The organism is Lysobacter enzymogenes, from assembly GCF_900106525.1.
Taxonomy (GTDB): Bacteria; Pseudomonadota; Gammaproteobacteria; order Xanthomonadales; family Xanthomonadaceae; genus Lysobacter; species Lysobacter enzymogenes.
On the sequence record NZ_FNOG01000006.1, the window covers coordinates 129,390 to 185,151 of the forward strand.

Below are 55,762 nucleotides of genomic sequence, written 5' to 3' on the forward strand. Positions count from 1 at the left end.
CGCCGGAAGTCGAGTCTTCCCTTGGGCTTTCGGGTGTGACCGGCTGAAGTCTCTGGATCCCCGCCTTCGCGGGGATGACAACGGGGGAGGGCGCAGTTGGCTGGAGGGCCGCACCGCAGTTCAGCCGCTTCGGCAGCTGAAGCCGGATTCGGGTCTGTGGCCGCGGGCTTCCCGCCCAGGCCCGCCGCAGCCCGCAACCCCCGCCCGCCAAGCCTTAACGGCCCCCGCGCAACCCACCCGCGGAACGCCCCTTTCCGCCCGCGCGGCGAGCGGAGCGGGGCGCTTTCGGGTTAGAATGGCGCGCTTCATCCTCCCGGGCCCGCCTATGCTGCGCATCCAGGCTGAAGCGCTGACTTACGACGATGTCTCTCTCGTCCCCGCGCATTCGATCGTCCTGCCTAAGGACGTAAACCTCTCCACCCGCCTGACCCGCGACCTGTCGATCCGCCTGCCGATCCTGTCGGCGGCGATGGACACCGTCAGCGAGGCCCGCCTGGCCATCGCCCTGGCTCAGCTCGGCGGCATCAGCATCATCCACAAGAACATGAGCCTGCAGGCCCAGGCCGCCCAGGTCGCCCAGGTCAAGAAGTTCGAGGCCGGCGTGATCAAGGAGCCGTTCACCGTCGGCCCCGAGACCACCATCGGCGAAGTGCTCAAGCTGACCCGCGCGCGCAACATCTCGGGCGTGCCGGTGGTCGACGGCGGCCAGCTGGTCGGCATCGTCACCAGCCGCGACATGCGCTTCGAGAAGAAGCTCGACGATCCGGTCCGCCACATCATGACCAAGCGCGAGCGCCTGATCACGGTGCGCGAAGGCGCCGACGATGAGGAAGTGCTGCAGCTGCTGCACAAGCACCGCATCGAGAAGGTGCTGGTGGTCAACGACGGCTTCGAGCTGCGCGGCCTGATCACGGTCAAGGACATCCAGAAGAAGACCGACAATCCCAACGCCGCCAAGGACAGCGCCGAGCGCCTGCTGGTCGGCGCGGCGGTCGGCGCCGGCGGCGATACCGAAGCGCGGGTCGAAGCGCTCGCCGCGGCCGGCGTGGACGTGATCGTGGTCGACACCGCGCACGGCCATTCGCAGGGCGTGCTGGACCGGGTGAAGTGGGTCAAGACGCGCTTCCCGCAGTTGCAGGTGATCGGCGGCAACATCGTCACCGGCGATGCCGCGCTGGCGCTGATGGACCACGGCGCGGACGCGGTCAAGGTCGGCGTCGGCCCCGGTTCGATCTGCACCACCCGCGTCGTCGCCGGCGTCGGCGTGCCGCAGATCACCGCCGTGGCGATGGTCGCCGAGGCGCTGCAGGACCGCATCCCGCTGATCGCCGACGGCGGCATCCGCTACTCGGGCGACATCGGCAAGGCGCTGGTCGCCGGCGCCTCGTCGGTGATGGTCGGCGGCCTGTTCGCCGGCACCGAGGAAGCCCCGGGCGAGATCGAGCTGTTCCAGGGCCGCAGCTACAAGAGCTACCGCGGCATGGGCAGCCTGGGCGCGATGGAGCAGGGCTCCAAGGACCGCTATTTCCAGGACGCGTCCGACGCCGACAAGCTGGTGCCCGAAGGCATCGAAGGCCGCGTGCCGTATCGCGGCTCGCTCGGCGGCGTGGTCCACCAGCTCGCCGGCGGCCTGCGCGCCACCATGGGCTATGTGGGCTGCGCGACCATCGAGGACATGCGCAAGAAGCCCAGTTTCGTGCGCATCACCAACGCCGGTTCGCGCGAAAGCCACGTGCACGACGTGCAGATCACCAAGGAACCGCCGAACTACCGGGCGGGGTGAAGCCTGGGAACGAGCGAAGAGGAGCGAGGAACCAAGGTCCCGCTCCTCTTCGGCTATTCCGAGGCCGTTTTTGTGTTTCGCGTTGCTCATTCCTCCCCATTCGTTGCTGGTTCCATGACCGACATCCATAGCGACAAAATCCTGATCCTCGATTTCGGCGCGCAGTACACCCAGCTGATCGCCCGCCGCATCCGCGAGCTCGGCGTCTACTGCGAAATCTGGGCCTGGGACCACGATCCGGCCGAGATCGAAGCCTACGGCGCCAAGGGCATCATCCTGTCCGGCGGCCCCGAGTCGACCACGCTGCCGGGCGCGCCGAGCGCGCCGCAGCAAGTGTTCGACGCCGGCCTGCCGATCCTGGGCATCTGCTACGGCATGCAGACCATGGCCGCGCAGCTCGGCGGCGCCACCGAGGCGGCGGACCAGCGCGAATTCGGCCACGCCGAGGTGCAACTGGTCGCGCAGGACCGCTTGTTCGACGGCCTCAAGGACCATCCGGGCTCGCCGCCGCGGCTGGACGTGTGGATGAGCCACGGCGACCACGTGTCCAAGGCGCCGGAAGGTTTCGTCGTCACCGCCAAGACCGACCGCATCCCGGTCGCCGCCTTCGCCGACGACGCGCGCCGCTGGTACGGCGTGCAGTTCCACCCGGAAGTCACCCACACCAAGCAGGGCCAGACCCTGCTGCGCCGCTTCGTGGTCGATATCTGCGGCTGCCAGACGCTGTGGACCGCCGCGCACATCATCGACGACCAGATCGCGCGCGTGCGCGAGCTGGTCGGCAGCGACGAGGTCATCCTCGGCCTGTCCGGCGGCGTGGATTCCTCGGTCGTCGCCGCGCTGCTGCACAAGGCCATCGGCGACCAGCTGACCTGCGTGTTCGTCGACACCGGCCTGCTGCGCTACAACGAAGGCGACCAGGTGATGGCGATGTTCGCCGAGCACATGGGCGTCAAGGTCGTGCGCGTCAACGCCGCCGACCGCTACTTCGACCGGCTCGCCGGCGTCAGCGATCCGGAAGCCAAGCGCAAGATCATCGGCAACCTGTTCGTCGAGATCTTCGACGAGGAATCGCACAAGCTCGGCAATGCCAAGTGGCTGGCGCAGGGCACGATCTATCCCGACGTGATCGAGTCGGCCGGCAGCAAGACCGGCAAGGCCCACGTGATCAAGAGCCATCACAACGTCGGCGGCCTGCCCGAGAACATGAAGCTCGGCCTGGTCGAGCCGCTGCGCGAGCTGTTCAAGGACGAAGTGCGGCGCCTGGGCGTCGAGCTCGGCCTGCCGCGCGAGATGGTCTACCGCCATCCGTTCCCGGGCCCGGGCCTGGGCGTGCGCATCCTCGGCGAGGTCAAGCGCGAATACGCCGACCTGCTGGCCCGCGCCGACCACATCTTCATCGACGAACTGCGCAAGGCCGGCCTGTACGACAAGACCAGCCAGGCCTTCGCGGTGTTCCTGCCGGTCAAGTCGGTCGGCGTGGTCGGCGACGCGCGCGCCTACGAATGGGTGATCGCGCTGCGCGCGGTGGAGACCATCGACTTCATGACCGCGCACTGGGCGCACCTGCCGTACGACTTCCTCGGCACGGTGTCGAACCGGATCATCAACGAGCTGTCCGGCGTGTCGCGGGTGGTGTACGACATCAGCGGCAAGCCGCCGGCGACGATCGAGTGGGAATGAGCCCGCCGGCGTGACCGCGACCGACCGGTAATGCACCAACAGGCCCGCTTTGCGGGCCTGTTCGTTTTCGCGCCCGGCGCGGACGGTGGACGCGCGCGCGGACCTGGCCTAGCCTTGGGCCGTCTTCGCTCAACGTCCGCCATCGCCCATGTCCCTGGGAGAGCAACTCCGCCAAGCCCGGCAGAAAGCGCAGCTGTCGCTGCGCGACCTCAGCGCGCGCGCCGGGATCTCGATCGCCAAGCTGTCGAAGGTGGAGAACGGCCTGGCGACGCTGCGCCACCCCGAGCTGCTGACCCTGGCCGAAGCCCTGGCCGTGCCGGCCACGGCGCTGCTGGCGCCGCCCACGCCCGTGCCCGGCGCCGGCGCGCGGCGGACGCTGACCCGGGCCGATGGCGGGCGCAAGTTCGAGCACAGCCATCGCACCTACGAAATGCTGTGCAGCGAGCTCAGCGGCCAGTCCAACCTGTTCTGGCGGGTGACCGTGCGCGACAAGCCGCCCGGCGGCGAGGACGCGTTCGTGTCGCATCCGGGCGAGGAGTTCGTGTACGTGCTCAAGGGCAAGGTCGCGCTGCACACCGACGCTTACGAGCCGCTGGTGCTGGCCGCGGGCGACAGCGTGCTGTTCGACGCGCAGACCCGTCATGCGTATTTCGCGGTCTCGCGCGAGGCGGTGCTGCTGATGTCCAACACCGTCGGCGAAGAAGGCGCGCGGGTGCAGAACGAAGCGGCGCGCGCCGGGTTGCGGCCCAAGCGCAAGCGCTGAGCCGTCGTCGCGCCGCGTCGCGGCAGCGCGGCTTTGAGTGCGGCGGATCGGCCGTGGCGCGGGGCGTTCGCCGCTTGAATCTCTCCACTCGAATCCCGCCGCTCGACTTTAGCGGCTCGAACTCGGCCGCGTGCAGTAAGCCGTACCGAGACGTCATCCGCCGAGCAGGATCAGCTCTGCCGCCTTCTCGCCGATCATGATCGCCGCGGCGTTGGTGTTGGCGCTGACCAGGGTCGGCATGATCGAGGCGTCGGCCACGCGCAAGCGCTGCACGCCGTGCACGCGCAAGTCCGGGCCGACCACCGCGAGCGCATCCACGCCCATGCGGCAGGTGCCGGCCGGATGGCTGAAGCGCATGCAGTGCTTGCGCAGGAACGCGTCCCACTCGGCGTCGCTGTCGACCTGCGCGCCCGGGCGCAGCTCGCGCTCGACATAGCCGCGCATCGCGCCGGTCGCATACAGCTGCCGCGCCAGCTTCGCGCCTTCGCGCAGCAAGCCGCGGTCGTGCGGATCGGCGAGCATTTCCAGGCGGATTTCCGGCAGCTCCGCCGGATCGGCCGAGCGCAGCCGCAGCGTGCCGCGCGCGCGCGGACGGCAGACATTGACCGCGATCACCACCGCCGGCACCGGCAGCAGCACCGGGCCGTCGCCGGAGGTGTTGTAGCCGATCGGCGTGAACACCAGTTGCAGGTCCGGCCGCTCGACTTGCGGCGCGCTGCGGGCGAAGGCCACGGCGTGGCCGATCGGCGTGGTCCCGGGGCCGCGGCCGCGCAACAGGAAATCCAGACCGTGGCGCAGCACCGACAGCGGGCCGGTCTCGACGTTGTAGGTGCGCATATTGACCTGCGCGGTGATCAGCGCGCCGGGATGTTCCTGCAGGTTCGCGCCGACGCCCGGACTGTCGCGGACCACGTCGATGCCGTGGCGCTCGAGTTGTTCGGCCGGGCCGATGCCCGACAGCATCAGCAGCTTGGGCGAGGCCAGCGCGCCGGCGCAGACGATGACCTCGCCTCGCGCGTGCGCGACCCGGCGCTGTCCGCGATGGCGATAGGCCACGCCGTGCGCGGCGTCGTCGGCGATCAGCAACCGTTCGACCAAGGCGCCGGTGACGATGTCGAGGTTGCGCCGCCCGCGCGCCGGCCGCAGGAACGCGCGCGCGGCGCTGTGGCGCCAGCCGCGCAACTGGGTCGCCTGCAGATAGCCGGCGCCGAACGGATCGCCGCCGTTCAACTCGTCGTTGCGCGGCAGCCCTAGTTCCTCGGCCGCGTGCAGGAAGGCCGCGGCGAGCGGATGCGGACTGCGCAGGTCGGCGACGCTCAGCGGCCCGTCGCCGCCGCGGCCCGGCCCGGCGCCGCGCGAGTTGCGCTCGCTGCGCAGGAAGCACGGCAGCACCTCGTCGAAGCTCCAGCCCGGATTGCCGGCGCGCGCCCAGTCGTCGTAGTCCTCGCGCGAACCGCGCAGGTAAATCATCCCGTTCACCGAACTGCTGCCGCCGAGCACCTTGCCGGCCGGCCAGTCCTCGCTGCGCCCGTCGCGACTGGGATCGGGTTCGGTGCGGTAGGGCCAGGTCACCTTGCCGCTGGACAGCGCCATTTCCTCTCCGGCCGGCACATGGAGATAGGGATAGATGTCGGCCGGCCCGGCTTCGAGCAACAGCACCCGCACCTGCGGATCGGCCGACAGGCGATGGGCGAGCACGCTGCCGGCCGAACCGGCGCCGACCACGATGTAGTCCCACGTGGGGAAGGAAGCCTGGTTCATGCATGGACCTCGCCGGTTGGGCCGCCGTCCGTCGGCTGAGCCGGGGTGCGGCGGCGAGAGGGTTTGACACGCGGATCGCGATGAGCGAAAACTACCACGCGACGTTTCCATATAGAAACATTGTTAATAAAAGGAAACGGTTCCGAATGTCCGACCCCGCCCTCAGTTCGATCGCCACCGTCGAGGACGTCGTGCGCCTGATCCAGGCGCGCCGTCCCGACCACGTCAACGTCGGCTACGGCGACATGCCGGGCCAGCTGCGGGTCAAGTACGTGTCCACCGAGCGCTTCCTCAGCGCGCTGGACAAGGGCATCGGCTTCGCCGGCGCGGCGCTGGCGCTGGATCACGGCGATGTGCAGCGTCCGGCGCAGGGCGTCAGCAGCGGCGACGGGGTGATCTTCGGCGACCGCCTGTGCCGGATCGTGCCCGACAGCGTGCGCGAGATCCCGTGGGAGAGCCCCACGCGCAATCTGCTGTTCCTGGCCGATTTCGAGGAGCCCGAGGGCCCGCTGCAGCCGCGCAACGTCTATCGCCGGGTGCTGGCGCGAGCGCGCGCGCAGGGGCTGCGTGCGTTCCACTCCAGCGAATACGAATTCACCATGTTCGAAGAAACGCCGCGTTCGGTCCGCGAGAAGGACTACCGCGGCCTGCGCCTGGCCACGCTCGACAACTCCTATCACCTGATGCTGCGCCAGGGCGTCGGCAGCGGCTTCTACAACGCGCTGATGGACTGCTGCAAGCGCATGGACATCCCGCTGGAAGGCGTGCACGAGGAAATGGGCGCCGGCTTCATGGAAGCCGCGCTGGCCTACGGCGAGGGCGTGCGCGCCGCCGACGACGCGATGCTGTTCAAGACCGTGGCCAAGATCGTCGCCCAGCGCCACGACAAGCTGATCACCTTCATGGCGCGCTGGTCCAACCAGGCCGACGGGCAGAGCGGCCACATCCACGTTTCGCTGCGCGACGAGCAGGGCGATCCGGTGTTCCACGATCCGAGCGAGCCGCGCGGCATGAGCCGGACGATGCGCCATTTCGTCGGCGGCGTGCAGCGCCTGCTGCCGGAATTCCTGATCCTGTTCGGGCCGACGGTGAATTCGTTCCGCCGCTACCAGCCGTGGATCTTCTCGCCGGTGGCGGCGACCTGGGGTTGGGAGAACCGCACCTGCGCGCTGCGCCTGATCGGCGGTTCGCCGCATTCGCAACGCGTCGAATGCCGGGTGCCGGGCGCCGACGCCAATCCCTACCTGGCCCTGGCTTGCGTGCTCGGCGCCGGGTTGTGGGGCATCGAGCAGGCGATCGAGCCGGGCGAGGAGTCGACCTGGAACGTCTACGAGAACCTCGACAAGGTCGCGCCGCACTACCGCTTCCCGCGCAGCTTCGCCGCGGCGATCGAGCGCTTCGACGCCTCGCGCGCGGCGCGCGAGCTGTTCGGCGACCGCTTCGTCGACGCCTACGTGGAGATGAAGCGCGCCCAGGACGAAGAGTTCGCCGCGCTGGTCACCGACGTGGAACTGCGTCGCTTCTTCGAATTCGCCTGAGGCCGCCGATGGACGCTTTCGAGATCGTTTCTCCGGTCGACGGCCGGTTGCTGTCGGTGGTGCGCTATGCGCGCGAGTCCGAGTCCGAACGCGCGCGGCAACGCGCGCAGGCCGCGCTGCCGCGTTGGCGTGCGCTCGGCCTGGATGCGCGCCTGGCCGCGATCGAGGCCTTGGTCGCGGCGATGGAGGCGCGGCGCGCCGAGTTCGCCGAACAGGTGCTGTGGCAGATCGGCCGGCCGCTGCAGTTCGCCGACGAATTGGGTCGGGTGCGGGCAGGCTGGGAGCGCACGCGCGCGCTGGCGCCGCAGTTGCTCGGCGAACAGATTGTGGACGGCGGCGACGGCATCCGCCGCGCGCTGCGGCGCGAGCCCAAGGGCATCGCGCTGGGCATCTGCGCCTGGAACTACCCGGTGGCGATGGCCGCGCAGATGGCGATCGCGGCGCTGGCCGCGGGCAATGCCTTCGTGCTCAAGCATGCGCCGCAGACCGCGTTGATCGCCGAGCTGATGGCGGAATGCGCGGACGCGGCGGGCCTGCCGGACGGCGTGTTCCAGGTGTTGCACCTGCCGCATGCGATGGTCGAGCGGCTGCTGTCGCAGCGACGCTTCCAGGCGGTGCAGTTCATCGGTTCCGAGCGCGGCGGACGCGCGGTGCTGGCGGCCGCCAGCGCCGGGCTGGTCGCGGCCGGGCTCGAGCTGGGCGGCAAGGACGCGGCGTATGTGCGCGCCGACGCGGATCTGGACTGGGCCGCTGCGCAACTGGTCGAAGGCGCGTACTCCAATTCGGGCCAATCGTGCTGCTCGGTCGAGCGCATCTACGTCGACCGGCGCGTGTATCCGCGCTTCGTCGAGGCCTTCGTCGAGCGCGCACGCGCGTTGCGGCTGGATCATCCGCTGCGCGCGCCGGATCTGGGGCCGGTGGTCAGCGCCGCCGCGGCGCAGCGCATCGCCGGCGAAGTCGCCGCCGCCATCGCCGCCGGCGCGCGCGCCGCGCTGGCCGGACACCGCGCCGGCGAACTCGCCGGGCAGGGCGCCTATCTGTCGCCGGAAGTCCTGCTCGAGGTGAACGCCGACATGGCCATCGAGCGCGAGGAAACCTTCGGCCCGGTGGCGACGCTGACCGCTGTGGACGGCGACGCGCAGGCGCTGGCGGCGATCAACGCCAGCCGCTTCGGCCTGACCGCGTCGGTGTGGACGCGCGAGCCGCAGGCGGCGGCCGGCCTGATCGATGCGATCCAGGCCGGCACCGTGTTCGTCAACCGCTGCGATCACGCCGACCTGCACCTGCCCTGGGGCGGCGCCAAGTGTTCCGGGCTCGGCCGCATCGGCGCCAGCGCGAGCTTCGACGAATGGGTGGAGCTCAAGTCCGTGCACGTGCGCGAAACGGAGGCGAAATGAACACCGATCCGCTTGCGCTCGAACGCGGCGCGGCCTGGCCCGCCGGCGAGGTCTTCAACCCGGATGGGCGCGCGCCGCTGGTGCTGGTGTGCGAACACGCCTCCAACCGCATCCCGCCGGGCTACGCCGACCTGGGCTGCGACGCGCACGACTTGTCGCGCCACATCGCCGTCGATCTCGGCGCGGGCGAACTCGCCCGCGGCCTGGCGCTGCATCTGGATGCGCCGGCGGTGCTGTGCTCGACCAGCCGCCTGTTCGTGGACTGCAACCGCGCGCCGTTCGAATCCGACTGGATCGCGCCGGTGTCGGACGGCAGCGCGATCGCCGGCAACGCCGACCTCAGCGCGGCGCAGCGGCATGCGCGTGCGCAGCTAGTGTTCGAGCCGTTCCATGCGTTGGTCGGCGAGACCGTCGCGGCCAAGCGCCGCGGCGACGGCGACCCGCTGATCGTCGCCGTGCACAGCTACGCGCCGTTCCTCGACGGCCTCGCGCGGCCGCCGGTGGCGGTGATCTGGGACCAACCGACGCCGGCGACGCAAGTCGTCGCGGCCTTGCGCCGCGAAGTGGAACCGGTCGGCGACAACACGCCCTACGACGGCCGCCTCGCACGCGGCTACACCTTCGACCGCCACGCGCGCCCGTTCGGCCTGCGCCGCTTCGCCATCGAAGTGCGCCAGGACTTGCTTGGCGAGGCCGGCGGGGTGGCGACGTGGACGCGGATCGTCGGCGAGGCGATCGCGGCGGCGATGCAAGCGCGGCAGTGATGCGAACCCAATCCGCCGGCCGCGACGCGGCCGGCGCAGCAGGTCCAACCCGGGGAGGGGAGACGAACGTGGACGGCAAAGCGGAAACGGTGGAACTGCGCAAAAACGCGCTGAGCTGGCTGCAGATCGTGTTCTTCGTCATCGCGACCAACGGCCCGCTGATCGGGCTGGTCGGCGCGGTGCCGGTGGCGATCGGCATGGGCAACGGCGTCGGCACCGCCGGCGCGTTCGTGCTGGCCGGCGCGGCGTACCTGCTTTTCAGCGTCGGCTTCGTCGCCATGAGCCGGCACATCGGCAATGCCGGCGCGTTCTATTCCTATGTCACCGCCGGGCTCGGCGGCGGCGCCGGCATCGTCGCCGCGTTCCTGGCGTTGGCGGCGTACTTCGGCATCCAGCTGGCTTGCTTCGCGATGATCGGGTTCTTCCTCGAACAGGCGCAGCAGCAGTGGCTCGGCGCGGGCGCGGCGTGGTGGATCAACGCGCTGGCGGTGGCGGTGCTGGTGCGCGTGTGCGGCTACCGCAACATCGAGTTCAGCGGCCGGGTGCTGGCGGTGCTGATGCTGTGCGAGATCGGCATCGTGTTGTTGTTCGTGGCGGCGGTGCTCGCGCACGGCGGCGGCCCGGAGGGGTTCTCGGCGGCGCCGCTGTTGCCGTCGCAGGTGTTCTCGGCCGGGCTCGGGGTGTCGCTGGTGTTCGTTGCCGGTTCCTATTTCGGCTTCGAGACCACCGCGATCTACGCCGAGGAAGCGCGCGACCCGCGCCGCAGCATCGCCATCGCCACCTACGTGGCGTTGGGCGCGATCACCGTGTTCCTGTCGCTGGCGACCTGGGCGATCACCGTCGCCTACGGCCCGCAGCAAGTGGTCGCGGCGGCGCAGGCCGATCCGGGCAATTTCTGGTTCGCGATGGCGGCCACGCTGACCGCGCCGCCGGTGGCGGCGGCGATGAACGCGCTGGTGATCACCAGTCTGTTCGCGTCGTTGCTGAGCCTGCACAACTCGGTTTCGCGCTATCTGTTCGCGATGGGCCGCGAAGGTGTGCTGTGGCGCTGGCTGGCGCGGGTGCATCCGCGCCAGCGCACGCCGTCGGCGGCCGGCGCGACCCAGTTCGCCGCGTCGATCGCCTGCATCCTGGCCTTCGCCGCGATCGGCGCCGATCCGATGGCGGCGGTGCTGCCGGTGGGCTCGGCGGTGGCCTCGATCTCGATGCTGACGGTGCAGGTGCTGGCCAGCATCGCGGTGCCGTTCTTCTTCCTGTCGCGGCCGCTGCCGCGGCGGCCGTGGACGACGGTGGCCGCGCCGCTGGCCGCGGCGCTGGTGCTGGCCGGGCTGATCGCGCTGATCTGCCAGAGCCTGCCGCTGCTGGCCGGCGGCAACGCGGCGTTCGTCGCGCTGATTCCCGCCTGCGTGATCGCGGTGGCCGCGGCGGCCGTCGTCTATGCGGGGTGGCTGTGGCGCTACCGCGGCGAGTTCTACCGCAACCTCGGGCAGGCGCTCGAGCGCGTCTGAGTCTGCGTCGAACCGCGCCGACGCGTGCGCGCGGAGCCGTGCGGCCCGGGTTCGGCCGTTTGCATCGCAAGGGGAACGATCATGTCCGATCAGGAACGCCGCCGCGCCGGGCGCGGGCGGGCGGGGATGTGCGCTTTGGCGCTGGCGGCGGCATGGCCAGGCGGCGCGGCGTGGGCGATGAGCGCGCCGGATCCCGGCGACATCCAGCCCGCGCCGCCGGGCATGGACGTGCTGCTGCTGTACGGCCAGCACCTGCGCGGCGACCGCGTCTACGCCGACGGCAAGCGCGCGTTCGATGGCCTGGATTTTCGCGCCGACGTGCTCGTCGCGCGCTATGTCCATTTCTTCGCGCTCGCCGGCAAGACCACCACCTTCGAAGTGATCTCGATGGGCAACCGCCAGCGCGACGCGTTCGACCGCGATGGCCTCAGCGGCATGGGCAACCTGGTCGTGGGCACCTCGTGGTGGCCCAAGGCCGACGAGAGCCGCGGCCGCTACCTGACCTTCGCGGCCTATTTGAGCCTGCCGACCTCGCCGCGCGCGGGCGAGGGCCTGATCACCGGCGAGGACCGCTATACGCTGGAGCTGCAGGGCGGCTACATGGCCAAGCTGGCTGAGCGCTGGACCGCGGAATTCATGGGTCAGGCCGAGTTCTACACCCACGACGACAGCAGCCGCGTGCATCGCGACCCGATGTACCGCGCGGTCGCGCATCTGAGCTACAACCCGACGCCGGAGACGCGCTTCGCGCTGAGCGCGCGCCAGAGCTTCGGCGCGCGCGAGAGTTTGCACGGCGAGCGTCTGCTCGGGAGCAAGAACGACACCAACCTCACCCTGACCTGGGCGCAGCAGCTCAACGACAAGGTGCAAGTGCAGTTGCAGTACACCCGCGACCTGTCGGTGCGTGAAGGCCCGCAGATCGACGGCGTGCAAGGACGGCTGGCGCTGGCGTTCTGAGCGGCGCTGGCGGCGACGCCGGTGCGTGCGCGGCGCGCGCCCGCAGCGGCGGGCGAGGGCATTGCAGCCGTGGCAGAAGAAATGCGTGCGCTGGATGCGCGTATTCAGTGCCTGCATCGGTGCGCTTGGCGAACCGCTGCGTGCACGCTGCGGCCCGCGATGGGTTGTGTGACCCGCACCGCGTTACCGCGCCAGGGCTGGGGGTAGGGTTTCGCCTTCGGCCGTGCGCCTGGTTCGCGCGGCAGCGCTCGAACATCGGAAGGTACGCAGTGGCCCGTCACCGACCTGTTGCCTCGCCCACTCGGTCCCGCTGTCGCGGCGGATCGGTTGCGGCGTCGCGCAGCGGCGGCCTGCGCGGTTCCGCGTGCGCTGCCGCGCCGGCACGCCCCGATCGCCTCGTCGGCCGCGCCTCGGTGCGGCCCGGCAAGGCGCCGTCGCGGATGGAACCGCGACCCTGCGCCGAACGGCCGTCGCCGTCGGCGCTTTCGCCGCGCGCCGCCGGATGCGCGCGTACGGCCATCGCCACCGAAGACAGGAGTGCATGATGATGAGGATGTCCCGCGCCAAGCTGTTTTTGACTTGCTGTGCGTTCGCGTTCGGCCTGACCGTCAGTCTGTCCGCGTTCGCGCGGCCGTGCTGCAGCAACTGCGATCCGGATCAGCCGGATTCGCGTTGCTGGGCGATCTGCTCGCCGGACTGCTGAGCCCCGGTTCGCGGCGAAAAGGGAGCGGGCGACCGCTCCCTTTTCGTTTGCGCCGAGCCGGTCTGCGCCTTGGCCTGGCGATCGGCCGGGGCGCGCCGATCCGCTAGATCTGGCGACAAGCCATCGCCGCGCGTCGCTCCGCCCCGCGCCTGGATTCGGGCTCCGGTCCGTACCCGTACCCTGATCCCGATTCGCGCCGATTGCGCGAATTAGGACAATTCCGGGCCGCAATGCCCCGTAGCCTGAGCGCGCTGGAGACGGCCCCGGCGCGCCACGCGCGCCGGCCGACGACGTTGTCCGAATCCGCATGTCGAATGCGCGCGTTCCGGTTCGTCGTCTTCTGGCAAGCCGGCCGAATGCCCCGCCGCCGGCGGTTCGAGCCCGATCAGGAGAAACGCATGGACAGGTACCTGCCGTTGGCCGCGGCGCTGCTGGCGCTGCCGCATTTGTTGTCGATCGCGATCCGCAACGAGCCGGCCGCGGCGGCGGTCGCGCGCACGCCGCGCGCGGTGGCGGCGCAGGTGCAGGCGCCGGCGCTGACCGCGCATTGCGCTGCCAGCGTGCCGCTCGCAGCGCGGCCGCGCCCGGTGCGCGCGCCCGCAACGGCGCAGGCGCCGATGCGGGCCTCGCTGCTGCAAAGCGTGCGTGCGCCGGCGCGCGCCGCCGGCGTCGCGGCGATCGCGCCCGGGACGTATCTGCAGCGCTGAGCCGCGCCTAGGCCGACGGCCACACCCGCAGGGCGGTGCGCAGCACCGCGCGCAACTGCTCCGCGCTGGCGCCGTCGCGGGCCTGGATCGACAGGCCTTGCAACACCGTCGACAGGAACTTGGCCAGCGCCGCCGCGTCCGCGTCGGCGGCCACGTCGCCTTCGCGTTGGCCGCGCTCGATCCGCGCGCGAAAGCCGGCCTCGATGCCGGCGCGGTGCGCGCCCAGCACCTCGCGCAACTGCGCGGCGGCGGCGCCGAGGCCGCCGGTCTCGGCCGCCACCAGCATGCAGCCCGAGCGGTCAGGACAGGCGGCGAAATCGCCGGCGAGCGCGTCGAACAGGCGCGCGAACGCCTCGCGCGCGCTCAGGCCGGGCGCGGCCAGCGCGGCGCCGCGCTCGCTGCGGAACCGCTCCAGGTAGCGCTGCAGCGCGGCGCGGAACAGGTCGTCCTTGCTGCCGAACGCGGCGTACAGACTCGGCGCGGCGACGCCGATGGCGGCGGTCAGCTCGCTCATCGAGGTGGCTTCGAAACCGCGCTGCCAGAACATGCGCATCGCCGTTTCCAGCGCCTGCTCGCGGTCGAAGCCGCGCGGCCGGCCGCGCGGGCGGCGCGGTGCGGGTGTGTCGCTCGCGGGCGCCGCGCAAGCCGCGTCGTCGCCGCCGGCAGCGGGCGCAGGCGAGCCGCCGAAGCGCTCCGAATTCGCAACACCGAATTTCATAGCGATCGATAGTAAATTCGTTGACCCGTGCCGGGCAAGCGCTCAGACTCAGCCGGCCCGCGTAGCACGCGGGCGTTCCCAGCGTCGTTTCCCCGCCACGCTTCACGCCAGGAAAACCAGGAAACCCCATGAGCCTTTCGCTCTACGACATCTCCGTGCCCGCGTTCCAGCGCGGCCTCGACGTGCTCTCGCACCTGCTCGAGCAGGGCGTCGCCCACGCCCAGGCGCAGGGCCAGGATCCCGCGCAGTTGCTGACCGGCCGGCTGGCGCCGGACATGTACACCCTGATCGGCCAGGTCCAGTCGGCCAGCGACGCGGCCAAGTTCGGCGCCGCGCGCCTGGCCGGGATCGCGCCGCCGAGTTTCGCCGACACCGAGACCACGCTGGAAGAACTGCGCGAGCGCATCGCCAAGACCCAGGCGTTCCTGAGCACGGTGACCCCGCAGAGCATGGACGGCCAGGAAGAGCGCGAGATCGTGATCCGCCCCGGCGGCCGCGAACTCACCTTCGTCGCCCGCGACTACATCCGCGGCTTCGTGCTGCCGAACTTCTATTTCCACCTCACCACCGCCTACGGGATCCTGCGCCACCTGGGCGTGCCGCTGGGCAAGATGGATTACCTGCGCGGCGCGGCCTGAGCCCGCGTACGGCGCGCCGCAGTCGCGCCGCCTGCGGCCGCCGTCGCACCCGCGCAGGATGCGGGCGCGGCGCGGCTGCACCATAATCGCGCCCGGGCGCCGCGCTTCGGCGGCGCCGGAGCGAGAACCCGCGTGAGCGAGCAGCAAGCCGAGATCGACCGTTACTGGATGCGCCGGGCGCTGGACCTGGCCGAGCGCGCCGAGCGCGAGTTCGACGAGATCCCGGTCGGCGCGGTGCTGGTGTCGGGCGCCGGCGAAATGCTCGGCGAGGGCTGGAACCGCAACATCGGCCTGCACGATCCGAGCGCGCACGCGGAAATCGTGGCCCTGCGCGAAGGCGGCCAGCGCATCGGCAACCACCGCCTGATCGGCAGCACCTTGTACGTGACCCTGGAGCCGTGCGCGATGTGCGCGATGGCGATGGTGCACGCGCGGGTAGCGCGGGTGGTGTTCGGCGCCTTCGATCCCAAGACCGGCGCCGCCGGCAGCGTGTTCGACCTGCTCGCCGACCCGCGCCACAACCACCGCGTGGCGGTGCTCGGCGGGGTGCTGGGCGAAGAGGCGGGGGCGCGGTTGAGCGCGTACTTCCGGCGCAAGCGCGGCAAGCCGGTGTGAGCGTGGCGGGGCGGTTGCGGGGATGGGCTGGCGTCGGCGCGATCGGATAGCCCGCGGTCGCGACTCGCGTCGCTCCTACAGGGCGAGCCCGTGGCCACGTCCGCTCCCTGTAGGAGCGACGCAAGTCGCGACCGCGACACAACGCCTGCGACGAACCCCGCCATCGCGCGGCGCCGCCCGCCGCCTCAGCGCAACGCCGCCAACGCCTTGCGCGCCTCCTCGCTGAAGCGCTGCGCTTCCTGCTGCGAATACAACTGCCCGGCGAGCTGGACGATGGCGCGCTGCGGGTCGCCGCCGGCGGCGTCGAAGGCTTCCTGGCACAGCATGCCGGCGATCGGGCCGAGATAATTCAGCGCGATCTGCTCCAGTGCCTGGCGCACGTGCGGATTGACCACGACCGCTTCCACCGCAGGCGCGCCCGCCGACGCGGCGCCCGGCGCCGGCGAGGGCACCGCCGCAGGCGCGTACTGGTATTGCTGTCCGCCCAGGTCGTGTTCGAACCCGCCCAGCAGCCATTCCACCGAGCTCTCGGCCAGCGGCGCGCGCCCGGACGGCAGCGCGGCGATGCCGCTGCTTTCGAAGCGCATCTTGGCCGCGGCCACCATCGACAAACGCTGCACCGCCTCTTCGTTGCGCAGCATCCGGTACACCACTTCCTGCACCTGGCCCTGGTGCAGGCGCACGATGCAGGAATGGTTGTCCTCGGTGACGACGTAGGCGAAGCCGGACGAGCGCTTGTGCGCCAGCGACTTGAGCTCGCGCAGCACCTGCACCAATGGTCGGAACTCGTTGCTCATGCCGGGCTCCCTGGATCCCTAGGTTCGGCGTGGATGGACCGGGTCAACGCGAGAGCTTGGCCAGCCGCTCCATCGCCACGCGCACGCTGTAGGACAGGCGCGAGATGGCGCGGGCGAGCTTGCCGATCTCGTCCTTGAGTTCGGTTTCCTCGATGGTGTGGCCCCACTTGCCCACGCTCAGTTCCTCGGCCACCACGGCCAGGTGCTGGATCGGCTTGAGCACGCGGCTCCAGATCAGCGCCCACTGCAGGCCCAGGATCAGCGCGCACACCAGCAGGCCGATGCCGCCGATCCACAGCGACTGGCGCGCGATCGCCTTGTCCACGTCGCTCTTGGGATAGGCCGAGACCAGGCTGAAGCCCCAGCCCGGCACTTCCTGGCGGCTGATCACCCAATTGCCCGGATTCTCATGGGCGATGCGGGTGATTTCGACCGGATCGGCGGTGGCGCCGGTCTTGGAGTGGAAGCGCAGCTTGTCCTTGCTGTCGAACACGGCGATGAAGCCCGAGTCGAGCACCTGGCTGCCGTCGACGACTTCGGCCAGCGCGTTGAGGTCGGTCTTGTAGCCCACGTACCACACGCCGATCGCGCGCTGCGCGTCGCTGTCGGCGAAGATCGGCTCGTAGCCGGTGACGTAGGGCGTGCCGAGGATGTCGACCACGCCGTAGAAGTTCTCGCCCTTGCGCATGCGCCCGATCACCTGGCCGAGCGGATCGAGCTGGGTGCCGATGGCGCGGCTGCCGTCGTCCTTGCGCACGTTGGTGGCCACGCGCACGAAGTCTTCGCCGTCGCGCGCGAACAAGGTCGCGGTGCCTTGGGCGATGGCGGTGACGCCGTCGACCAAGGCGAAGTTGTTGGCCTGCGACACGCCGCCGAGCACGAGGTCGTTGGTGGCGCGTCCGCCGACGGTGACGCGGCCGCCGAGGCTGGCCGTGCCGAGCCGGCGGCCTTCGGTGCGCAGCAGGCGCATGGCGTCGTGGGTGCGGTCGAGCATCACCGAGCGGGTGACCGAGAACAGGCCCTGCAGCGCTTGCGTGCGCCGTTCGACGAATTGGTTGGCGTCGGCGCGGACGTGGCGCGCTTGAGTCATCGCCAGCACCACGGTCAGCACGACCACGGACACCAGCACCAGCGCGAGCACCGGCAACAGCAGGCGCACCCGCAACGAGTGAAGAAACATCGGATTTATTCCCCTGGAGCGCGTTGATGAACGAATGCGTTTGCGGCCGACGCCGCGTATGTACGCGGGCGATGCGGCGAGGCGCTCCATGCCCGATGCGCGCGCTCGCAGCCGGTCGGCGGTCGCAAGCGTGCGGCATCGTTTTTTCTTTCACAATGCGACGGCGTCGCGCACCGCGGGCGTCGCGGTGCGGCCGGAAAAGGCGGCCTGCGCAGATTCGATGCGGTGGGTGGACGGTGTTTGTGGAGGTAGTGCGCTGCGCGCGTGAGGCGGAAGAGTCGTTCGGTCACGCGGAGCTGCAAGTTCGGTGTCGTTCGTGGGCGGAGCATATCGGGCGCGGTCCGCTGCGAATCGTGCGTACAGTCGCAGAAGGCTTTGCTGTCGCCGAGCTGTCGCGCGCGAACGCGGCGAACTGTGCGGAGCGCTGGATTGGCGTGTGCTGGAGGACACGCGGTTCAGCCAGCGGGTTCGGGCGTATCGTGTATACGCTCGTGCTTCGTGCGCATCGTTAGTGCCGAAACGATCTTCGTTCGAACTCGAAACGATGTCGCTTTGGCTCAGCGGTGCGCGTCGGTTGGCGGTCGGCGAAACCGACTACGCGTCCAGGGCGCACTCGCTACCACGCGGATACTGCGTATGTGTGCAGAAGTTGCGTATGCGGCTGCAGTAGCCCGCCTCGATGCGCCCGTTCGTAAGCTGTGACGCAGTTCCGTTTTGCCGCGAGCGCCGCGGCGAGCCGCCGGATCAGTCGCGTTTCCTGCGTCCGTTGTCGCGGTCGAACTCGCGCTTCACTTCGGCGTCGAGCATGCTCACGCTCATGCGCGCTTCGCGGCCCATGTTGATGCAGGCGGCCAGCACCAGCAGCACGCCGCACATCGCGGTCGCGGTCGGCACGCCGTGCAGGCGGTAGTCGGCGAACTGGTCGATGCCGATGGCCAGGCTGGTGCCGACGAAGGCGGTCATCGCGCCGTAGAGCAGCTGCAGGCAGGTCAGGATCAGGCGCACGCGCCGGCGGTGCAGGATGATGCGCGCCTCCAGATAGTTGCGGGCGTGCTCGTCGACGGTCTCTTCCAGCGTCGCCAACTGCTGGCGCATGCGGTCGACCACGCGCGCCAGGCGGTTGTTCGACGACACCAGCAGCGAGGCGGTGGCGGTCAGGAAGAACGCCGGCGTGATCATCGCCGAGACCACGGTGTAGTGCGAACTGAGCAGCAGCGGATCGGGCATGGCGTAGGCGCGCAGGCGCGGAGCGGGGCGCCGTCGGCGCCGTGGAGGCGGGGCCTCCATGATGCCGCAAGCGCGGCCGGCCGTTGCGGAGCCAGGCCGGCTGTTGTGGGAGGGGCTTCAGCCCCGATGCGTTCGGCTCAGGTTGCGACGGGCATCGGCGGCGGATCGAAGGCGGATTGGCGGCGGATCGAACAGCGTCGGGCCTGAAGGCCCTCCCACAAGGCCGCCGGTCGTCAGCCTCGGCTCTTGGCCCAGCGCTTGACCGCGCTGGCGTGGCCGTGGTCCATCTCCTCGTTGACCGCTTCCACCGCCAGCGAGGATTCGCGCGCCAGCAGCAGGCTGGCGGCGAACATCGACAGCACGCCCAGCGCGGCCAGGACGGTCGGCACCAGGCCCAGGCGGTAGCCGAGCACGGCGTCGCCGGCCACGGTCAGGCTGGTGCCGACGAAGAAGCTGATCGCGGTGTAGAGCAACTGGCTGCCGCGCAGGATGATTCGGCTGCGCTTCTTCTGGCGCAGGATGTGGCGCTCGATCAGCTCGCGCTCCTCGGCGTCCTCGGTGTCGGCCAGTTCCTTGAGCAGCACCCGGGCGCGGTCGATGACCCGGGCCAGGCGGTTGTTGGCCGACAGCAGCAGCGAAGCGGTGGCGGTGAGGAAGAACGCCGGCGCCAGCATCGCGGTCAGGATGGCGTAGTGGACGTCGGGGGCGTTGGGGCTCATCGCAGCGCAGCCAGCGGGGGCGGGTGGGCTATCATGCCGCGACACGGATACGTACGGCGAGACCATGAGCGAACACCCCGGACACGAGCGGCACGGACACGAGCACCGGCTGATCTGGATCGACCTGGAGATGACCGGCCTGGACACCGACCGCGACTCGATCCTGGAGATCGCCACCGTGGTCACCGACGCCCAGCTCAACGTGCTCGCCGAGGGGCCGGAGCTGGCCATCGCCCATCCGCAGGAGCGGCTGGAGGCGATGGACGAGTGGAACCGCAACCAGCACGGCAAGTCCGGGCTGTGGAAGCGGGTGCTGGAGCAGGGCGTGGCGATGGGCGAGGCCGAGCGGCTGACCCTGGAGTTCCTGGCCCAGTGGGTCGCGCCGAACACCTCGCCGATCTGCGGCAACTCGATCTGCCAGGACCGCCGTTTCCTGCACCGCTGCATGCCCAAGCTGGAGAAGTACTTCCACTACCGCAACCTCGACGTCAGCACGGTCAAGGAACTGGCGCGGCGCTGGTCGCCGGAGGTATTGGCGGGCATGAACAAGGACAGCAAGCACACCGCGCTGAGCGACGTGCACGATTCGATCGCCGAGCTGCGGCATTACCGCGGCTTCATGGGCAAGCTGGGCGGGCTCGGGGCTTAAGCCTTTCTTGCGGCCTCGCACGAGGCCGCAACGCAGCGATTGTAGGAGCTGCGCAAGCTGCGACCGCGAACCTCGCGAACCGGCGCTGGCGTGAAGTCGACGCGACGCGGCTATACGCGCGATCCAGGTTTCGCCGCAGCTGCATTTGCGCGGTCGCAGCTTGCGCAGCTCCTACAGGGAGATACCCGCCTGCGCGGCGAAGGGGAGGGCAGGCGCCGCTCCCCGCGCGGGAGGCCTTATTTCTTCGCGGGGGCTGCGGGTTTCGCCACGTCCCCATCGTCTGCGACTGCTTTGGTGAGCACCTCGCCGATCGGCCGTCCATCCGCATCGTGGTGGTACACGTGCAGGTCGCGCTGCGGATACGGGATGTTGAGGCCCTTGCCGATCAGCTCGTTGCGGATGCCTTCGACCAGATCGCTCTTGGTGTGGAGCAGGTCGCCGGTCTTGGCCCAGGCGCGCAGCTCCAGGTTGACGCTGCTTTCGGCCAGCGCGGTCACCAGCACTTCCGGGGCGGGATCCTTGAGCACCTTGGGATGCGCCGCGGCCAGCGCCAGCAGCGTGTCCTTGGCGACCTTGAGGTCGTCGTCGTAGCCCACGCCGACGGTGAGGTCGATGCGGCGCTTGGGATTGGCGGTGAAATTGACGATGACCGCGGTGGTGATCAGGCTGTTGGGCAGCACGATCACGCGGTTGTCGACCGTGCGCAGGCGGGTCTGGAACACCCGGATCTGCTCGACCGTGCCCTCGATGCCGGCGGCCTGCACGTAGTCGCCGGCGCGGAACGGGCGCAGCACGATCAGCATCACGCCCGAGGCGATGTTCGACAGCGAATCCTTCAGCGCCAGGCCGATGGCCAGGCCGGCGGCGCCGAGCACCGCCAGCACCGAGGTCATCGGCACGCCGAGCTGTTGCAGCGCCGCCACCGCGACCACCACCACCATCACCGCATAGGCGATGTTGCGCAGGAAGCCGCGGAGGGTGACTTCCATGTTGGCGCGGGTCATGACCCGCTCCAGCGCCTGCGACAGCCGCTTGGCGATCCACAGGCCGATCAGCAGGATCGCCAGCGAGGCCAGCAACTTCAGGCCTTGGGTCTGGGCCCAGGCCATCAGCTTGTCGAAGTCGAAGCCGGCGCCGAGCCCCAGCAGGGACTCGGACGCCTGCGCCTTGGCGGCGGCGGCTTTCGCGGCGGTGGTCTGGGCGGCGTCGGTTGCGGCCTGGATTTTCGCCATGCCGGTACTCAGGCCTGGCCCTTGGCCTTGGCCAGGCGCAGCCAGGTGTCGACCACGGTGTCGGGATTCAGCGACACCGACTCGATGCCCTGCTGCATCAGCCATTCGGCCAGGTCGGGATGATCGCTCGGGCCCTGGCCGCAGATGCCGACGTACTTGCCCTTGGCGCGCGCGGCCGAGATCGCCATCGCCAGCAGCTTCTTCACCGCCGGATCGCGCTCGTCGAACAACTGGGCGACGATGGCCGAGTCGCGGTCCAGGCCCAGGGTCAGCTGGGTCAGGTCGTTGGAGCCGATCGAGAAGCCGTCGAAGATCTCCAGGAATTCGTCGGCGAGCAGCGCGTTCGACGGCACCTCGCACATCATGATGATCTTGAGCCCGTTCTCGCCCTGCTTGAGCCCGTTCTTCTCCAACACCTCGACCACGCGGCGGCCCTCATCGAGCGTGCGCACGAACGGGATCATGACCCAGCAATTGGTCAGCCCCATCTGCTCGCGCACCTTGAGCACAGCCTGGCATTCCAGAGCGAAAGCATCGGTGAAGGACGGATCGACGTAACGGCTGGCGCCGCGGAAGCCGATCATCGGATTCTCTTCGTGCGGCTCGTAGCGCGAGCCGCCGATCAGGTTGGCGTATTCGTTGGACTTGAAGTCCGACAGGCGCACGATCACCGGGTGCGGCGCGAACGAGGCGGTGATGGTGGCGATGCCTTCGGCCAGGCGATCGACGTAGAACTGCACCGGATCGCCGCCGTAGCCGACGATCTTCTCGTCGATCTTCTTCTTGGTCGCCGCATCCTGCTGCGCGTATTCCAGCAGCGCCTTGGGATGGATGCCGATGTGGCTGGCGATGATCATCTCCAGCCGCGCCAGGCCGACGCCGGCGTTGGGCAGCATGGCGAAGTCGAACGCGCGCTCGGGGTTGGCGACGTTCATCATCACCTTGAGCGGCGCCGGCGGCATCTTGTCGAGATCGGCGACGTGGCGCTCGAACGGCAGCGCGCCTTCGTAGATGTAGCCGGTGTCGCCTTCGGCGCAGCTGATGGTGACGGTCTGGCCTTCCTTGATCGTGTCGAGCCCGTTGCCGGTGCCCACGACCGCCGGCACGCCGAGTTCGCGCGCGATGATCGCCGCGTGGCAGGTGCGGCCGCCGCGGTTGGTGACGATCGCCGCGGCGCGCTTCATCACCGGCTCCCAATCGGGGTCGGTCATGTCGGCGACCAGCACGTCGCCGGGCTGCACCCGGCTCATGTCGTCGAGGCTGCGCACCACGCGCGCCACGCCCGAGCCGATCTTCTGGCCGATGGCGCGGCCTTCGGCGATCACCGGGCCGCGCTGGCCGAGCTGGTAGCGCTCGATCTGGGTGGCCTTGGCGCGCGACTTCACCGTTTCCGGGCGCGCCTGGACGATGAACAGCTTGCCGCTGACGCCGTCCTTCGCCCACTCCACGTCCATCGGGCGGCCGTAATGCTTTTCGATCACCAAGGCTTGCTTGGCGAGCTCGTGCACGTCTTCGTCGTTGATCGAGAACTTCGCGCGCAGCTCGGCCGGCGTGTCTTCGGTGCGCACGCGCTCGCCGGGCTGGCTGGAATAGACCATGCGCAGCTGCTTGGCGCCGACGGCGCGGCGCAGGATCGCCGGCTTGCCCTGGGCGAGCGTGGGCTTGTAGACGTAGAACTCGTCGGGATTCACCGCGCCCTGCACGACCATCTCGCCCAGGCCGTAGCTGGAGGTGATGAAAACCACGTCGCGGAAGCCCGACTCGGTGTCCAGGGTGAACAGCACGCCGGAGGCGCCGACGTCGGAGCGCACCATCAGCTGCACGCCGGCGGACAGGAACACGTCCTCGTGCTTGAAGCCGTGGTGCACGCGGTAGGCGATGGCGCGGTCGTTGTAGAGGCTGGCGAAGACTTCCTTGACCTTGCGCACGACATCGTCTTCGCCGGTCACGTTGAGGAAGGTTTCCTGCTGGCCGGCGAAGGACGCGTCGGGCAGGTCTTCGGCGGTGGCCGAGGAGCGCACCGCGACGGCGATGTCGCCGCCGCCGTTCTCTTCGCTGAGCTTGCGGTAGGCCGCGCGGATGTCCTGGTCCAGGTCGGGCTGCAGCGGCGCGTCGATCACCCAGCCGCGGATTTCGCCGCCGGCCGCGGTCAGCGCCGGCACGTCTTCCACGTCGAGCGTGGCGAGCTTGTCGTAGATGCGCTGATGCAGGTCGTTATGCGCGATGAAGGCCTTGAAGGCCTCGGCGGTGGTGGCGTAGCCGCCCGGCACCGAGACGCCGAGGTTGGCCAGGTTGCCGATCATCTCGCCAAGCGAGGAGTTCTTGCCGCCGACGCGGGCCAGGTCGTGGAGGCGCAGCGCGTGCAGCCAGAGGATGTTCTCGTTCAAGACACACAATCTCCGAGGGGGGCTAGGACGCGTCCGGGCGCGGCCAAGAGGATATGATCGCCCGTGCGTCCGGGGCATACAAGCTTGATCTGTCGGGCTTTTTGGGTTGGCACCCGGGCTTTTTGGACTGGCACCGTTTTCTTAGACGAGGTTATCGATGGCAGGCACCCGCCCGGTCTTCTACATTTCCGACGGCACCGGCATCACCGCCGAGACCATCGGCCACAGCTTGCTGACCCAGTTCACCGAGACCCGTTTCGTCACCGACCGCATCGCATTCGTGGATACGGTGGAGCGGGCGCAGGAAGTGGCGGCCAAGATCCGCGAAGCGGCGATCAGCTACGGGGTGCGCCCGGTGGTCATCAATTCGTGCATGGACGGCGAGGTCGGCGCGGCCCTGGCCGAGAGCGGGGCGCTGATGCTCGACGTTTTCGCGCCGTTCATCGAACCGCTGGAGCGCGAGCTGCACGAGACCCGCCAGCGCCGCATCAACCAAGCCCACGGCATCGTCGACTTCGACAGCTACCACCGCCGCATCAACGCCATGAACTACGCCCTGACCCACGACGACGGGCAGAGCGTGGACTACAACGAGGCCGACCTGATCCTGGTGGCGGTCTCGCGCGCCGGCAAAACCCCGACCTGCGTGTACCTGGCCCTGCACTACGGCGTGCGCGCGGCCAACTACCCGCTGACCGAGGAAGACCTCGAGCACGACCGCCTGCCGCCGAGGCTGAGGCCGTTCCGGCAGAAGCTGTTCGGGCTGACCATCGACCCGGTCCGGCTGCAGCAGATCCGCCAGGAGCGCCGGCCCAATTCGCGCTACGCCAAGTTCGAGACCTGCAAGAGCGAGGTCGCCGCGGCCGAGGCGATGTTCCGCGCCGAGCGCATTCCGACCCTGAGCACCACCCATACCTCGATCGAGGAGATCGCCAGCAAGGTCATGACCACGCTGGGGATCCATCGCGAGATGTTCTGAAACGAGGCGCGGGCAAGAGCTGCGGCGCGCTGCATGGCGCGCTTCGGCTCGTGCGCTTGCGAGCCGCGCGTTGAAGTGCATGCGTTGAACGGGTCGGACTGTTCAGGACGGCCGTTGCGGCTCGCCGCGAGCGCGGCCAAGCCGTTTCCATGGCGCCTCGGGCGCTGTCGCGGCCGGCGCGATGCGCGCAGGCGAAGCTGCCGGCGACGAGGCGGCTCAGAAGCGGGGAGATGGGAATGCGCGATGCTGAATGGAGGCGGGCGGGGCGCGCGTTTCGCGAGGCCTTCCGTCGAGCCTGCCGGCATTGCGAAAGAGCCTATAATTTAAGGGTTTTTCGTCATTCCGTCAATCCTGCCGCGAACGCTGCGCAGCGTGTAGGATCGCGTGCATGACCCAAGCCGCTTCCCGTTTCGCGCGCATCCCCAAGCTCAGCCGTTTCGGCTGGCTGATGGGCCTGTACGCCGAGAACCACGAACGCCTCACCCGCATGTTCGAGCCGGCCGGGCTCGCGCGCGGCGTGTACCTGTCGCAGGTCGGCGACGGCCTGGACCTGCGCCTGGACGTGCTGGAACAGCATCGCTACACCACCGAAATGCGCTTGACCTACGCATTGCTCGATCCGCTCACCGGCGAGCCCGATCCGTCGGCCTATGTGCGCCTGTACCACGACGCGCATCAGGTCGAGGCGACTCACTGTTACGTGGGGCGGCGCTGGCAGGACGCGATCGGCATGTATCCGCCGCCGGCGCAGGTGCTCGGCCATCGCATGCGCATGAATACTTTTTTAGGAAAGTGGCTCGAGTATCTAGCCGAACGCGGGCATGGCATGACAAGATTGCGCCCCGTCGAACTCGACCCGGCGCCGCCCGGTTCCAGCGAGGATGATCCTCACGGAACAGGGCACACCGGAGCGGCAAAAAATTCAGCGATGAATGCTTGACGACTTCGCTGAACGCCCGCTAAGATGTTCGTCTTTCCAGCCCGTGGGGCCATAGCTCAGCTGGGAGAGCGCCTGCATGGCATGCAGGAGGTCGCCGGTTCGATCCCGGCTGGCTCCACCAACTCTTCGAACGCGTGAAAGGGTTTCGAAAAGTTTCGCGGTTACTCCAAACCAGTTTTGTCCCCATCGTCTAGAGGCCTAGGACATTACCCTTTCACGGTAGCGACCGGGGTTCGAATCCCCGTGGGGACGCCACACACTAAAACCCCCTGGCCACGCGGATAGATATTGAAGCCCTGCGATTTTGGGGTTTCATCGCGACACCCAGAGTTTCCAGCGCGTGGGGCCATAGCTCAGCTGGGAGAGCGCCTGCATGGCATGCAGGAGGTCGCCGGTTCGATCCCGGCTGGCTCCACCAACTTTTCGAACGCGTGAAAGGGTTTCGAAAAGTTTCGCGGTTACTCCAAACCAGTTTTGTCCCCATCGTCTAGAGGCCTAGGACATTACCCTTTCACGGTAGCGACCGGGGTTCGAATCCCCGTGGGGACGCCAATCAGTACAAGCGCTTGGGGCCGCCGAAAGGCGGCCCCAAGTGTTTTGCGCGGGCGGAATTGCGTTGCGGCCGGGCGATGCGCTCGTCCATGGCCGCGCCATCGCGCCGTTCCGCGGGCAAGCCGGGCGATTTACGCTTGGCCTCGCGGCCTGGGACAGGTGCGACGCTCCATGCGACGTTGCGGCGGCCCGCCAGCGAACCTCGACCAAGGAACGATCGAATGCGACAAGCCGGCCGGATCTGCGAGTGGAACGACGACAAGGGCTACGGTTTCGTCGCTGCGCACGACGGCGGCGCGCGCGCGTTCGTGCACGTCAAGGCGTTCCAGGCCGGTTCGCGCCGGCCGGCGGTCGGCGATCTGGTTTCGTATCGGGTCGCCAACGACGCCAAGGGCCGCGCCAATGCGGTCGAACTGCGTTTCGCCGGGCAGCGGATCGAGCGGCGGCCGTCGTCGTCCGCGTCGCCTTCGCCGCTGCGCCGCATTCCGCGACGGGCCTTGGGCGTGTCGGCCTTGCTGGCGGTCGCGGCGCTGGGCGCGCTGGGTTGGGTGCCGGTCGCGGTGCCCTTGGTGCAGGGAGTTTTCAGCTTCGCGTCCTACATCGCCTATTGGTGGGACAAGGATGCGGCGGGCGCGGATCGGCGCCGCACGCCCGAAACCACGTTGCATCTGCTCGATGCGTTGGGCGGCTGGCCGGGCGCGTTGATCGCGCAGCAGCAGTTCCGCCACAAGACGGTGAAGGCTTCGTTCCAGGCGATGTTCTGGGTGACGGTGTTGCTCAATCTAGCCGTCGTGGCCGCCGCCGTGCATATGGGCTGGGCGCGCGCGTTGACGGGGTTGTTGCTCGACGGCCGCGTGTAGCGGCGAATCGCCGACGTTGGGCGAGGCGCATCGGTAGCCCGAGCGGCCCGCAGGATCTTCGTGCAGGCCTCAAAGCAAAACCCCCGGCATGGCCGGGGGTTTTGCTTTCCAGCGAAGTGATTGCAGCGACGGATTTACTCGGCCGCGGCCGCGTACATGCCGTTGTGCACCGTCTCGACGATATCGTCGGCGGCGCCGGTGGACCAGGGCTGGCCCTTGGCCGGGGCGTACAGGGTCAGTTTGGCCGGGATCGTGCGGCTGCCGGCCTGGCCGAGCGCGCGGTCGAACTCGGCGACGCCTTCGAGCAGCTTCTTGGTCTTGAGCTTGGCCGGCGCGCCCTTGCTCGCCAGCACCTCCTGCAGGCGCGCGTTCAGCGCGGGCACGGTGCATTCCATCGCGACTTCGGCGATGCGGCCGTTCTTGACGTACTCGTTGGCGTATTCGCGGCTCGACAGGCTGCGGCACTCGGCGCCCGAGGCGAGCAGGTTGACCCGCTTGATCGCCGCGGCGACGGCCGGCTTGGCCTTCTTCTTGTCGACCTTGGGCATGTCCTCGAGCATGGCGTCGGCGAAGCCGTCGTACTGCGCGTCCATGGCCGCCGCGTCGGTCAGGGTGATCGGGGTTTCGCCGTTGGCATACAGCGGCTTGAGGTAGTCGTTGAGCTGGGCGGTGGCTTCGGCGTCCTGGCGCAGCGAGATGCGTGCGTACAGCTCGGCGACCTGTTCGGGCTTGAGCGTGTTCTTCGGCGCGACGGCCTTGGCCGCCTTGGCGGCCTTGGACTTCGACGGCTTGGCGGCGTGGGCCGGAACGAACGCCGGCGCCAGCGCGGCCGGGATCAGCAGGGCGGCGAGAAGCGCGTTGCGCAGGGAAGGGGAGGGCATGGCTGCGGTCCTTTGCGAAAGGTGGGGGCGGGGCCGCTCGATGCGGCGGCCTGGGAGGATGAGGCGGCGGCCGGACGGTCGCCGCTACAGCTAGACGAACGAGGGCACGCGTTCCAGTACGCCGCCGGCGTAATCGCGTTGGAACGGCAGGTCCGGGCGGTGGGCGTAGCCGATGTAGCAGTCGCAGCGCGCGTTCGGGCAGGCGCGCGCGCGCAACTGCGCGGCGAAGCTGCCGTCGTAGAGGTTGCCCAGCGGCTCGGACACGAAATGGCAGCGGCGCACCTCGCCGTCGCCGTCGACCGAGACTACGTTCTCGCCGGTCAGGCAGGGCGCGCCGAAGCTCGGCGGGGGCGCGAGGTTGTAGCGGAAATGCGCGTCGATGGCCTCGATCCGGGCGATCTGGGCGGCATCGTAATAGTTCGGCGGGCGCGGGTCGAAGGCGTTGACCCACATCGGCGTCGCCGCCGGCAGCTCGCGCCGCATCGCCTCGATTTCGTCGAGGTCTTCGATCAGCCCGACCATGCCGACGCTGTGGCGCACGCCGCGCCGGCTCAGTTCGCGGCAGCGGGCGAGGAAGGCGGCGCGGGTCACCTGGGTCGGGTGGTAGGTGCACCACAGCGCGAGCTTGTCCAGGTCGGCCTGGTCGAGCCAGCGCAGGCCGACGCACAGGTTGGTCTGGATCGCGGCCCGTCGCACATGCGGCATGCGGCTCAGCGCGACCAGGGCGTCGCGGTAGTGGCGGCGCACCAGGCCCTCGCCCCAGGGGGTGAACAGCACCGACAGCTCCATGCGCTGCTGCCCGGCCCATTCGACGAAGCGGGCGAGGTCGGCGGCGTCGCGGCGCAGCGCCTCGCGGCTGTCGTAGGTCTTGGCGAACGGGCAGTAGCCGCAGTCGTAATTGCAACTGCTCAGGCGACCGCGATAGAGCAGGGACAGGTGCATGCGTCAGCCCAGGCGGTAGTCGCGCATGCGTTCGACGATGGCGGCCGAAGCCAGCCACGGGCCGATGGTGTCGGCGCGGGCGAGGCCGGCGTCGGTGAGTTCGATCAGCTCGCCGTTTTCCACCGCCAGCGCGTGTTCGAACAGTTCGCGCAGCTGCGGCAGCTGCTCCAGGCAGTCGGCGCCGAAGCGGCGGCGATAGTCGGCGCGGTCCAGGCCGGGGCGGATCAGCAGCGACTGGATCGCATGCCGGCGCCGGCGCTCTTCCTCGCCCAAGGCGATGCCGTAGTCGGCGGCGGCGAACGAGGCGGCGTCGCGTTCCAGGTAATGATCGAGGATCTCGGCGACGCTGCGCCGGGCTACCCCATACTCGCTGGAGTAATGCAGGGTCGAAGTGTACGAGCGCGCGCCGCAGCCGATACCGACCATGCCGTCGCTCTGGCAGCAGTACACCGGCGCGGCGATGTCGGGCGCGTGCGGCGCGCGGAACATGCGCATCGACACCTGCTCGTAGCCGGCGGCGAGCAGGCGGTCGCGGCCGGCTTCGTACAGCGCGAGGCGTTCGTCCATCGGCTCGGCCTGCAAAGGCAGGCGCGTGCCGGCCTTGGCTTCGATCCGGCCCAGGCCGGTCAGCGGGCGCACGTACAGCGGATACAGATACAGCTCCTGCGGGCGGTGTTCGAGCGCGCTGTCGATCGAGGCGAGGAAGCTGGCGACGGTCTGCCCGGCGATGCCGTAGATCAGGTCGAGGTTGAGCGTGGCGATGCCGGCGGCGCGGATCGTAGCGATGGCCTGCTCGACCACGGCGCGCTGCTGCGGCCGCACCAGCGCGCGCACTTCGGCCTCGCTGAAGCTCTGGATGCCCATGCTGACCCGGTCGATGCCGCGTTCGCGGCACAGCGCCATTTTTTCCGCGTCGACGGTTTCCGGCGAGACTTCGATGCCGGCCGGGATCGCGCGCAGGTCGATGCGGGCATGGCGCTCGACCATGTCGAACAAGCGCCGCAGCTGCGCCGCATCGAGATAGCTCGGGGTGCCGCCGCCGATGGCGAAGCGAACGAAGCGGTGCTCGCCGAGCGCCTCGCAGGTCGCGCGCAGCTGCTGCTCCATCTGTGCGAGGTAGCGCTCGACCTTGGCCGGTTCCGGCCGCGCCAGCGCGAACAGGTTGCAGAAGCCGCAGCGGTAGCTGCAGAACGGCACGTGCAGGTACAGGAACAGCGAATCGCGCGGCTCGCCGGCCCACAGCTCGCGCAGGCCGCGCGGCGGCTGCAAGGGGCGGTAGGCGGTCTTGTGCGGATAGGAATACGAATAGGCCTGGTACGGCGGCAGCCGCAACAGGTCGCTCAGGCTCGGTGCGGCGGTTTGGTGGACGACGGCGTTCATGGATCGATAAAGAAATGCGCGTAGGGCACGGTCATCACTGTGTCGTGGGCGAGGCGATGGCCGTGGAAGCCGTCCTCGCCGTAGGCGGTGCCGTGGTCGGAGCAGACGATGGCGAAGGCGCCGCCGCGCGCGCGCAGCGCGTCCAGCAGCGGCGCCAGCGCGGCGTCGACGTAGCGCAGCGCGGCGCGATGGCTGGCGTAGCCGTCGGCCTGCGCGCCGGGCAGGTAGTGGCGGTTGGGTTGGTGCAGGGCGGAGACGTTGATGAAGACGAAGCACGGCGTATCGCGCGCCTCGTCGCTGCCCAGGCGCTCGCAGGCCAGCGCGACCTGGCGCTGCGTCGAGTCCGCAGCGGTCACGCCCAGGCCGGGATGCCAGTGGCTTTCGTCGAACAGATCGGGAAACTGCGAGCCCAATGGGTTGCGCTTGTTGAAGAAGCCGACCCCGCCGATGCAGATCGTGCGATAGCCGGCGTCGCGCAGGCCCGAGACGATGTCGGCGCGGTCGCGGAACACGTGGGTGCCGGTGGCGGTGGTCTCGCTGCCTTCGAACTCCAGCGCGAACAGGCGCGGATGCGGCCCGGGCCGCGCCGGCGTGGGCAGGAAGCCGGCGAAGAACGCGGCGTGCGCGGCGTAGGTGAAGCTGCCGGGGGTATGGCGGCGTTCCCAACCCAGCGAGTGCAGATGCGCGGACAGCACCGGCAGTTCGCCGCGCTCGAAGCATTCCTGCGCGGCGTCGTAGCGCAGCGTGTCGAGGGTGATCAGCAGCAGGTCGCGCTGGCCGACCACGGCGCGCATGTCGGGATTGTCATAGCGGGCGCCGGGCTCAGGCATGGACGGGCTCCGGCGCGTGCGGCGCAAGCGGCGCGTCGGGCGCGGGCACCGCGCGCAGCAGGGCTTGGTCCTGGTAGGTGCTCAGGCCCTGCCAGGGCAGGTCGAGCAGCAGGTCGCCGAAGGCGTTGGCTTCCAGCACCCAACTGCGGCCCTCGCGCAGGATCAGGTCGAAACCGATCATGCGGCTGCGCGGGAACGCCATCGCCGCCTGTTGGGTCGCGGTTTCCAGCGCGTGCATGGCGGCATCGTCGAGCCAGTGCGCCAGCGCGCCGCGGCGGTTGCCCAGGTGCAGATTGGTCAGCGGGCCGCGGCCGACGCGGGCGACGCGGTGGCGCAGGAAACCGTCGAGCGCGACCGCGCGGATGTCGTAATGCGCGCCGCCGTAGCGATCGCCCTGGCTGCCGGGCGCGCGCGGCTTGGGAATCCAGCGTTCGACGTAGGCGCCCTGCGCGGCGATCGCGTCGATCAGTTGGGCGATGCGCGCGCCGTCGTCGTAGCGGCGCGGCTTGAGCGAATTGAACACCCGCGTGCGACCGCCGTCTTCGCTCAGCTCGGCCGAGCCATAGGCGGCTTCGCGCCCGCTGCGGTTGCGCCGGTACGCCAGCACGCCGGCGCCGGAGGAGCCGTATCGGGCCTTGACGAAGACTTGCCCGGCGTCGTGTTCGCGCAGCAGCGTTTGCAGCGATTCGTAGCCGTCGATTTCGCCCAGCAGCGGCGGGATCGCGATGCCCTGCGCGCGCAGGCGACGCTGGCAGGCGAGCTTGTCGCTCATGCCGGCGATGTCGTCGGGCGGGTTCAGATAGCCGGCGCGCGCGGGCAGGGCCTGCAGCAGTTCGCGAAAGCCGGCGTACCAATGGTGCTGGTGGGCCAGCTCGCCGTGTTCCAGCGGCTGCGGCGGCGCGCCGACGGCGCCGAGCGCGCGCCAGCCGCGTTCGATCAGCGCCGCGTGCAGGGCCGGCGCCTCGCCCGGCGATTCGATCTTGACCAGCGCGCGCGGCCGCGCAGCGATCTGCTCGGCCGCGCGTTGCGGCGCGGCGAGCAGGTCTTCGTAATGCAGCTCTTCGGCCGCGGCCACGCCGCGCTCGCGCAGCGCCTGTTGCAGCCCGCGCAGGCGACGGCTGCCGCGCGGGCCGATCAGCAGCCAGGCCGGCGGGGTCACGTCCTTACTCGGACACCGCCACGTAGCGGTCGCCGTCGTCCTCTTCTTCCGGATCGTCCAGCACCACCGCGCACGGCAGCGCGCGCAGCTTGGCCTGCCATTCTTCGGAGATGTAGTGATGGCTCAGATCGATGCGCTCCAGCGCGCCCAGGTGCGGGCTTTCGGCCAGCGCCTGCGCGCCGGCGTCGCCGATGGTGCCCAGCGACAGGTCCAGGCTCTGCAGCGAGCCCAGCCACGGCTGTTGCGCCAGCCACACGGCCAGTTCGTCGCTGATTTCCGAATCGCGCAGGCCCAGGTAGCGCAGGCGCTCGGGGCCGATCTTGGCGAGCAGGTTCTGATAGTCGGCCAGGCTGCCGTCGAACCCGTAGTTGTCGCTGCCCAGCCACAGCTCCAGATGCTTGAGCGCGGGCAGGGTGGAGCCGGCGACGGCGTCGACGATCTTGCTCGGCAGGCCGCCGCATTCGATCGCCAGTTCCTCCAGCGCGGCGTGCGAGAACGCCTGCAGCTCCAGGTTGGTCGAGCCGCGCACGCGCAGCGACTGCAGTTGCGGGTAGGCGGCCAGCAGCGGGTTGTAGGAGGTCTGGATGATCCAGGAGACCTCGCAGTCCTCGTAGGTCATGTCGCCGACGAACAGGGCGTTGAGCTTGGGCAGACGGGCGCGGTATTCGATCAGCGCGTCGAGGTAGCCCTGCGGGCCTTCGTCGTGGGCTTCGCTCCACGGGCCGACGATCAGCGTTTCCAGGCCGGCCGGGTCGACCTTGGCGAGGAAGTCGTCGAGCAGGTCGCGCTGGCTCTCTTCGCTGTCGTAGTCCTGAGTCAGCCGGTAGACCACGTCGCCGCCGTCGGGCGTGGCGCCCATGCGGAATTCGACGACGCGTTTGCCGCGGTAGATCTGCGAGTACTCGCCGATGGTCACGTGGGGCTCCTTGCCTGCGTTGGTAAACGAGGGCGAAGCATACCTAAGGAGCGAGGACTGTTGTAACCATCGCCGGCGGGCGGCTTTTGTGGGAGGGGCTTCAGCCCCGATGCTTTTCGCTCAGGTCGCGACGATCTGACACAAAAGCATCGGGGCTGAAGCCCCTCCCACAAAAAAGCCCCTCCCACAAACGTCAGACCAGGCCGGTGGCGTAGAACGTCGCGATCACCACGAACACCGCCGCGGTCTTGATCAGGGTGATCGCGAATACGTCCTTGTAGGCCTGGCGGTGGCTCAGGCCGGTCACCGCCAGCAGGGTGATGACCGCGCCGTTGTGCGGCAGGGTGTCCATGCCGCCGGAGGCCATCGAGGCCACGCGGTGCAGCACTTCCATCGGGATGCTGGCGGCCTGGGCGTTGGCGATGAAGGTTTCCGACATCGCCGCCAGGGCGATGCTCATGCCGCCGGAGGCCGAGCCGGTGATGCCGGCCAGGGCGGTCACCGTCACCGCTTCGTTGACCAGCGGGTTGGGAATCGCGCCGAGCGCGTTGGCGACCACCAAAAAGCCCGGCAGCGCCGCGATCACCGCGCCGAAACCGTATTCGCTGGCGGTGTTCATCGCCGCCAGCAGGGCGCCGCCGATGGCGGCCTTGCTGCCTTCGGCGAAGCTTTGGGTCACCGGCTTCCAGGCGAACGCCAGCACCGCGGCGATGCCCAGCAGCAGCGCGCCTTCCACCGCCCAGATCGCGGCGATCTTGGACACGTCCTGGACCACCGGCGCGGCGTCGCCGATCACCGCCGGGTCGAAGCTGTGCTGCTTGCCGTAGGCCTGCGGCAGCCAGGTGCTGAACAACTTGTTGGCCACGCCGACCACGACCAGCGGCGCGATCGCCACCAGCGGGTGGGCGAGCTTGCCGCCGGCGAACGGCGCCGGCTCGTTGAGCAACTGCGTGCCGTAGCCTTCGCCGGCCTTGAGCGCGGCGCGGCGGCGCCAGTTCAGATACGCAAGGCCGACGATCAGGATGAACACGCCGCCGATGGTGCCCAGGATCGGCGCGGCCCAGGTGTCGGTGCCGAAAAACGCGGTCGGGATGATGTTCTGGATCTGCGGCGTGCCCGGCAGCGCGTCCATGGTGAAGGTGAACGCGCCCAGGGCGATGGTGCCGGGGATCAGCCGCTTGGGGATGTCGCTCTGGCGGAACAACTCGGCGGCGAAGGGATACACCGCGAACACCACCACGAACAGCGACACGCCGCCGTAGGTCAGCAGCGCGCACACCGCGACGATGGCGAGCATGGCGCGTTCGCGCCCGACCAGGCGGATGGTCGCGGCGACGATGGATTTGGAAAAACCCGAAGTCTCGATCAGCTTGCCGAAGATCGCGCCGAGCAGGAACACCGGGAAATACAGCTTGAGGAAGCCGACCATCTTGTCCATGAACAGGCCGGTGAACATCGGCGCGACCAGCGACGGATCGGTCAACAGCACCGCGCCCAGCGCCGCCACCGGCGCGAACAGGATCACGCTGTGGCCGCGGTAGGCGACGTACATCAGGAAGCACAGCGCGGCCAGCACGATCAAAAACGCCATCGGTTCGGATTCCCCTCATTGCGGCGCGGGCGTCGGGCCCGGCTGCGCGCAGTGTCGGCAATGCGGGCGCGCGGCCGGCATTGTCCGAAGGTACAGCTGCCGGCCGCGGCGGCCGGCTCCTAGGCTGTGCGCCATGACGGGGGACTGCGCGGCGCGAGGGGCGCTGCGCGCGACTTCCGCACCCGCATTCGCATCTTTCGCATCGAGCTCCCGGGGGAGGGACAACCAACGTGATCCGCATCGACCGACACTCCCGCCACTACCACCGCGGCCGCCGCGCCGCGCTCGCCTCGGCCGTGGCCCTGGCGCTGCTGGCGCCGGCGGCCTGGGCGCAGGACGCCGCACCGGCCGCGGCCGAAGCCCGCGACGCCAAGACCCTGGGCGGGTTGACCGTCACCGCGCGCAAGCGCGAGGAAACCCTGCAGGAAGTGCCGGTGGCGATCACCGCGTTCACGCCCGAGGCGCTGGACCGGCTCAACATCGAGGACCTCAGCGACCTCGACGCGCAGGTGCCGAACCTGACCATCTACGCCGCGCGCGGTTCCAGCAGCACCATCACCGCCTACATCCGCGGCGTCGGCCAGTCCGATCCGCTGTGGGGCGTGGATCCGGGCGTGGGCATCTACATGGACGATGTCTACATCGCCCGCCCGCAGGGCGCGCTGCTGGACGTGTTCGACGTGGAGCGCATCGAAGTGCTGCGCGGCCCGCAGGGCACGCTGTACGGCAAGAACACCATCGGCGGCGCGATCAAGTACATCTCGCGCGGCCTGCCGACCCAGTTCGGCGGCTTCGCCTCGGTGACCGCGGGCAACTACGGCCAGCTCGACGTCAAGGCGGCGGTGGCCGGCCCGATCGGCGGCGCGACCCAGGGCGGCGACGCCACCTTGCGCGGCCGTTTGTCGGTGGCCAGCCTCAACCGCGACGGCTTCGGCAAGAACCGCTTCACCAACCAGGAGGTCAGCGACAAGGAAGTGCTGGCGCTGCGCGGCAGCCTCGGCGCCTACGTCAGCGACTCGCTCGACATCCAGTTCGCGTTCGACTGGATGGACGACCAGTCCGGCGTGCGCGGCGCCCGGATGCTCGCGCCCAACCGCTTCGCCCCGGGCCTGCTGCCGCTGGACGACCGCTACGACATCCGCAGCGGCATGCCCAACGTCAACGACACCACGATCAAGGGCGCCTCGGCCGTCGTCAACTGGCGCGCCAACGAGGACTGGACGTTCAAGTACGTGCTGGCCAAGCGCGAGTCCGACACCGAGACCAACATCGACTTCGACACCCTGCCGAACAAGATCGCCGACGTGAAGGCGTTCTACAGCGATCAGCAGGTCAGCCACGAGTTGCAGGCCAATTACGATGGCGGCGGCCGCGCGCGCGGCGTGATGGGCATCTACGCCTTCGACGGCGAAGCCGGCGGGCAGGTGCTCAACAACTTCTTCAACCTCAGCTTTGGCGACACTCAGGGCACGGTCTACACCGAGTCGTTGGCGTTCTACGCCGACTGGACGTTCGACCTGACCGACAAGCTCAAGCTCGACGTCGGCGCGCGCTACACCGACGAGGACAAGCGCGCCAAGGTGTTCAACCAGGGCTACCGCGACGCCAACTTCACCCTTCCCAGCGGCGTGATCGCGGCCAATTTCGACCGCAAGATCAACTTCAAGAACACCTCGCCGAAGGTCTCGCTGGACTACCAGTTGGCCCCGGACATCCTGGTCTACGGGCTGGCCACGCGCGGCTTCAAGTCCGGCGGCTACAACATCCGCGCCCAGGCCGCGGCGGTGCCGCGCTCGGCCGAGCCGTTCGACGACGAGGTCGTCGACAGCTACGAGCTGGGCAGCAAGATGGCCTTCTTCGACCAGCGCGTGTTCCTGAACCTGTCGTACTTCCACAACAAGTACAAGGACATCCAGCTGTCGGTGTTCACCGCCTACGACAGCAACGGCGACGGCACCAACGACGCGTTCTTCGGCGATTTCACCAACGCCGGCCAAGGCACGGTGCAGGGCCTGGAAGTCGAGTACCAGTGGCTGCCGAACCAGAACTGGCTGATCTCGGGCAACCTGGCCTGGCTGGACGCCAAGTACGACGAATTCATGTACGCCGGCGTCAACATCGCCAAGGAACAGGAATTCACCAACGCGCCCGAGTTCTCCGGTGCGCTCAACGTCGAGTACCGCACCGATCTGTCCGACGGCAGCAATCTGTCGGCGCGGGTGGGCTACAGCTACCAGAGCGAGGTGGTGGCGACCACCGAGATCGTGCGCACCGGCGCGCTGCCGATCACCCAGGACGGCTACGGCCTGGTCAACGCCGGCGTCACCTGGAAGAGCCGCGGCCCGTGGACGGTGTCGCTGCAGGGCAGCAACCTCGCCGACAAGGAATACCGCACCACCGGCTACAGCCTGAACTCGGCGCTGGGCGTGTACACCGGTTTCTACGGTCCGCCGCGCCAGTACTCGCTGACGGTCAAGTACGACTTCTGATTTCGTTCCAAGCAGGCATGGGGAGTGCGGCCGGGACGCCGCGTCGGGCCTGCGTCCGGGGGACGCAGGCCCGGGTTTTCCAAGGTGGCCGCGCACGATGCGCGGCCGCGGGGGTTTAGGGGCTGGGGCAGGGACGCCCCGCTCGCTTTTATGGCGGTCGGCGCGCAGCGAGTGTAGGAGCGGCGCGAGCCGCGACTGCGACGACGCAACTACGACGAATCTTTCGCCGCGCCTGGTGGCCCCGCGGTCGCGGCTTGCGCCGCTCCTACAGGTAGATACCGCGGCTGCGCTGTTCCGGGCTGCTTGCCGCCGCTATCCTGCGCCGATGCGCCGCACCTCATGCCCATGCTGAGCCTCACCGCCGTCGCCCTGGCCAGCTTGGCGTGGCTGGCGCTGATGTTCGGCACCGCGCTGTTCGCCGAACGCCGGCCGAACGTGCTGGCGCGCCACTGGCATCACATCTACGCGCTGTCGCTGGCGGTGCACTGCACCTCGTGGACTTTCTACGGCACCGTCACCCAGGCCGCGCGCTACGGCTGGCCGCTGCCGCCGACGTTTCTGGGCTCGATCCTGTTCTATGCGCTGGCCGTGGGCTTCATGGTCAAGCTGGTGCGGCTGGCGCGCGAGACCAACGCCACCTCGCTGGCCGACCTGATCGCGACCCGCCTGGGCAAGGACGCGTGGCTGGCGGCGCTGGTCACCCTGGTCGCCGCGCTCGGCCTGATCCCCTACATCGCGCTGCAGCTCAAAGCGGTGGCGATGAGCTTCGCCATGCTCACCACCCGCGCCACCGACGGCGCCGCATTGCCGGCCTGGCGCGACAGCGCGCTGTACGTGGCGCTGGCGATGGCGCTGTTCGCGATGCTGTTCGGCACCCGCCGCGCCAGCGCCGCCGAGCACAATCGCGGGCTGGTGCTGGCGATGGCGTTCGAGTCGGTGTTCAAGCTGGCGGCGATGCTGGCGCTGGGCGCGTTCGTCTGGTTCGGCCTGGACGCGCTGCCGCCGGCGCCGGCGATGCCCGCGCCGGCGAGCGATCCGGCCGGCGGTTTCTTCCCGCTGGTGCTGCTGGGCGCGCTGGCGATGTTCATCCTGCCGCACCAGTTCCATGTCGCCGTGGTCGAATGCCGCGACGAGCGCCACGTGCGCACTGCGCGCTGGCAGTTCCCGCTGTATCTGCTGCTGATCGCCGCGCCGGTGCTGCCGGTGGCGATGCTCGGCCAGCGCCTGCTCGGCGCGCAGGTGCCGTCGGATCTGTACGTCCTGGCGCTGCCGCTGGCGCAGGGCCAGCAGGCGCTGGCGCTGTTCGCGTTCCTCGGCGGGCTCAGCGCCGCCACCGGCATGGTCGTGGTCAGCACGCTGACCTTGAGCCTGATGATCGGCAACCACTGGTTCGCGCCGAACCTGCTGCGCGGCGCGTGGTCGCACAACCGCGACCTGCGCGGACGGGTGCTGGCGCTGCGCCGCGGCGGCATCGTCGCGATCATGCTGCTGGCCTGGGGCTATAGCCGTCTGATCGCCGGCAGCGAGGCGCTGGCCGATGTCGGCGCGGTGTCGTTCTCGGCGCTGGCGACGCTGGCGCCGGCGCTGGCGTTCGCGGTGTGGCGGCCGCAGACGCCGGCGCGCGCGGCCATCGCCGGCATCGCCGCGGGCTTTGCGGTGTGGTGCTGGACCTTGCTGCTGCCGATGCTGTTCGAAGCGCGCGGGGCGATGCCGGCCTGGGTGGTGCAGGGGCCGCTGGGGCTGGAGTGGCTGGCGCCGGAGCGTTTGTTCGGCCTGACCGGCTGGAGCCGGCTCGGCCGCGCGGTCGGCACCAGCCTGTTCGCGGGGACTCTGGTGACCGTGCTGGCGGCGCTGTGGCGGCGCGAGCCGGCGCGCGATGCGCGCCGCGGCCTCGACGCGCAGACCCTGCGCAACGCCGGCCTGCGCTTCCTGCCGCGCGAGCGCGTGGCGCAACTGCTCGACGGCGTGCCCACCGGCGCGCCGGTGGCGGCGGCGGTGGAAGCGGGGGTCGAGCGCGAACTGGCGGCGGTGCTGGGTTCGTCGTCGGCGCGGGTGTTGCTCGACGCGGCGCGGCGCGAGGCCGGGCGCGATCTCGACACGGTCGCCGCCATCGTCGGCGAGGCTTCGGCCGACCTGCGTTTCAACCAGCGCGTGCTCGAAGCGGCGCTGCAGAACATGAGCCAGGGCATCAGCGTGGTCGACGCGCAACTGCGCCTGGTGGCATGGAACCGGCGCTACGTCGAACTGTTCGATTTCCCGCCCGGACTGCTGCAAGTCGGCCGGCCGATCGCCGATCTGGCGCGCTGGGCGATGAATCGCCTGCCGTTCCAGGGCGATCTGGAGAGCGCGTTGCAGCGGCGCCTGGCGTACATGCGCGCGGGCACCGCGCACCTGTCCGAGCGCGTGCTCGCCGACGGCAGCATCCTGGAAATCCGCGGCAATCCGATGCCCGGCGGCGGCTTCGTCGCCACCTTTACCGATGTCACCGCGTTCCGCCGCGCCGAAGCCGGATTGATCCAGGCCAACGAAACCCTGGAACAGCGCGTGGCCGAGCGCACCGCCGACCTGGAAGTGGCCACCCAGGAAGCGCAGCGCGCCAACGAGGCCAAGAGCCGCTTCCTCGCCGCGGTCGGCCACGACCTGATGCAGCCGCTGCACGCCGCGCAGTTGTTCGCCGACGCGCTGAGCCAGCAAGCGCTCGACCCGGCCCAGCGCGACACCGTGGCGCGCATCGGCGGCGCGCTGGAATCCACCGGCGACCTGCTGACCGGCTTACTCGACATGTCGCGCCTGCAGGCCGGCGGGCTGGTGCCGCAGCCGCGCGAGTTTCCGCTGGCCGAAGTGCTCGATCCGCTGGCCGCGCAGTTCGCCGCGATCGCCGCCGCGCGCGGCCTGCGCTTTCGCTACGTGGCCACGCGCGCATGGACGCGCAGCGACCCGCAACTGCTGCGGCGGGTGCTGCAGAACTTCCTCGCCAACGCGGTGCGCTACACCGCGCAGGGGCGGGTGCTGCTGGGCGTGCGTCGCGCCGGCGACGGCCTGCGCATCGAAGTGCACGACACCGGCCCGGGCATCGAACCGGCCCAGCGCGAAGCGATCTTCGAGGAATTCCGCCGCGGCGAGGACGCGCCCGGGCAAGGGCTGGGCCTGGGCCTGTCGATCGCCGACCGCATCGCGCAATTGCTCGACGCACCGCTGAGCCTGCGCAGCCGGGTCGGCCGCGGCACCGCGTTCGGCGTGCGCGTGGCCGCGGTGCGCGCGGCGCAGGCGCCGCTGCCGGCCGGCGCGCGCGGCGCGCTGGCGGGGCTGCGCGTGCTCGCGGTCGACAACGACGCGCAGGCGCTGGCGGCGCTGAGCGAAGTGCTGCAGCGCTGGGGCTGCGAGGTCGCCCGCGCCGCCGACGAAGCCGGCGCGCGCGCGGCGCTGCGCGCGGCGCCGGCGCAGCTGTGGCTGTTCGACTACCACCTCGACCGCGACGACACCGGCGTGGCCCTGGCGCAACGCCTGGAGCCCGAGTTCGGCGCGACCCCGTGCCTGCTGCTCAGCGCCGACGGCGGCGCGCAGGTGCGCGCGGCGGTGCACGCGGCCGGGCGCTCGCTGCTGGCCAAGCCGGTCAAACCGCTGGCGTTGAAGTCGGTGCTCGACCGTCTGCTGGCCGCCGCCGCGGCGGCGCGCTGAACGGGTTGCGGGCGGCCCGGCGGCCAGGGCAGGGCGGTTCCAGGGGCGGTCTGAGGGCGCGAGCGGGGTTTCGCGACGACGGTCGAAAATCGGTTGGCGATTTTTTCGCCAAATCTGTTGCAACGCTTATGTAACAAAGGCTCCAGGGCCTTCCAACCCCTGCTGTCCGCAGGTTTGTCCACAGGCTGTGTGGACAACACCGCCGGTCGCGGTGAGCCCCGGAGAGCTTGACGTGAGCGTGGGTGAGCGGTTAGGCGGTCCGAATCGAGGCATCGGGATCGGCACGGCGATCGCGACGGAACCGCTCGCGCCGCTCGCCGCCGCCGGCTACTCGATCCGCCGCGCCGGATCGGCCAGTTCCAGCTCGCGCAGCACCACCCCGGCCTGGGTGCGGTTGCGCACGCCCAGGCGGTCGAAGATCGCCGACAGATGCGCCTTGACCGTGCGCTCCTGGACGTCGAGCCGGTCGGCGATCTGTTTGTTGAGCAAGCCCTGCGCGACCAGGCTCAGCACCCGGAACTGCTGCGGCGACAGGCTGGCCAGGCGCGAGGCGAGGTCGGCGTCGCCGCGCTCGCTGTGGGTGCGCGCGACCGCCGCGCGCAGCGAGGCCGGCAGCCATTGCTCGCAGGCCAACACCGCGCGGATCGCGTCGCGCAACTCGTCCAGCCCTGAGCTTTTGGGCAGGTAACCGGCGGCGCCGTGGTCGAGCGCGCGCCGGACCACGCGCGGATCGTCGTTGGCCGACACCACCGCCACCGCGGTGCCGGGAAACTGCGCGCGGATCGCGGCCAGCCCGGCCAGGCCGTGGTTGCCGGGCATGTGCAGGTCGAGCAGGACCAGGTCGATGCCGGGCTCGGCTTCCAGCGCGGCCAGCGCGTCGTCGAGGGTGCCGGCTTCGCGCACCACGGTCTCGGGCACCGCATCGGCGGCGGCCTGGCGCAGTGCGGCGCGGAACAGCGGGTGGTCGTCGGCGATCAGCAGGGTCGGCATCGGTTCAAGCCTAGCAGGCCGCGGGCGCGGCGCCGCGCGCAGAGGTGGCGGGCGCGGATTCATCGGGCACGGATGTACCAAAGTACGATGAGCGCGCGCCGGCGTAACGCTAACCTGCAACGATGAGCGCCTATTCCTTACCTGCCGCGGCCCTGGCCGCCTCCTTGCTGCTGGCCCTCGCGGCCGGCCCCGCCAGCGCCGCGCCGGCGCGCACCGCCGCCGCCAGGCCGGCCGCACAGGACTCCGCCGCGATGTACACGCAGGAACGCCAGACCGACCACCGCGAGCGCGACGACCTGCTGACCGCCGGCCTGGGCCTGGACGGCCTGCGCGCGATGGTGCCGCCGGCGTTCGCCGACGCCGCCCATCCCAGCGCCGCCGAACTGCGCCGGCGCGCGCTGTGGTCGAACTGGCGCGGCATCGCCGACCTCGCCCCGGGCGGCGGCTACGGCGAGCTCTACGGCAGCCTGGCCGCGGTGCCCGGACGCGAGTACAGCGCGTTCGCGCGCGTGCCCGGCGCGCATCAGCCGCATCGCGTGTTGGTCCAGGTGCCGGACGGTTTCGATCGCGACAAGCGCTGCATCGTGGTCAGCGCCTCGTCGGGTTCGCGCGGCATCTACGGCTCGATCGCCGTGGCCGGCGCCTGGGGCCTGCCGAAGGGCTGCGCGGTGGCCTACACCGACAAGGGCGCGGGCACCGATTACTTCGATCTCGACGCCGGCGTGGGCGTGCGCGCCGACGGCACCGTCGGCAAGCCCGGCGAGGGAGAACTGGCGTTCCTGCCCGACGCGCAGGCGCGCAAGGCCGGCGGCGTCGCGTTCAAGCACGCGCATTCGCAGGACAACCCCGAAGCCGATTGGGGCCGGCACGTGCAGCAAGCCGCGCGCTTCGCGCTGCGCGCGCTGGACCGCGCGTTTCCCGAGCAGGCGCCGTTCACCTGGGCCAATACGCGGGTGATCGCGGTCGGCATCTCCAACGGCGGCGGCGCGGTGCTGCGCGCGGCCGAACTGGACGAGGAACCGTGGCTGGACGCGGTGGTCGCCGGCGAGCCCAACGTCTATGTGCGCGGCGCGCGGCCGTTGTACGACTACACCACCCAGGCCGCGCTGCTGATGCCGTGCGCGCTGCTGCACAAGCCGCTGGGCGCGATGCCGGTGGCGCCGCTGACCGGCGACAGCGCGCAGTCGTTCTGCGATTTCGCCGCCGAGCACGGCTTGCTCGGCGAGGCCGCGCGCAGCGGCGACACCGCCGCGCGCGCGCAAGCCGCCTACGAGCGCATGCGCGGCGACGGCTGGAGCGACGACGCGCTGCGCGCCGGCGCGCTGTCGGTCAACTTCGATCTGTGGCGCGCGGTCGCGGCCACTTACGCCTCGGCCTACGGCCGCTACGCGCCGGCCGCGCGCGAGGCCGGCGCCGCGGCGAACCAGCCGTGGGTGAGTTACGTCTATTCGGCGGCGACGCCGGCCGGCCCCGACGCGCCGCCTGTGGCGCGCGCGGCCAGCGAGGCCGAGCGCGCGGCGTGGTGGGCCGACGCCAGCGGCATTCCGCCCGGCGCCGGCGTGCAGTTGTTCGGCCCGGCCGGCGCCTCGCGCCTGCAGGCGATGGCCGGCCTGCGCGAGCTGTGGACCGGCCAGCCGCTGCGCGCCGACGCCGACAGGGCGGCGCTGAAGGCCGCCGGCGAGCGCGTGCGCAAGGGCGTGGAGCAAACCCGCGCCGGCGCGCCGCGCAAGGGCTTGCCGGTGGTGGTGGTGCACGGCCTCGACGACGGCCTGATCCCGCCGGCGTTCACCAGCGCGCCGTATGTGGCGATGGCGCGCAAGGCCGGGGCGCGGGTGAGCTATTGGCAGGTCAAGAACGTCCAGCACTTCGACGCCTTCCTCGGCCTGCCGGCGCTGGGCGCGCGTTATCTGCCGCTGCTGCCTTACGTGTACGCGGCGCTGGACCGGGTCGATGCGCATCTGGCCGGCGGCGCGGCGCTGCCGGGCGATGCGGTGGTCGAGACCGTGCCGCGCGCGCAAGGGCAGGGCTTGCAGGCGCAGAACCTGGCGCTGCCGAAGTAAGCGAGCTGAACCGAACGCCTGAGCTCCGCGGGCCCGCGCGGCCCGCATCGCGCCGGGGCGCGTCGGTTTGGGCCGCATGCGACGCGATCGCCGCCTCGCAGACGCCGCGCGCGTCGCGCTTGCGACTTGCGCCCCTTGCGGCGCACGCGCCGGCTTTGGCAGGCTGAACGCCTTCGGGCGGCCGCGCGGCCGCCTCGCCACGGAGCTGCGCCGCATGCCGCGTCACTTTTCGATGCTCCGCGAGTTTCACCTCGCGGACTGGTTCACCCTCGCCAACGCCTTCTGCGGCACCGGCGCGATCTTCGCTGCGATGCGCTTCCTGCAGGACGGCGAGGTGCGCAACCTGATGATCGGCATGGCGCTGATCCCGCTGGCGTTCGTGTTCGACGCGCTCGACGGCCGGGTCGCGCGCTGGCGCAAGTCCTCGTCCACGCTCGGGCGCGAACTCGATTCGCTGGCCGATGTGATCTCCTTCGGCGTCGCCCCGGCCGCGCTGGCCTACGCCTGCGGCCTGCAGGGCGGCTGGGATTGGGTGGTGCTGAGCTATTTCGTCGGCTGCGGCGTCAGCCGGCTGGCGCGCTACAACGTCACCGCCGAAGCGCTGGCGGGCGATGAAGGCAAGGTCAAATACTTCGAAGGCACGCCGATTCCGACCAGCCTGCTGCTGGTGATCGTGCTGGCGGTGGCGGCGTGGCAGGGCGCGATCGGCGATCAGCTGTGGTTCGGCGGCGTGCGCATCGGCCCGTGGCTGTTCCATCCGATGGTGCTGATGTTCGCGCTGTCGGGATCGCTGATGATCAGCAAGACGCTGCACATCCCGAAACCCTGACCGCAGCCCTTGTAGGAGCGGCGCGAGCCGCGACCGCAGGGCTTCAATCTCGCGCCGCACGCCGCGATTCGCGGTCGCGGCTCGCGCCGCTCCTACAGGGAGCGACCGGATCTGCGCGTAAATCGCCACCCCGCGCGTTCACGCCGTTGTGTGCCTCACGACACAGGCAGCGCCCGGCAACACGCGGTTGCTATGATCGGGACAAACCCTGGAGGCGGCGATGGCGAATTTCGGTTTCGGCTCGAACAATCCCGGCGATTTCGGCGCCGGCTCAGCTTTCAACCCGCAGGACTTCGAACGCCTCGCACGTCAGTACTGGGGCGCATGGGGCGAGATGATGCGCGGCGCGCAGCCGCAGCAGCCCGCGCAGCCGTCGATGCCGGGCTGGAACGAGGCGCTGAACTGGTGGTCGCAACTGGCCCGCGGCGGCGCCCAGCCGCAGGTCGAGGATACGCTCGACCGCTTCAACAGCCAGGCGCGCGGCTGGTTCGGCGAAATTCAGAAACTGGCCGCGCAGTTCGCCGGCCGCGACGCCTCGGCCGGCGACATCGCCGGCGCCTGGAAGCAGGCGCTGGGCGGGCAGGGCGCCAATCCCTTCGCCGACGTGTTCGGCGCGATGCGCGGCCCGGGCCAGCAGGATTTCGCGCGCTGGGTCGAACAGGTCAAGCCGCTGCTGGAGCGCTTCCAGCACGGCGGCAGCAGCCTGCTCGGCCTGCCCGCATTCGGTTTCGCGCGCGAGCACCAAGAGCGCGTGCAGCAACTGGCCCAGTCCTATCTGAACTATCAGCAGCAAAGCCAGGCCTACAACGGGCTGATGGCCGAGGCCGGCCAGGACGCGTTCAAGCGCTTCGAGGACAAGCTGGCCGAACGCAGCGAGCCGGGCCGTCAGATCGGCAGCGCGCGCGCATTGTTCGACCTGTGGATCGACGCGGCCGAGGACGCCTACGCCGAGATCGCGCTGTCGCCGCGTTTCCGCGACGCCTACGCGGCGCTGGTCAATTCGCAGATGCGTTTGCGCGCCGGCGTGCAGAAGGAAATCGAGCAGGCCAGCGGCCAGTACGGCATTCCCACCCGCACCGAGATCGATGCGGCGCACCGCAAGATCGTCCAGCTCGAGCGCGAGTTGCGCCGCCTGCGCGACGAGGTGTTGCAGTTGCGCGGTAACGACAACGCGGGCGAGGCCGCCGCCAAGCCGCGGCCGGCGGCGAAGAAAAGCGCCGCCCAGCCGAAGCCGCGCGCGGCGCAGGCCGCCGCGTCCGCGCCCAGCGTTTCGGCCGCTGCGGCGGCCAAGCCCGCTGTCGGCAAGCCGGCCGCTTCCAAGCCGGCCGCTTCCAAATCCGCAAGCGCGAAACCTGCGGCCAAGAGCGCGGCCAAGAAAACCGCGATCGCCCGCCCGCAGCCGCCGGCCAAGCCCGCAGCGGTGAAGTCCACCGCGACGAAGGCCGCTGCCAAACCCGCCGCCGCCAAGGCGGCCGCGCCGTCCAAGCGCGCCGCTGCGGCCAAGCCGTCGCTGAAGCTGGGCAAGTCCGCCAAGCAGGGAGCGCGCTGAGATGACCGCACCGATCAACTTCACCGCCGAATCATTGGCCCAGGAAGCGCTCACCGCCCAGCGCAAGCTCAGCGCCGGGCTCGACACGCTGCAGGAAGTCGACAACATCGACTACGGCGCGACCGCGCGCGAGGAAGTCTGGCGCGACGGCAAGGTCGTGCTGTACCGCTTCCGCGGCGAGCACGCGCCGACCGCCAAGGCGCCGCTGCTGATCGCCTACGCCCTGGTCAACCGGCCGTACATGGTCGACCTGCAGGCCGACAAGTCGATCGTGCGCGGCCTGCTCGAGCGCGGCCAGGACGTGTACATCCTCGACTGGGGCTATCCCGACCGCTCCGACCGTTATCTGGAGCTGGAGGACTACATCCAGCGCTTCCTCGGCGGCGCCGTCGACCATCTGCGCCGCGAGTACCGCCAGGACGCGATCAACCTGCTCGGCATCTGCCAGGGCGGCGCGTTCTCGCTGTGCTACAGCGCGTTGAATCCGGCCAAGGTGCGCAACCTCATCACCATGGTCACGCCGGTGGATTTCCACACCCGCGACAACATGCTGTCCAACTGGACCCGCGGCCTGGACGTGGACCAGTTCGTCGACACCCTCGGCAACGTCCCGGCCGACGTCATGAACTGGTGCTACCTCACGCTCAAGCCGTGGCGGCTGTTCGTGCAGAAGTACGTCGGCCTGATCGACATCCTCGACGACAAGCGCGCGCTGGAAGATTTCCTGCGCATGGAAAAGTGGATCTTCGACTCGCCCGATCAGGCCGGCGAAGCCTTCCGCCAGTTCATCAAGCAGTTCTACCAGGGCAACGGCTTCGTCAACGGCGGCATCGACATCGGCGGGCGCGCGGTCGACCTGGGCTATGTCGACATGCCGGTGCTCAACATCTACGCCGAGCAGGACCATCTGGTGCCGCCGGCGGCGTCGAAGGCGCTCAAGGATCTGGTCGGCAGCGACGACTACAGCGAACTGTCGTTCAAGGGCGGCCATATCGGCATCTACGTCTCCGGTCGCGCCCAGCGCGAAGTGCCTGGCGCGATCCACGACTGGCTGACCCAGCGCTCGCGCTGAAGCCTCGCGCCCATCGGCCCGCGATGCGCTTGCATCGCGGGCCGGCTTGCGCTTTCTGACCAAGCGCAACGCTTGCGGGAGGCCCTTTCTGTGGAGGGCCTACAGGCCCGACGCCTTGCGTTCCGATCGCCGCGCCCCTGCCGCCTTAACGCACTCCCGGTTACTCTTCCCGCATCCCCAACGGAGCCCGCGAATGCGCCGTGTCCTGCTGCCGCTGCTGCTGATCCTGCTTGCCGCCTGCGCGTCCGCGCCGCCGCACAACGCCGCCCACGCCGAACTCCCCACGCCCGCCGGCACCGCGCCGCGCGACCCGGCCGAATGGGAACCCACCGTGCGCGCCTGGGAAGCCGAAGACGCGCGCGTGCGCCGCATGCCCGGCGCGGTGGTGTTCGTCGGCAGTTCCTCGATCCGGCTGTGGACCACGCTGGCCGACGATTTCCCCGGCGTGGTCCTGATCAACCGCGGCTACGGCGGCTCGCGCGCTTATGATGCGGTCTACTTCGCCGACCGCATCGTCAACGCCTACCAACCGCGCGCGGTGGTGTTCTACGCCGGCGAGAACGACTTGCACGAAGGCCGCACCCCGCGCCAGGTGCGCGACGATTTCGCCGCGTTCGTGCGCAAGGTCCAGGCGGCGACGCCGAAGGTGCGCATCGCCTTCGTCTCGATCAAGCCCAGCCCGTCGCGCGCGGCGATCCTGCCGCAGGTGCGCGAGGCCAACGCGCTGGTGCGCGATTTCGCCCGCGGCGTGCGCGGCGTCGATTACCTCGACACGTTCACGCCGATGCTCGGCGCCGACGGCGCCGCGCGCGAGGAGCTGTTCGTCGGCGACCGTTTGCACATGAACCGCACCGGCTACGAACTGTGGACCGGCGTGGTCGGTGCGTGGTTGGCCAAGCTGCCGGCGCCGCGATGAACGCGAAACTCGCCATCGCTGCCTTGTCGCTCGCGCTGCTCGGCGCGGCCACTGCGGCCCAGGCCGCGCCTTCGCCGCAGGCCGAGCGCGAAACCGAGCGCCTGATCCAGGCGCTCGGCCAGTCGGGCTGCCAGTTCGAACGCAACGGCAGTTGGTACGACGCCGCCCAGGCGCAGGAGCACCTGCGCAAGAAACTCGCCTACCTGCGCAAACGTGGCCTGGCCGACACCGCCGAGCTGTTCATCGAGCGCGGCGCCAGCCAGAGCAGCTTCAGCGGCCAGCCGTACCACGTGCGTTGCGGCAAGGCCGCGGCGACGACCTCGGCGGCGTGGCTGCAAGCCAAACTCGTTCAGCTACGCGCGGCGGCGCCGTAGACGCCGCCGTCGCTTCGACGCGCTAGACTGCCCGCGAGTCCCGCCGGAGCGCCCGCAAGCGATGAGCAGCGCCACCCGAACCCTGTGCCGGTCGCGCCACGACCGCATGATCGCCGGCGTCTGCGGCGGTCTGGCCCTGCGCCTGCGCTGGAACCCGGTGCTGGTGCGCGCGGGCTTCGTCGTGCTGGCCTTGGCCACCTTCGTGTTGCCGGTGGCGCTGGCGTATCTGGTGCTGTGGCTGTTGATGCCCGAAGAGGGCTGCTGACTGAGCGCGCCGCTGCCAAGCGCGTTGCGCGCGGCCGGCACCACGCTCGGCCTGATCTGGACCTCGCCTGTCACCGCGGCCGGCCTGCTCGCCGGCCTGCTGGCGCTGCCGTTCGGCGCACGCGCGCGGCTGCGCCGGCGCGATCTGGCCCTGGTGTTCCAGCACTGGCCGTGGGGGCCGGGCGGGGCGATCACCCTGGGCAACGTGATCCTGCACACCGGCGGCGATCTGGATTCGCCGTGCCACACCTACGCCCACGACGCCGGCCACGGCGAAGAGCCGCCGATCTGCCTGGCCGATCACGAACGCGCCCATGTCTACCAGTACATGGTGCTGGGGCCGCTGTTCCTGCCGCTGTACCTGGCGTGCGGCGGCATCAGCGTGCGCAACCGCTTCGAGCGCGCGGCCGATCGCTACGCCCGCACCGGCCGCGGCTGGTGGCCCTGGCCGGGCTGAGCGCGTGCGCCGCGGCGTGAGCCGTTTTGCGCATCGAACGCGAGTACCTCGAAGCCGGCGCCGCGATGCGCCGGCCCGGCGTCCACGACGGACGCCGCGAACCGCATCCGACGAGGACACAACCGATGACGTTCAAAGCGATCGCGCTGGCGCTGATCGGCGCCGCCGCTGTGGCGCACGCCGCCGCGGCCCAGGCCCAGACTTCCTACAGCCAGGGCCCGTTCGCCAGCGAGCAGGCGCTGGGGGCGTACTGGCAGGGCCAGAACTTCGGCCAGACCGAGATCTTCCTGGACGGCCGCAAGGTCCACGCGCGCACCACCGGCTTCGGCCCGCCGCTGACCGAGATGTACTTCACCTGCAAAAACTCCAGTCTCGACATCCGCGTGCATTGCGGCCACTACAAGGATCCGGACTACGACCTGGCCGGCCTGATCGATCTGTTCGACACCAACAACCACACCCGCCCGGCGTACCTGCGCGACGCCTATCTGGACGGCCAGTTGTTCGTGGATATCGCCAGCAGCACCAACGGCACCGGTTCGTACTGGAAGACCTGCATCGGCGATCCCAGCCGCAACTATCCCAGCGGCATTCCGTACTACCTGTTCCAGGCGGTGGTCCCGGGTTTCAGCCCGGCGCCACCGGTGCCCAAGTGCCCGCCGCGTTCGTCGCAAAAGCTGCGGTGAGCCTGAACCGGCCGCGCGCAGGCGCGATTATCGTCGCGCTCACGCGGGTTTGACCGCTGCCTAACGCGGCCGGCGCTAGGCTGCGGGCGTCGGAGAAAAACCAGCGGATTAACCTCTTTCGCTGGAGCCGCTCCGACAACGGAAGGCCCGGACACCCGAGGAACACCTCGAGGCCTGGGCCTTCTCATTTCTGCGGGATCGAGCGCGCAGCGCGACCTGCGCGAACGACTGCGCTTGCGTCCCGCTACGCGCCGATGCGCAGACGCACCGCGCTTTCGCCGCCGTGCGCGCCGCCCGGCCCGTAGCGCCGCTCGATGAAGTCGATTCCGTCCGCGTCGATCAGCACGATGGTGCTGCAGCGCGTGCCGTAGGTGTCGCCGAGCACGAACGGCGGCGACAGCAAACGCTCCAGCTCCAGACCGACGCCGGTATCGGGCAGGGCTTCGTCCGGCGCGATGGTGGTGTCGGCCATCGCCGCCAACAGCATCGCCAGGCCTGGATCGGCGCTGGACGGCGCGCCGTCGTCGCCGCGCGACGGCGGTTGCCGCGACGCCGGCGAATCCAGCCACGCCGACAGCGCGCGCGTGGCCAGGCCGCTCTTGGGCCAGGCCGCGTCGAAGGCGCCGTTGGTCATCGCGTGCACGCCGGCAGCGACGGCGAAGGTCTGGAACGGGCCGTGGCCGGCCGGCGGATGGTTGCTGCCGAAGCGCAACTGCGCGCCGTCCCACAGCAACAGATTGAAGCGGCCGAACTGCGCCGCCGGCGCGCGCAGCGTTTCCAGATACTGCTCGGCGCTCATCGACCCGCGCACGAATTCGCGCACCAACGCGCCGCGCGAACGCGGCGCGGTTTCGAGCTGGCGCCCGTCGCGCACGTTGGTCACCGCGGCCAGGCGGCCGCGCGCGGACACCATCAGCCAACTGCCGCCTTGCGACAGGTCGCGGCCGCCGAAGACCTGCGGGTCGTCGGGGTCGGCGCCGGCGGGCGCGGTCGGGCGGGCGTGCGCTTCGTCGCGGTTGGCGATCAACGCCAAGCGGTAGCGGGGATGGTGTTGCCAGGCGAGGGCGATCAGGCACATCGGCGCATTCTAGTCCCGCCATCGCCGCATAGTTGCTCACAGCCGCGCGCGCGCCACAACCGGCAAGCGACCGATCGGCACACGGACCTATGGCAGAGGCCGCCGCGGCGCGCTGGCCATATTCTGGCCACCGTCTCATCGACTGAGACCCGCCCCCGTTTTCCTAGCCGGCTTGTCGGCCAGCCGGCTCAGAGGGGAGGGCAATCGATGAATCGTGGCGCCAGGATGTCGTTGCAGTTGTTCGCGCCGGCCGCGGTGGTGGCCGCGCTCGCGCTCGCGGCCGGGATCGTGTCGGCCGACGCCGGCGCGGCCGCGCTGCCGGGCGGGTCGTATGCGCGGCTGGCGCAGTGCCTGCAGTTGGGCGGTCTCGGCACGGCCGCGACCATGCTCGTCCATTCGTTCTGGCGCCTGTGGCGCTGGGAACGCGGCAGGGAGCCGCAATGCCCGTGCGGTGGCCTGTTGTCGCGGCCGCGGCGCAGCCGCCACGGGCGCCTGCGCCGTTGCCTGGGATGCCGCCGCCCACATCCGGAGACCTGACCCATGCTCACCGCCGCCGCCATCCGTTGCACCGTCGGCCTGTGGCCGCTCGCGGCGGCCGGCGCCGCAGCGGGCGAGGCCGGCGCCACCGAAACGGCCGCGCGCAGCGACCGCGACCGCGCGGCCGCGCCGCCGGCCGCGCCCGAACCTCCAGGCGAACCGCCGCGTCCGAACTGACCGCGACGGGGGCAGACGCCGGCCTTCGAGCTGGGTATAATGCGCGGCCCGCTGCCGGAGTGGCGGAATCGGTAGACGCAGCGGACTCAAAATCCGCCGCCCTTAAAAGCGTGTGGGTTCGAGTCCCACCTCCGGCACCACAAACTGGCCGCAGCGGTTCGCTACGGTCGGCTCGATGAGAGAAGAAGCCCCTTTTCAGGGGCTTTTTTGTTGCCTGGAATCCGTCGCAGGCGGCTTGCGACCCCAGGGCCTGCGGAGGCAGGATCGGAGCATCCACAAGCATCTGAGCCCAAATAAGGCGCCCGTCGTGCGCCTATCGCTGGGCATGGGCGAGCCAAATGTCCGAAATGGTCTCTACGTTGAGCGTCACCGCGATCGCCCTGCTGCCGGTCGGCGCGACGGCTTATTTCGGGTATCGGTATGGTTATCGCCAGCAAATAAAGATCGCCGGCTTCGTTTGGCGAGCGGTGCTGCTGAGCGTCGCGTTGAGCTGGTCGCTGGTGGGCGGAACTTCGCACGATGCAGGCTGGGCGCTGATCCTGCCGAACCTTCTCGTTGCCGTGCTGCCGGGCTTCGCAGGCGCGGGCGGCGGCGTGCATGTGCTGCCGCCGCTTTGGATCGCTCCGTTGGCGCATCTGCTCGTGTTCGCGGGCGCGGTGGCTTACGGCTACCGAAGCCGGGAACGCGAGTACTCGAAATTTCCGCCGAGCTGACGCGCCCGGGAAGCGAGCGCGCCGATGCGGTTTAGGCGCGATGCTCCGCCGGCGCCGGCTAGTCCTGATCGTCCAATGCCTCCAACACCAACTGCGCCGCCAAATCGCTGCTGTATTGCTGCTGCCCGGTGATCAACCGCCCATCGCGAACGGCGAAAGGCCGGTTCGGTTCGCCGCAGACGTAACGGGTGGTCGGGATCCGCCGGGCTTCGGATTCGATCGTGTAGGCGTTGACTTTGATGCCGAACGCTTTGTCGATTTGCGCTTCTTCCGCATCCGAAAACCCGGTCCAGGTCTTGTCCTGGGCGAGCGCCTGGCCGTCGGACAGACGCGCCCACAGCAGCAGCGACGAGCCGTGGCAGACCAGCGCGACGACTTTGTCGCGTTCGTAGAAATCGGCGATCAGTTTGTGCAAGAGCAGATCGTCCTTGAAGGTGAGCAACGGCGCGCCGCCGCCGGCGACCCAGACGGCGTCGAAGTCGGCGACCTTCACGGCGTCGATCGACACGGTGTTCTGCATCAGCGCTGCGAAGCGCGGATGGCTGACGAAGCCGAGGCTGACCAGATCGTCCGCGTACGGGCCGTTCGGCGTTCTCGGATCGCTGTGGGCGTCGAACACGACCTCGCCGCCGCGCGGGGACGCCAGCTCGATCCGATGTCCCGCTTTCATGAACGCGTAGAACGCCGCGGTCAGTTCTTCGGCGAAAAAACCGACGGGCGCGCCGTGCAGCGTGGCCGGGTTGGACACGATCATGAGAATGCGGCGAGGCGCGTAGTCGCGCCCCAGCCGGGTTTCAATCTTTCGGTCGATCGCCTTCATCTGGGTGTTGTCTCCGGATTGCATGTGTCCGATGCCGCGATGGTCATCGGTTTGATCGAAGCGCGATTCGAGCAGGTCGCTCGGCGCCCATCAATCCATAAAGCGAAACGCTATCCATCGGGCGAAACGGTGAAATTCAACGCGTGCGGGGTTTTATTAAGTGCGATTCGGGCGTCCGGCTGTACACACATTTTCGATGGCGTCAATGTAGGGACAAAATAGCGCGGAGCGTTTATATCTGGAGCGAATAGCGCAAGAAAATCGTTCGATCGCAGGCGATTTCGGCGCGTATTCATGTTGCTGATTCGCGGTCTGCGGGCCGCGCGCATCGGTGCTTCAAGACGATTCCAGCAACGCTCAGGGCAGTCCCATGTTTCGAAAATTGCTTACCAACGATCCCGACCAGGTTGCCCGAGCGATATTCGATGCATTCGGGGAATACGACCTGAGCTTTCCCAGGCGGCAGCAGCGGGTCGACGCCGGGATCGTTATCGCGCCGGATGAGCCCGTGGCGATATCCGTTTCCTGGTTCGGCACGGCGACTCGCCAGGTATTTTCGGAACAGCAGCGCGAGTTGTATGGCTTCACCACCTGTCTGCGCGGGCAGGGAAGCATGACCCAGCACGGAGTGGATCTGGCTTGGAAGAAAGGCGTGACCTTGCCGCTTCAGCCGCTCGGGCCGTTGCGCCTGGAAACGGACGATGCGTTCAAATGCAGGGACGTGGTTTTCGACAAGGCCATGCTGCACGACTTCTATGAGCGATGGTCGGGCCGGCCCTTGGACAAGCAGGCGCTGGTTTTCGCTCTCGCGCCGTTCGACGGTTATCTGGCAGCGAAATGGGAGCAAGCGATGCATGTGCTCGGGCCTTCCGGCGGTGGCTGCGATCTGCCGCCGCTGGCCAAGGCCACCTTCGCCGAATACCTGATGGCGCTGCTGCTGGAATGCCACCCGCACAGCCGACGCACCTTGTTCAGTCGCCCCGCGCCCAGGCGCGCGGTGCGCGATGCGGTGCGCTATATCGAAGACAACGCGCGTCAAGCGTTAAGCATCGGCGAAGTGGCGCAGGCCAGCGGATGCAGCATCCGGTCGTTGCAGATCGGGTTTCGCTGCGACTTGGGTACGACGCCTCACGCGTATCTGGCTAAGGTGCGCATGGCGCTCGCCAAGAACGATCTGGAACGAGGCGAGGGCGCCGCCACGGTCGCGGATGTGGCGTACGAGCTGGGATTCAGGCACCTCGGGCGGTTCTCGTCGGAGTTCCGTTCCCGGTTCGGGGAATATCCCTCGGAAGTCCTGCGCAAGAATCGGGCGCGCAGCAACAAGCCGCGCGACCGCGTCTAGGCCGGCGTCGCTTCGGACGGTTCGCCCGATGCTTTACGGTGCGGGATCGGCTCGCCCGAACCAGGTCGTTCTTTGATGGCGGGGACGCCAGCAGTTGCCCGTGACTCCTGCATCGAACTGGCCGCCGAAGGTGACGCCTTGGCGCTTGCCGTCCAAGGTCGTCCAAGCACCGCCGGAGTCGGCGCTGTCCGCGCAGGCGTCTGACTGACTCAAGCCCGCGACGATGCCGCGGCCGCCGTAGCGGACGCTCACGTTCTTCGCGGTGATGGTGCCGCAGTCGTAGCCGCGTTGCGCGCGCGGACGGCAGACGATCGCCCCGATCGGCGCCTGCTCGCTCTTTGCCGAAGCGATGGATGCGCTATCGCGAATCGGGACGATGGTTTGGGGAATGCCGGGGAAGGTGGCGAATTGAGCGATGTCGGTGTCGGCGCCGCCGGCATGGATGAAGTCCTGCGCGGATTTTTCAGACCCCATGGCGAAAGAAACCACCACCATGTTCAATCGGGGATCGACGTACCACGCATTCACTCCGTCGAGCGATCCATCGGTGCCGTTCGCGCGTTGGCGCGCAACGGCTTCGAGCGCGTCGAAAGTGCGTTGCAGTTGTTCCAGGCTGTGGCGAAACCGGCGAAGTTCCACGGCTGGCTGCTCGGCGATTTTCGCGTCGGGGCTCGATGTCCCGATCACATGCCTGAACGAGCTGTCCCTGCGGTGTTCGATCCAGTCGCCGGCATAACTCGATCCGAGCGAACGTTTGGCGGCGACGCTGCGTTGCTCGGCGGAACGTTCCAGGCGCAGATACTCGGCGTAACGCGTTGGCGCTATGCCTAGATCCCGCGCGAGAGCCTCCTCGAGGAGCGGGTCGAAGCGGTCGGACGCATGGACTAGACCCGGCGATAACGCTGCGCCGGCGATGGCTATGCACGCCAGCAGGTGCGAAAAGATGCCTGGTTTGAAATCGGAGGCGATATGCAT

49 protein-coding genes and 5 tRNA genes are annotated in these 55,762 nt (G+C 69.6%); 35 read left to right on the forward strand and 19 right to left on the reverse strand.

Features of this window, described 5'->3' with window-relative positions; all coding sequences use genetic code 11:
• Positions 1-325 precede the first annotated feature (325 nt).
• The 3 genes from guaB to BLU84_RS16015 all read left to right on the forward strand — a co-directional run bounded on the left by guaB (position 326) and on the right by BLU84_RS16015 (position 4,229).
• Positions 326-1,783 carry an IMP dehydrogenase gene (gene guaB / locus BLU84_RS16005; RefSeq protein WP_074869428.1) on the forward strand — a complete coding sequence of 486 codons (1,458 nt, stop codon included), beginning with the start codon at positions 326-328 and terminating at the stop codon, positions 1,781-1,783.
• A gap of 114 nt (positions 1,784-1,897) precedes the next feature.
• Positions 1,898-3,466 carry a glutamine-hydrolyzing GMP synthase gene (guaA, locus tag BLU84_RS16010; protein ID WP_074869431.1) on the forward strand — a complete coding sequence of 523 codons (1,569 nt, stop codon included), beginning with the start codon at positions 1,898-1,900 and terminating at the stop codon, positions 3,464-3,466.
• 148 nt (positions 3,467-3,614) lie between these two features.
• Entirely contained in the window at positions 3,615-4,229 is a 615-nt protein-coding gene (locus BLU84_RS16015) for a helix-turn-helix domain-containing protein (RefSeq protein WP_074869434.1), read from the forward strand.
• 153 nt (positions 4,230-4,382) lie between these two features.
• Here BLU84_RS16015 and BLU84_RS16020 read toward each other — a convergent pair whose 3' ends face one another.
• On the reverse strand, positions 4,383-5,990 hold the full coding sequence (locus tag BLU84_RS16020; protein ID WP_074869437.1) for a GMC family oxidoreductase: 1,608 nt from the start codon (positions 5,988-5,990) through the stop codon (positions 4,383-4,385).
• A gap of 146 nt (positions 5,991-6,136) precedes the next feature.
• Between BLU84_RS16020 and BLU84_RS16025 the strand changes: the two genes are divergently transcribed.
• From BLU84_RS16025 to BLU84_RS16050, 6 genes are all read left to right on the forward strand, one after another.
• Positions 6,137-7,528, forward strand: coding sequence for a glutamine synthetase family protein (locus tag BLU84_RS16025; protein WP_074869441.1), 1,392 nt, complete (start codon positions 6,137-6,139; stop codon positions 7,526-7,528).
• Between the two features lie 8 nt (positions 7,529-7,536).
• On the forward strand, positions 7,537-8,925 hold the full coding sequence (locus tag BLU84_RS16030; protein ID WP_074869444.1) for an aldehyde dehydrogenase family protein: 1,389 nt from the start codon (positions 7,537-7,539) through the stop codon (positions 8,923-8,925).
• Positions 8,922-9,689, forward strand: coding sequence for an N-formylglutamate amidohydrolase (locus tag BLU84_RS16035; RefSeq protein WP_074869447.1), 768 nt, complete (start codon positions 8,922-8,924; stop codon positions 9,687-9,689). The genes BLU84_RS16030 and BLU84_RS16035 overlap by 4 nt, the downstream gene beginning before the upstream one ends.
• Before the next feature lie 68 nt (positions 9,690-9,757).
• Positions 9,758-11,197 (forward strand): APC family permease, encoded by a 1,440-nt coding sequence (locus BLU84_RS16040; protein ID WP_074869450.1) that lies wholly within the window; start codon positions 9,758-9,760, stop codon positions 11,195-11,197.
• A gap of 177 nt (positions 11,198-11,374) precedes the next feature.
• A complete protein-coding gene (locus BLU84_RS16045; RefSeq protein ID WP_170849183.1) occupies positions 11,375-12,154 on the forward strand; it encodes a transporter in 780 nt (259 codons plus the stop codon).
• 1,101 nt (positions 12,155-13,255) lie between these two features.
• On the forward strand, positions 13,256-13,564 hold the full coding sequence (locus BLU84_RS16050) for a hypothetical protein (protein WP_139175045.1): 309 nt from the start codon (positions 13,256-13,258) through the stop codon (positions 13,562-13,564).
• Between the two features lie 7 nt (positions 13,565-13,571).
• On the opposite strand, the gene BLU84_RS16055 is transcribed toward BLU84_RS16050, so the two are convergent.
• Positions 13,572-14,282, reverse strand: coding sequence for a TetR/AcrR family transcriptional regulator (locus tag BLU84_RS16055; protein ID WP_083382699.1), 711 nt, complete (start codon positions 14,280-14,282; stop codon positions 13,572-13,574).
• A gap of 128 nt (positions 14,283-14,410) precedes the next feature.
• Here BLU84_RS16055 and BLU84_RS16060 point away from each other — a divergent pair, with 128 nt between their 5' ends.
• Both BLU84_RS16060 and tadA read left to right on the forward strand, forming a co-directional pair.
• Positions 14,411-14,920: a DUF1993 domain-containing protein gene (locus BLU84_RS16060; protein ID WP_074869459.1), complete on the forward strand. Its 510-nt coding sequence runs from the start codon at positions 14,411-14,413 to the stop codon at positions 14,918-14,920.
• Positions 14,921-15,052: 132 nt separating this feature from the next.
• Complete coding sequence (gene tadA / locus BLU84_RS16065; RefSeq protein WP_267889186.1) at positions 15,053-15,535, forward strand: tRNA adenosine(34) deaminase TadA; 483 nt, start codon at positions 15,053-15,055, stop codon at positions 15,533-15,535.
• 185 nt (positions 15,536-15,720) lie between these two features.
• On the opposite strand, the gene BLU84_RS16070 is transcribed toward tadA, so the two are convergent.
• The 4 genes from BLU84_RS16070 to BLU84_RS16085 form a co-directional block, all read right to left on the reverse strand.
• The gene (locus BLU84_RS16070; protein ID WP_074869469.1) at positions 15,721-16,332 is read right to left on the reverse strand and encodes a DUF8082 domain-containing protein; all 612 of its coding nucleotides are present in this window, start codon (positions 16,330-16,332) and stop codon (positions 15,721-15,723) included.
• 43 nt (positions 16,333-16,375) lie between these two features.
• Positions 16,376-17,512: a Cache 3/Cache 2 fusion domain-containing protein gene (locus tag BLU84_RS16075; protein WP_074869472.1), complete on the reverse strand. Its 1,137-nt coding sequence runs from the start codon at positions 17,510-17,512 to the stop codon at positions 16,376-16,378.
• A 744-nt stretch (positions 17,513-18,256) separates the two neighbouring features.
• Entirely contained in the window at positions 18,257-18,739 is a 483-nt protein-coding gene (locus tag BLU84_RS16080) for a DUF2721 domain-containing protein (RefSeq protein WP_074869475.1), read from the reverse strand.
• Positions 18,740-18,972: 233 nt separating this feature from the next.
• Positions 18,973-19,458 (reverse strand): DUF2721 domain-containing protein, encoded by a 486-nt coding sequence (locus tag BLU84_RS16085; RefSeq protein WP_074869478.1) that lies wholly within the window; start codon positions 19,456-19,458, stop codon positions 18,973-18,975.
• 64 nt (positions 19,459-19,522) lie between these two features.
• Between BLU84_RS16085 and orn the strand changes: the two genes are divergently transcribed.
• A complete protein-coding gene (orn, locus tag BLU84_RS16090; RefSeq protein ID WP_074869483.1) occupies positions 19,523-20,107 on the forward strand; it encodes an oligoribonuclease in 585 nt (194 codons plus the stop codon).
• A gap of 236 nt (positions 20,108-20,343) precedes the next feature.
• On the opposite strand, the gene BLU84_RS16095 is transcribed toward orn, so the two are convergent.
• Complete coding sequence (locus BLU84_RS16095) at positions 20,344-21,339, reverse strand: mechanosensitive ion channel family protein (protein ID WP_074869487.1); 996 nt, start codon at positions 21,337-21,339, stop codon at positions 20,344-20,346.
• 8 nt (positions 21,340-21,347) lie between these two features.
• Positions 21,348-23,726, reverse strand: coding sequence for a phosphoenolpyruvate synthase (ppsA, locus tag BLU84_RS16100; protein ID WP_074869493.1), 2,379 nt, complete (start codon positions 23,724-23,726; stop codon positions 21,348-21,350).
• 157 nt (positions 23,727-23,883) lie between these two features.
• Between ppsA and ppsR the strand changes: the two genes are divergently transcribed.
• The 7 genes from ppsR (at position 23,884) to BLU84_RS16135 (ending at position 27,057) form a co-directional block, all read left to right on the forward strand.
• Positions 23,884-24,705 (forward strand): posphoenolpyruvate synthetase regulatory kinase/phosphorylase PpsR, encoded by an 822-nt coding sequence (ppsR, locus tag BLU84_RS16105; protein ID WP_074869496.1) that lies wholly within the window; start codon positions 23,884-23,886, stop codon positions 24,703-24,705.
• Positions 24,706-25,093: 388 nt separating this feature from the next.
• Complete coding sequence (locus BLU84_RS16110) at positions 25,094-25,645, forward strand: DUF1249 domain-containing protein (protein WP_074869504.1); 552 nt, start codon at positions 25,094-25,096, stop codon at positions 25,643-25,645.
• Between the two features lie 45 nt (positions 25,646-25,690).
• Positions 25,691-25,766, forward strand: a tRNA-Ala gene (locus BLU84_RS16115).
• Between the two features lie 58 nt (positions 25,767-25,824).
• Positions 25,825-25,900, forward strand: a tRNA-Glu gene (locus tag BLU84_RS16120).
• Between the two features lie 87 nt (positions 25,901-25,987).
• Positions 25,988-26,063, forward strand: a tRNA-Ala gene (locus tag BLU84_RS16125).
• A gap of 58 nt (positions 26,064-26,121) precedes the next feature.
• Positions 26,122-26,197, forward strand: a tRNA-Glu gene (locus BLU84_RS16130).
• A 221-nt stretch (positions 26,198-26,418) separates the two neighbouring features.
• Entirely contained in the window at positions 26,419-27,057 is a 639-nt protein-coding gene (locus tag BLU84_RS16135) for a DUF1294 domain-containing protein (protein ID WP_074869509.1), read from the forward strand.
• 134 nt (positions 27,058-27,191) lie between these two features.
• Here the strand turns inward: BLU84_RS16135 and BLU84_RS16140 are convergent, their stop codons facing one another.
• The 7 genes from BLU84_RS16140 to BLU84_RS16170 all read right to left on the reverse strand — a co-directional run bounded on the left by BLU84_RS16140 (position 27,192) and on the right by BLU84_RS16170 (position 34,756).
• Positions 27,192-27,938 carry a hypothetical protein gene (locus BLU84_RS16140; protein WP_074869512.1) on the reverse strand — a complete coding sequence of 249 codons (747 nt, stop codon included), beginning with the start codon at positions 27,936-27,938 and terminating at the stop codon, positions 27,192-27,194.
• Positions 27,939-28,028: 90 nt separating this feature from the next.
• Positions 28,029-28,880, reverse strand: a complete 852-nt coding sequence (locus BLU84_RS16145; RefSeq protein ID WP_074869516.1) for an STM4011 family radical SAM protein — start codon at positions 28,878-28,880, stop codon at positions 28,029-28,031.
• A 3-nt stretch (positions 28,881-28,883) separates the two neighbouring features.
• Positions 28,884-30,260, reverse strand: coding sequence for an STM4012 family radical SAM protein (locus tag BLU84_RS16150; RefSeq protein WP_074869519.1), 1,377 nt, complete (start codon positions 30,258-30,260; stop codon positions 28,884-28,886).
• Positions 30,257-31,090, reverse strand: coding sequence for an STM4013/SEN3800 family hydrolase (locus tag BLU84_RS16155; RefSeq protein WP_074869522.1), 834 nt, complete (start codon positions 31,088-31,090; stop codon positions 30,257-30,259). The genes BLU84_RS16150 and BLU84_RS16155 overlap by 4 nt, the downstream gene beginning before the upstream one ends.
• Positions 31,083-32,228, reverse strand: coding sequence for an STM4014 family protein (locus BLU84_RS16160; protein ID WP_170849190.1), 1,146 nt, complete (start codon positions 32,226-32,228; stop codon positions 31,083-31,085). Before BLU84_RS16160 ends, BLU84_RS16155 begins: the two co-directional genes overlap by 8 nt.
• A gap of 25 nt (positions 32,229-32,253) precedes the next feature.
• Positions 32,254-33,165 (reverse strand): STM4015 family protein, encoded by a 912-nt coding sequence (locus BLU84_RS16165; protein WP_074869531.1) that lies wholly within the window; start codon positions 33,163-33,165, stop codon positions 32,254-32,256.
• A gap of 193 nt (positions 33,166-33,358) precedes the next feature.
• Positions 33,359-34,756, reverse strand: a complete 1,398-nt coding sequence (locus BLU84_RS16170) for a GntP family permease (RefSeq protein ID WP_074869534.1) — start codon at positions 34,754-34,756, stop codon at positions 33,359-33,361.
• A gap of 230 nt (positions 34,757-34,986) precedes the next feature.
• Between BLU84_RS16170 and BLU84_RS16175 the strand changes: the two genes are divergently transcribed.
• Both BLU84_RS16175 and BLU84_RS16180 read left to right on the forward strand, forming a co-directional pair.
• A complete protein-coding gene (locus BLU84_RS16175; protein ID WP_233431165.1) occupies positions 34,987-37,245 on the forward strand; it encodes a TonB-dependent receptor in 2,259 nt (752 codons plus the stop codon).
• A 345-nt stretch (positions 37,246-37,590) separates the two neighbouring features.
• Positions 37,591-40,923, forward strand: a complete 3,333-nt coding sequence (locus tag BLU84_RS16180; RefSeq protein ID WP_074869539.1) for a hybrid sensor histidine kinase/response regulator — start codon at positions 37,591-37,593, stop codon at positions 40,921-40,923.
• A gap of 327 nt (positions 40,924-41,250) precedes the next feature.
• Here the strand turns inward: BLU84_RS16180 and BLU84_RS16185 are convergent, their stop codons facing one another.
• Entirely contained in the window at positions 41,251-41,913 is a 663-nt protein-coding gene (locus tag BLU84_RS16185; protein WP_074869544.1) for a response regulator transcription factor, read from the reverse strand.
• A gap of 122 nt (positions 41,914-42,035) precedes the next feature.
• On the opposite strand from BLU84_RS16185, the gene BLU84_RS16190 reads away from it, so the two are divergent.
• The 9 genes from BLU84_RS16190 to BLU84_RS16230 all read left to right on the forward strand — a co-directional run bounded on the left by BLU84_RS16190 (position 42,036) and on the right by BLU84_RS16230 (position 50,120).
• A complete protein-coding gene (locus BLU84_RS16190) occupies positions 42,036-43,973 on the forward strand; it encodes a D-(-)-3-hydroxybutyrate oligomer hydrolase (protein ID WP_233431166.1) in 1,938 nt (645 codons plus the stop codon).
• A 214-nt stretch (positions 43,974-44,187) separates the two neighbouring features.
• Complete coding sequence (locus BLU84_RS16195; RefSeq protein WP_074870278.1) at positions 44,188-44,802, forward strand: CDP-alcohol phosphatidyltransferase family protein; 615 nt, start codon at positions 44,188-44,190, stop codon at positions 44,800-44,802.
• Between the two features lie 220 nt (positions 44,803-45,022).
• On the forward strand, positions 45,023-46,351 hold the full coding sequence (phaE, locus tag BLU84_RS16200) for a class III poly(R)-hydroxyalkanoic acid synthase subunit PhaE (protein ID WP_074869548.1): 1,329 nt from the start codon (positions 45,023-45,025) through the stop codon (positions 46,349-46,351).
• A gap of 1 nt (position 46,352) precedes the next feature.
• Positions 46,353-47,423, forward strand: coding sequence for a class III poly(R)-hydroxyalkanoic acid synthase subunit PhaC (locus BLU84_RS16205; protein ID WP_074869551.1), 1,071 nt, complete (start codon positions 46,353-46,355; stop codon positions 47,421-47,423).
• A gap of 193 nt (positions 47,424-47,616) precedes the next feature.
• Entirely contained in the window at positions 47,617-48,339 is a 723-nt protein-coding gene (locus BLU84_RS16210; RefSeq protein ID WP_074869554.1) for an SGNH/GDSL hydrolase family protein, read from the forward strand.
• Complete coding sequence (locus BLU84_RS16215; RefSeq protein ID WP_074869557.1) at positions 48,336-48,713, forward strand: DUF5329 family protein; 378 nt, start codon at positions 48,336-48,338, stop codon at positions 48,711-48,713. Before BLU84_RS16210 ends, BLU84_RS16215 begins: the two co-directional genes overlap by 4 nt.
• A 61-nt stretch (positions 48,714-48,774) precedes the next feature.
• A complete protein-coding gene (locus BLU84_RS16220; protein ID WP_074869562.1) occupies positions 48,775-48,978 on the forward strand; it encodes a PspC domain-containing protein in 204 nt (67 codons plus the stop codon).
• A gap of 24 nt (positions 48,979-49,002) precedes the next feature.
• Positions 49,003-49,434 (forward strand): hypothetical protein, encoded by a 432-nt coding sequence (locus BLU84_RS16225; RefSeq protein ID WP_233431167.1) that lies wholly within the window; start codon positions 49,003-49,005, stop codon positions 49,432-49,434.
• A gap of 125 nt (positions 49,435-49,559) precedes the next feature.
• Positions 49,560-50,120, forward strand: coding sequence for a hypothetical protein (locus BLU84_RS16230; RefSeq protein ID WP_074869569.1), 561 nt, complete (start codon positions 49,560-49,562; stop codon positions 50,118-50,120).
• Between the two features lie 244 nt (positions 50,121-50,364).
• Here the strand turns inward: BLU84_RS16230 and BLU84_RS16235 are convergent, their stop codons facing one another.
• Positions 50,365-51,198, reverse strand: a complete 834-nt coding sequence (locus BLU84_RS16235) for an NRDE family protein (protein ID WP_074869571.1) — start codon at positions 51,196-51,198, stop codon at positions 50,365-50,367.
• A gap of 207 nt (positions 51,199-51,405) precedes the next feature.
• On the opposite strand from BLU84_RS16235, the gene BLU84_RS27235 reads away from it, so the two are divergent.
• The 4 genes from BLU84_RS27235 (at position 51,406) to BLU84_RS16250 (ending at position 52,625) form a co-directional block, all read left to right on the forward strand.
• Positions 51,406-51,735 (forward strand): hypothetical protein, encoded by a 330-nt coding sequence (locus BLU84_RS27235; RefSeq protein ID WP_145960038.1) that lies wholly within the window; start codon positions 51,406-51,408, stop codon positions 51,733-51,735.
• Positions 51,736-51,738: 3 nt separating this feature from the next.
• Positions 51,739-51,912 (forward strand): hypothetical protein, encoded by a 174-nt coding sequence (locus BLU84_RS27240; protein ID WP_170849184.1) that lies wholly within the window; start codon positions 51,739-51,741, stop codon positions 51,910-51,912.
• A gap of 53 nt (positions 51,913-51,965) precedes the next feature.
• Positions 51,966-52,052: transfer RNA gene (locus BLU84_RS16245), tRNA-Leu, on the forward strand.
• A gap of 198 nt (positions 52,053-52,250) precedes the next feature.
• Positions 52,251-52,625: a hypothetical protein gene (locus BLU84_RS16250; RefSeq protein WP_074869578.1), complete on the forward strand. Its 375-nt coding sequence runs from the start codon at positions 52,251-52,253 to the stop codon at positions 52,623-52,625.
• 58 nt (positions 52,626-52,683) lie between these two features.
• Here the strand turns inward: BLU84_RS16250 and BLU84_RS16255 are convergent, their stop codons facing one another.
• Positions 52,684-53,445: a type 1 glutamine amidotransferase domain-containing protein gene (locus tag BLU84_RS16255; RefSeq protein WP_074869581.1), complete on the reverse strand. Its 762-nt coding sequence runs from the start codon at positions 53,443-53,445 to the stop codon at positions 52,684-52,686.
• A 370-nt stretch (positions 53,446-53,815) separates the two neighbouring features.
• On the opposite strand from BLU84_RS16255, the gene BLU84_RS16260 reads away from it, so the two are divergent.
• The gene (locus BLU84_RS16260) at positions 53,816-54,787 is read left to right on the forward strand and encodes a helix-turn-helix transcriptional regulator (protein ID WP_074869586.1); all 972 of its coding nucleotides are present in this window, start codon (positions 53,816-53,818) and stop codon (positions 54,785-54,787) included.
• Positions 54,788-54,820: 33 nt separating this feature from the next.
• On the opposite strand, the gene BLU84_RS16265 is transcribed toward BLU84_RS16260, so the two are convergent.
• Positions 54,821-55,762 carry an alpha-lytic protease prodomain-containing protein gene (locus tag BLU84_RS16265; protein ID WP_074869589.1) on the reverse strand — a complete coding sequence of 314 codons (942 nt, stop codon included), beginning with the start codon at positions 55,760-55,762 and terminating at the stop codon, positions 54,821-54,823.

What these genes read in the sequence shown, in the direction of transcription:
- guaB (WP_074869428.1), top strand. Translation starts at nt 326, where the DNA reads ATGCTGCGCATCCAGGCTGAAGCGCTGACTTACGACGATGTCTCTCTC.
- guaA (WP_074869431.1), top strand. Translation starts at nt 1,898, where the DNA reads ATGACCGACATCCATAGCGACAAAATCCTGATCCTCGATTTCGGCGCG.
- BLU84_RS16015 (WP_074869434.1), top strand. Translation starts at nt 3,615, where the DNA reads ATGTCCCTGGGAGAGCAACTCCGCCAAGCCCGGCAGAAAGCGCAGCTG.
- BLU84_RS16020 (WP_074869437.1), bottom strand. Translation starts at nt 5,990, where the DNA reads ATGAACCAGGCTTCCTTCCCCACGTGGGACTACATCGTGGTCGGCGCC.
- BLU84_RS16025 (WP_074869441.1), top strand. Translation starts at nt 6,137, where the DNA reads ATGTCCGACCCCGCCCTCAGTTCGATCGCCACCGTCGAGGACGTCGTG.
- BLU84_RS16030 (WP_074869444.1), top strand. Translation starts at nt 7,537, where the DNA reads ATGGACGCTTTCGAGATCGTTTCTCCGGTCGACGGCCGGTTGCTGTCG.
- BLU84_RS16035 (WP_074869447.1), top strand. Translation starts at nt 8,922, where the DNA reads ATGAACACCGATCCGCTTGCGCTCGAACGCGGCGCGGCCTGGCCCGCC.
- BLU84_RS16045 (WP_170849183.1), top strand. Translation starts at nt 11,375, where the DNA reads ATGAGCGCGCCGGATCCCGGCGACATCCAGCCCGCGCCGCCGGGCATG.
- BLU84_RS16050 (WP_139175045.1), top strand. Translation starts at nt 13,256, where the DNA reads ATGGACAGGTACCTGCCGTTGGCCGCGGCGCTGCTGGCGCTGCCGCAT.
- BLU84_RS16055 (WP_083382699.1), bottom strand. Translation starts at nt 14,282, where the DNA reads ATGAAATTCGGTGTTGCGAATTCGGAGCGCTTCGGCGGCTCGCCTGCG.
- BLU84_RS16060 (WP_074869459.1), top strand. Translation starts at nt 14,411, where the DNA reads ATGAGCCTTTCGCTCTACGACATCTCCGTGCCCGCGTTCCAGCGCGGC.
- BLU84_RS16070 (WP_074869469.1), bottom strand. Translation starts at nt 16,332, where the DNA reads ATGAGCAACGAGTTCCGACCATTGGTGCAGGTGCTGCGCGAGCTCAAG.
- BLU84_RS16075 (WP_074869472.1), bottom strand. Translation starts at nt 17,512, where the DNA reads ATGTTTCTTCACTCGTTGCGGGTGCGCCTGCTGTTGCCGGTGCTCGCG.
- BLU84_RS16080 (WP_074869475.1), bottom strand. Translation starts at nt 18,739, where the DNA reads ATGCCCGATCCGCTGCTGCTCAGTTCGCACTACACCGTGGTCTCGGCG.
- BLU84_RS16085 (WP_074869478.1), bottom strand. Translation starts at nt 19,458, where the DNA reads ATGAGCCCCAACGCCCCCGACGTCCACTACGCCATCCTGACCGCGATG.
- orn (WP_074869483.1), top strand. Translation starts at nt 19,523, where the DNA reads ATGAGCGAACACCCCGGACACGAGCGGCACGGACACGAGCACCGGCTG.
- BLU84_RS16095 (WP_074869487.1), bottom strand. Translation starts at nt 21,339, where the DNA reads ATGGCGAAAATCCAGGCCGCAACCGACGCCGCCCAGACCACCGCCGCG.
- ppsR (WP_074869496.1), top strand. Translation starts at nt 23,884, where the DNA reads ATGGCAGGCACCCGCCCGGTCTTCTACATTTCCGACGGCACCGGCATC.
- BLU84_RS16110 (WP_074869504.1), top strand. Translation starts at nt 25,094, where the DNA reads ATGACCCAAGCCGCTTCCCGTTTCGCGCGCATCCCCAAGCTCAGCCGT.
- BLU84_RS16135 (WP_074869509.1), top strand. Translation starts at nt 26,419, where the DNA reads ATGCGACAAGCCGGCCGGATCTGCGAGTGGAACGACGACAAGGGCTAC.
- BLU84_RS16140 (WP_074869512.1), bottom strand. Translation starts at nt 27,938, where the DNA reads ATGCCCTCCCCTTCCCTGCGCAACGCGCTTCTCGCCGCCCTGCTGATC.
- BLU84_RS16145 (WP_074869516.1), bottom strand. Translation starts at nt 28,880, where the DNA reads ATGCACCTGTCCCTGCTCTATCGCGGTCGCCTGAGCAGTTGCAATTAC.
- BLU84_RS16150 (WP_074869519.1), bottom strand. Translation starts at nt 30,260, where the DNA reads ATGAACGCCGTCGTCCACCAAACCGCCGCACCGAGCCTGAGCGACCTG.
- BLU84_RS16155 (WP_074869522.1), bottom strand. Translation starts at nt 31,090, where the DNA reads ATGCCTGAGCCCGGCGCCCGCTATGACAATCCCGACATGCGCGCCGTG.
- BLU84_RS16170 (WP_074869534.1), bottom strand. Translation starts at nt 34,756, where the DNA reads ATGGCGTTTTTGATCGTGCTGGCCGCGCTGTGCTTCCTGATGTACGTC.
- BLU84_RS16180 (WP_074869539.1), top strand. Translation starts at nt 37,591, where the DNA reads ATGCTGAGCCTCACCGCCGTCGCCCTGGCCAGCTTGGCGTGGCTGGCG.
- BLU84_RS16185 (WP_074869544.1), bottom strand. Translation starts at nt 41,913, where the DNA reads ATGCCGACCCTGCTGATCGCCGACGACCACCCGCTGTTCCGCGCCGCA.
- BLU84_RS16190 (WP_233431166.1), top strand. Translation starts at nt 42,036, where the DNA reads ATGAGCGCCTATTCCTTACCTGCCGCGGCCCTGGCCGCCTCCTTGCTG.
- BLU84_RS16195 (WP_074870278.1), top strand. Translation starts at nt 44,188, where the DNA reads ATGCCGCGTCACTTTTCGATGCTCCGCGAGTTTCACCTCGCGGACTGG.
- phaE (WP_074869548.1), top strand. Translation starts at nt 45,023, where the DNA reads ATGGCGAATTTCGGTTTCGGCTCGAACAATCCCGGCGATTTCGGCGCC.
- BLU84_RS16205 (WP_074869551.1), top strand. Translation starts at nt 46,353, where the DNA reads ATGACCGCACCGATCAACTTCACCGCCGAATCATTGGCCCAGGAAGCG.
- BLU84_RS16210 (WP_074869554.1), top strand. Translation starts at nt 47,617, where the DNA reads ATGCGCCGTGTCCTGCTGCCGCTGCTGCTGATCCTGCTTGCCGCCTGC.
- BLU84_RS16215 (WP_074869557.1), top strand. Translation starts at nt 48,336, where the DNA reads ATGAACGCGAAACTCGCCATCGCTGCCTTGTCGCTCGCGCTGCTCGGC.
- BLU84_RS16220 (WP_074869562.1), top strand. Translation starts at nt 48,775, where the DNA reads ATGAGCAGCGCCACCCGAACCCTGTGCCGGTCGCGCCACGACCGCATG.
- BLU84_RS16230 (WP_074869569.1), top strand. Translation starts at nt 49,560, where the DNA reads ATGACGTTCAAAGCGATCGCGCTGGCGCTGATCGGCGCCGCCGCTGTG.
- BLU84_RS16235 (WP_074869571.1), bottom strand. Translation starts at nt 51,198, where the DNA reads ATGTGCCTGATCGCCCTCGCCTGGCAACACCATCCCCGCTACCGCTTG.
- BLU84_RS27235 (WP_145960038.1), top strand. Translation starts at nt 51,406, where the DNA reads ATGAATCGTGGCGCCAGGATGTCGTTGCAGTTGTTCGCGCCGGCCGCG.
- BLU84_RS27240 (WP_170849184.1), top strand. Translation starts at nt 51,739, where the DNA reads ATGCTCACCGCCGCCGCCATCCGTTGCACCGTCGGCCTGTGGCCGCTC.
- BLU84_RS16250 (WP_074869578.1), top strand. Translation starts at nt 52,251, where the DNA reads ATGTCCGAAATGGTCTCTACGTTGAGCGTCACCGCGATCGCCCTGCTG.
- BLU84_RS16255 (WP_074869581.1), bottom strand. Translation starts at nt 53,445, where the DNA reads ATGAAGGCGATCGACCGAAAGATTGAAACCCGGCTGGGGCGCGACTAC.
- BLU84_RS16260 (WP_074869586.1), top strand. Translation starts at nt 53,816, where the DNA reads ATGTTTCGAAAATTGCTTACCAACGATCCCGACCAGGTTGCCCGAGCG.
- BLU84_RS16265 (WP_074869589.1), bottom strand. Translation starts at nt 55,762, where the DNA reads ATGCATATCGCCTCCGATTTCAAACCAGGCATCTTTTCGCACCTGCTG.